Below are 51,660 nucleotides of genomic sequence, written 5' to 3' on the forward strand. Positions count from 1 at the left end.
AGCAACAATAAAACCAAATACATGATATGCATTTTATTTCTAAAAATACTAAAAATAATATTTAAAGAAAAAATCTTATCAAATATACAGATATTACCAACAAAAGAAACTATAGATTTAGAAAACAAAATTAAAAACTACAACAAAATAAAAGTAGATGAAAGATTATTAAATTTTTATAAACCATGGACAATAAAAAGTTCAAACAAAAAGATTTACAATATCAATTTATCAAATATATATATTAAATTTGGCTTTGAATTCTGTGATAAATATTATAATATAATAAAAAAAATTGCGGAAACACAGATTAATACCTCTCTTACCAGAACAATAAGTAGCTTATACACACTCAATAAACTTTTCTGTGAAACTTTTAAAAATCAAAGAGACCTTCAGGAGTCTTTAAACTCTTCTAATACACAGAAGACCTTCTACAAATTTTACAATATCCTAATAATAGATAATATTAAAAATAATTATTCATTAATACACTTTCACAATAGATGGAGACAGTATGTAAATGCTTATATGCTTTTAATTGAAAATGATTTATTTCCAAATCCTATAGGTAAAATATCAACTCCAAAATTTAAAACTAGTACTAATCAATCCCATCACAAAGTAAAAACAGGAAAAATAGTAAATGATAAATTAATCTTCGACATTCCTCTTACTTACACAGACAATATGGCAAAAGAAAGAATTTTTAAAAAAATAAATTACGATATAAGCTTAATTACAATACTAAGCAACAAATATTCAGAGAAAATAGTAGAAAAATATAATAATTACTACAATTTAAAACCACATGGAAAATTACTAGATAACATTTACAACCCCTCAAATTTAAATGATATTTTTTATACTTATGCTCATCTCTACCAAAACAACTTAACTTGCAAATATAAGTTAGAAAGTCTCAGATTTAGTAAAATTAATATAAATGGCTTAATTCCAAATTTAAGTCAAAAGGATATATACCCTTTCTTAATATTACTTGTGAAAGAACACCCACAAATTACAGAATCATGGCTTACTGAATGGAAATTATATAAAAATGATAAATTTTATGGCTATATAAAAGAAAACAACAACTTCTATATAGTTTCTCATAAACGGAGGAAAAGGCATAAATCTTTACAAAAAATTTTATTAAATGACAAATCAAAAAAAATTATTGATGATCTGATTAAAATTACCACGATAAACAGAGACTACTTAAAAAGTAGAAATGACTCAGACTATGAATATATGTTGTTAATAAATACAAGCATATTTGTAAAACCAAAAAAAATTAATAAACTTTATAACCCAACTACAAAAAATACTTTTAAATATTTTCATGACCTCTTTAGTGAAAAAAGTATTTATAAAGAGGAAAATAAACAAGAACAAGAATATGCAATTAACTTAGCAAAGAGCTTTTCTTTAACTAAATTTAGAGCAACATGTGCAGTTCAAATATATATAGAAACGAACTCTATTCAAGCTATGTCACAAGCGCTTGGCCACGAAAATATTGATAAAAGGCTTATAGGGGCCTATCTACCTACACCACTATGGGATTATTTTACAGAAAGATGGATCAGAATTTATCAAAACGTACTTATATATGAAGCAATGAAAGGTAGCCCCTATTTATTAAAGGCGATAGATGTAACAGCCGAAACATTAGATGATTTTATTGAAAACCATCACTTTGGAGACTTACCAGAATATTTAAAGTATGGGAAATATAATGATGATAGAACAAATTCACCTCAAAATAATTTAGGCATTTTTGCAATTTCTATTCCCCTTCTTCAATGGTTTCTAGCAATCATTGAATGGTCAAAATTACATGAGCTATATGACCAACACCTCATCAAATGGTATGAATGCGCTGTTTTAGTCATTTCTCAGATTGAGCTGAGCATTTCATCTGAAAAGGTACATGGTTTCGCTTTATATTTAGATGAAAAAATATTCGAAATGTATGAAGTTGCAAAGAAAAACCCTATAGATACTAAAATAATAGAAGGAGTTCTAAGATGTTGATTTTCAATAAAGATATCGATAATGATGAAAAAACGATATATAACCTAACAATATCTGAGTTAGATATATTGAAAAAACTATTAAAATCAGAAGATACAACTCAAAATTTTGCTGCACAAAGACAAATTGAGAAATTATTATCAAAACATATTGATGAATTTAATTACAATATTTATTGCCCACATTGGCTATATGAGAGTAATTTTGAGGATAATATCTGGTTTATCAAAAACAAAAAATATATTAATAAAATAAACTTTGAAGACATCTTAATTGAAGACAAAGTTAAACTAACTGAAATTCCAGAATTATTAAATATTTTTAAAACATGGATTTCAATTAGTGTTTCACCTAAGATGAATAGTGGAAAAATATTAAAACCAAATACAGCAATACAACTAATTAACAGAATTTTAACTCTTATAGATGCAATAATATTAAACTCATCATCGATTTCTTTATTAAATAGAAAAACTTTAGCTATAGACAGCAATTTTTTCAAAGATATTTTAATTAATATTTCAAAACATGGCGTTGCGATAGGAGTTTACAACTATTTCAATAAAGTAGAAATATATTTATTGCAAAATATCTCATCTATTTCCGAAGAGGAACTAAAAAAATTTGAAGCGAAGTATCCCTATAAAAAATTTAATGGAGAAAGAACCTTAAATCTAAATGACTATCAAATAAGAAAATCTAAAGCTTATCTATACAAAAAAAGGGCATATAAAGTAGAGCAATCAAACAAAATAAATGTTAACAGTGGATATTTTAAAAAATTATTTTTAAATTCTTTTGCATATAAAAATATGAGATTTCCTATAATTGAAGAATTAGCATTACACCCTCTTAAATCTAGAAAAGAGTACGATTTCGTACCAGTAAGAAATCAAAACAATTTTATGTCGACCAGAAATATTGAAAACTACATATCGTCTCTTATGCTTTTAAATACAGTTTTTTTAAAAGTAGAACATAATTTTAAAAATATTACTTATCAAAAAATACAAATAAGAATAAAAGATATAATATCTGAAGCAGATGAAATCCAACTGGGAAGATATACAACCCTACCATCAGAAGTTGTTTTTAAAGCTTTTAAAGATGCTTTTCATTATTTACAAGAAAATTTAAACCATATACTTGTAAGCTTTTTAAAAATATTATCATATTATAAAGGTGTTTTAAATAATAAAAGTTTTTCATTAAAAGATTTCAAATCGGGAGATTTTATAAATCTTATTTCAAATAAGTCAAAAAAAATAGGAATTAAATATTGGAATATATTAAAAGATGAGAACTTTCACAATAATCTGAGAAAAAATATAGGATTGTGTCAAGCATATTATTTAATATGTTCTTCTTTAAGTATAGTGATTGGTACCATAATGGCACGTAGACAATCAGAAATTATATTACTAGATCCAATTCACTCTTTATTTCCACCTAATACCAATCCAGATCAGCATAAAAACATTCAATTTTATTTAAACATTAAAAATAGAAAAACTGGAATTGGTGGAAAATACAATATTAATGAAAATCTCACCTTGCCCATTCCTTGTTCCATAGCGGTATTTATATATAAAATACAAAATTTTAATAAAGCTTTAATAAATGCAAATATAGTTAAACTTGAAGATATTAAATTAATTAATTCATTTAACAAACATAACTTAAAGATTGGAGCTATTAATCAAACAACATATAATCATTATCTCGATTATTTTTGCGACTATACTCAAACAAAAATTATAAATAATAGAAAAATCAATATGAAAAGATTTTATATCCGTCAACATCAGTTAAGAAGATTTTTTGCCATGTTATTTTTTTGGTCAAAAAGTTTTGATGGATTAGATTGCTTAAGTCGATTTCTTGGCCATACAAATATAGAGCAACTTTACAATTATATTAGTGAGAATACGCATGGTGAAGTACTTTTAGGTGTTAAAGCTCGCTATATTTATGAAAATTATAATTTATCTCCAAATCATGAATTATATATTGATAATATCGAAAAATTAGAACCTATTATAAAAAAATATTTCCATATAACTTCTATTGATATCTTATCTGAATCAGATGCTCTTGAGTCTTATAGTGAAAAAATTGATACAAACTATTTAGTCAATGCAAAGTCTTTTGAAGAAAAGTGCTTTATTCTACTTCAAAATCATGTAATCGATTTAAAACCCATGTTTTTTAGTGTTAGTCATAAAGAAACAGAGTTAAAATTACGTAATTTCAAATTGATTTTAGAGATTAATCAAGAATGAATAAAATTGAATTAAATATAAAAAATGAAGTAAATTTACTTCTTTCTATAATTGAATTACCTAAAAATTATATAAAAGATAGAGAGAGATATCTAACTATATTAAAAAATCAAAAGAATTTTGCAATTTTTTCAGATGAGAAACGTGAAATTTTTTCTTACTCTCTTAACACTCATAAATCTTATATTGAAAAATATAGTCAATATAGTTATTTAGAATATGACTTATTGAGACGAAAAGCATATAAAACTTTAAAATATTATAAAACTGAAGTTATCTCATCAAAAAAAAATAATAATCACAAAGATTTAGAAATATTATTAGACAGTTTAATGAAAAATAATTTATTACTTAACAGCATTATTACTACACTTGTTGAAAAATTAAGTGTTTATGCACATAAAAGTAAGAATGCTGAACTCATTAATGATTTTAAATACCATCAGAATCAATTAAAAAAAATATTAAGTGAAATAAATGAATAAAAAATTATATATATTATTAAGTAATACAAATCTTTATAGCCACTTTTCACAAAAAAATAATTCTATTATATTTATTAATGCTCCTTATATTCCTTTTATTTACTATCCAAAATTTACTCCATGTTTTGAAGCAAATTCTTATATGATATATCTCTTTAAAAAAAATTTATCTACTTTCAATGGTGGAACTTTACTAACATATTGTATCAGGATATCACTATTAGTTCGCTTTATAAGCAACCATAAAAATATAAGTAATTTCAGTGATTTAACGGATGACCATATTCATGAATTTATATCTTTTTTAAAGCTACGGAAAATTACGGATAGCCACATCATCAATATTTTTAAGCAATCTGTTGATTTCTTATTTTTTATTGCTGACCTATATAATCTGAAATATTTTATTGGATTTAGTAGTGAGTTTCAAATTAAGTTAAGAAGAAATTCTTTAAATCCAAATTATTACACTCATCTCTCACTACCACCTACTTCCCCCAAAAATATTATTAATCCTATTTCATTAGTAGATATAAGAAAGATTAGATTATTAGTTTCAGAAATTGAAGATCAAGCTTTAAAATTTAGAAATTTATGTATATTGGATTTATTAGAATTTACTGGAGCACGAAGGTCAGAGATTCTTAACTTAAGAGTAGAAAATATTAATGATGCGAATTTAAACTCTATAAATGGAAATCTTCCTTTATTAGAAATACTTATCTTAAAGAGACGTGTTGGGTCAAATATAAGAAAAATACCTATTCCTCAAAACTTATTAAATAATTTAATGAGATATATTAGACAATATCGAACAAAAATTATGAGAAAAAATTTAAAGCAAACACATGACTTTCTCTTTATTTCTCACAAAAATGGTGATCCATTAAAATCAGATACATTAACTACATATTTAAATAGTTGGTCAAAAAAAACCAATATTTCCCCAGCGATTCATGCTCACCAATTTAGACATAGATTTATTACAGAAAAATTTAAAGATTTAATTTTACAGCACAAAATTAATAATATTGATGAATTTTCAAAAATGCTATTATCACATGAAAAAATCAAACAACAAGTTTTACAATGGACAGGTCATACTAATTCAAGTTCATTAGATGTTTACATTCATATTGCTATGTCTGAATTGACTAATCTTACAGATTCTATTGATCAAGTTCAGAAAAATAATTCTATTAATTACTTAAAATCTAATATTAATGATTTAATAAATGATTTCAACAATTCAAAAATTTCAGAAAATGATTTTTTAGAAAAAATTAAATATTTAGTGAATGAATAATAATATTTATATTTACTAAGAAAACTCCTCCCTTAATAATCTTAAATTTATTGAGAGGAGTTTATTAAAAATTCATTAATATTAAGCCTTATTGCTATCCTACAATTTATAGTTTTCTCGGTGGTTTAGTAATATTATCGACAATTGGAGGTGGTGTGTAGCCTGCTGTTCCACCCGGTTGACTTGTATCTGGTTTAGGTTTAGATGGTTGAGGCTTATACCCTCTTTGATTTAAATCATCTGGAGTTCTGTTATTTGACATATCAATATATCCTTTTAAATTTCCTTCATTTTACTTGATCTTCATCTTCATAGAACTCTATAGATCTTATATCTTTAGAGAGAAGAATTATTCCTGCTGACAAATTATATTTTCGATCAAATCCTCCATCTACATCTGGTTTCCAAAATTCATCTAAATAGATTTGGGGCTCTAACGGATAGTTCGACACAAATGAATTTTTCCCATACCTTCCATGTATTTTTGTTCCGTCATTTAAAGTTATGATTACCCAACACACAGTTCTTTTACTAAAAACAAAATCCCAAGGTAAAAGAGTAGGATGCGGAGCCCGTCTTTGAAACCATTTTGACTCTCTTATTTTATGCCAATAGTTTGCTAATAAAATAGGGCAAAGAAAAAGTAAGTAAAAGTAAAATAAGCCATATAAAAATGGAAAACTATAAACTTTAGTTAATTCTTCTATCCAATATATAAATATAAAATTAAAGCCATAAATTAGACAACTGTAAGTTAAAGCATCTAATATCTTTTGATTAAATTCTATAGATTGAGTTGGACACAGTAAAGTATAAACTCGCATACAAATAAAACCAGGTAGAATAAATGCTATAAAAAAAGCTAGTTTACTTTGATCAATTAGTTCCATATCCACCTGCCTAAATTTAACTTAAATTTTTATAAAAAATACTTACTTTTTATAAATTGGAAATAATAAAGGCAAATATCTCATTACTTGCTCTCTATCACTATTTTTTTCTTCTTCTGATAAATATCTATATTCCGTATTGATTTGATATTCCCACTTTTTAACTAACTCTCGAGGAATTGTTAGAGAGCCGTCATAATTTTCTATGCAATTAGAATGTACATAACGCTGCCAGTGCGCCCAACGTTCATGTTCTATAGCAGATAGTTTTTCTATTAAATCTTGATGCTCTACCAAAAAGTCCTCTAATTTCATATTTAGATTAACCTTATATAAGTCTATTTTTTACTAATTTCCAATAATGTTGACCTAATACAGTTAACTCACATGACTTACTATTCATTGCAGCATGCCACATATGAGCAGCGCCTATAGGACGGAGCAAATTTACTTTCACATATCGTTGTAAGCATGCGAATATCTGTGTATTAACTGGATCAGGAGGTAGAATATTAGGATCAAGTTTATGTTCTTCAAAACGCTCAGGTTCGAAAGAAGGATCTAAAGGAAATTTATAATCAGCACTAGGGAAATATGTTATTAGTGCTTGCAAATCAGATAATGTTATAGCTGGCTTTGCTTTTCGAAGAGAAACAAATGTTTGAACATTTGTTTTAAAAACAGGCCGTTGAGCCCATGGTCCTAAAGATTGGTCTATATGAGCATAAATACTTCCTGGTGTAACATCACCTACTAAATTAGCTGCGGCACCTTCTAAAGCATCTACTAATAACGTTGTAAATACACCTCCTGATGCATCACCATTTTCCATAGCATATTGATCCTCCGTTGATGCTGTTAAAATTGTTGTACCTTCCTTTAGCTCTGTCAATGATGTATCAATCGGGTTTGATCCAATTACACCACTATGGCAGCTGTCTAATATGATGACTCGATTTTTAGCCTTAGATCTATTTGCAAAAGTCATTACTTCATGTAATGAAAGCCCATCATCTCCCGTTTCACAATCTCCAGCGCAAAGATATCCACCTGTATCCTCTACATATCCGTGACCAGCAAAATATAAAAGAGCTATCTCACATTCCCCTTGAAATAATTCTCTTACTGCGGCCTTTAGTATGCTTTTTTTTACTATGGGTGTCTCTTTTGATCCTAAGATTAGACGAGGTGTTTGAAAATTAGTGCTGTTATCTGCATTTCTTTCCAATACTTTAACCACCGCATTGGCATCTTTTACACAACCGCTTAAAGAATCAATAGATGAGTACTGATCAATTCCGATGATTAAAGCCTTACGCATGGTTCTTTTACCTAAATAGAATCAATAAATGAACTAATATTGCTGTCTGACCAAACTTTAGTATTGATACCATCTATATTTGTTCGATCATTCGAATAAGCCCAAATTCCAAGAATAGGCTTCCTCTCTTCTTTAGCACATTCAATTTCCCATTTTTGGCCACTAGATAATTTAGAATTTTTGCTTACGAGAATAATTACTCCATCAGATCTTCTAATTCTTGTTCTGACTTTAATCTTCCAATCAGTATCGTATGCTGTTTTTACAGACATATCTATAAACTCAAATGGAGTACGAGGATGAAGAGATTGACCTTTTAAAAAGTCACGTTGATTTTGATCTTCAATTGCAAAGGCAACGAAAATTACTTTTTTATCAGACATATTGACTCCAATTGATGACTTAATACTAATATTTTTGCTTCAATTTAAATATTTTAAAGGTTAAATCAAAATATTATTAAAAAACATATTTCTCTATAGTGAGGCCTTTAAGTTCTTATGAAATTGATCTGCTCCACGTGCAGATAGACTTTCAAGTCTACTCGAAATAGATCCAAGACTTTCCAATGTGATAGATTCCTCTTTGTCACTTTTGTATTGTCTTATAAATGCATCGATATCTCTTTCATTTACTAGAATTGGCCATTTATGTAAATATTCGGGTAAAAAGCTTTTATAAATATCTATTGTACTTCTAAGAAGAGGAGCACCTTCTGTTTTATATGCATAAGAACATATACGTCTAGAAATTATAGTAGCCTCTCCAATTTCAAATGGTACCCACCATGATCCTTTTGTATTAGCTGAAATAACTGCTATTAGATGAGTGCATCTTTGAATGTTTTTAGTTATTACACTTGTAATATCATCAGTAGTTAATGACTCTTCATCAACTACATCTAAATAATATTTAATATTATTAGCTCTAAATTTTTCAGAAATAGCAAATGCTACCTGTCTATCTTTTTGTCTATAACTAATAAAAACAGGCATTTCCCCTCCTAAGAATAATTAATTTAAATTAAAAAGTATTTTTCGTTCTGAACAATATATGTTCTTAGAAAATAGAAGTCCATAGATAACTAGATAATTTATCTAAAAAAAATATAAATGATTTTAGATGAAATTTAATAAAATATTTTTTAGATCTAATGCTGCTATACAATAACTAACTGGAGAGATGAGAGTTTGACGATAAATATTATCTGCTGCATCTACAGGTGCAAAAACACTATTTAAATTAGCTTATTTCATATAGGAAATAAGACATAAACCAACCTAAATTATCTATTACATCCTAGCTCTAACAATGTTAAATATGAACCAAAAACCACACCAGTATCAATGTAGTAACAATTATCAATTTGAATTTTTTCTTTAACAACGGTATGCCCTAAATAGATTTCATCAATTCCTTTAATATTTTTATACTTTTTATTCTTCCCATCAGATTTAATTCGCCCTCTACCCCACAATGCTGTTTGCAATGAAGAATCCGTAATCTTAGAAAAATAATTATCATTCTTCAGACTTCTTTTGAAATCTTCCCAATTATTAGAATTTATATCAGCATGTACGAAACCATAAATCCTATCTTTAAATTTAACTTCTAAGATAATAGGTAAATTAGTGCAAATAGATAAAACTTCTAAATATTTATTATGTGGAAGATCATAGAGCCATTTACCACCATGCTTACAATGAAAATCTTTCATTTCAACTGCAAACGAAGCTTCTAAGCACATTTGCTCATGATTTCCCCTTATTGCTTTAAACCAAGGTTCTTGGACTAATTCAATGCATCTGAGACTCTCTTTACCTCTGTCTATTAGATCACCCACTGAAATTACCAAATCCTCTTTGAAATTAAACTTTACCTTTTCAAGCTCTGCCATAAACTCTACATAACAGCCATGCAGATCACCCACTACAAACAGACGATTTATGTGCTCGGCATTATGTGTTTCAACAATAGTCTCAAGTGGAAAAAGTTTCAAATTGGCAAATCACTTAATAGAGGAATTTACAGCTTAAAAGAAATTATAAAATTATTAAATATTTTCGATATTTGAAATTGCTATGAACTCAGAAAGTTTTGAGTCCATAGCTTTTAACCAATCATTTAACTCTAAAATATCTATTCTTCTATCAAAGTTTTCTACTTTAGCTATATAAGATTGGGGCTTTCTTAAAAATGAGGCTAATTCTACCTGAGTAATATTTTTTTCCTCACGTATAGAAATTAAACATTTGATTAAACCAATATATCTTGGGTCATGTATTGAGCTCATAGACCAAGATGGTGTACTATCACAACAAATATCCCAAAACGGGATATTTTTTTTGTTTTTGCAATGTGGTATTTATGACAAAAGGACAAATTCTACAGCGTCTTTTTATTCGTTTTCTTATAGCAAAGAAATTTGAGAAGTATGAATTTATTCAAATATGGTCTTTATTTATAGAAAATCGTAAATATCTAAATACGGAAGAAAACTTTGAATTTATATATCAATTTTTTATACAGCTTCTAGAGAAAAGGTTTTTTATCATCGATATGGAAAAACTTCCTCTAAAATATACATCTGCTTACGAAAGCTACGAATTAAAGAAGTTCAACCTTCCTGAAGAACTTCAATCCGCTTACGAATCTATTTTTATTAAAACTAAAAGCTTAGAAAAAGATCTACAAAAGAGTGAAATGGAAATCCAATATTTTGAGGAATATTTTAAAGAATATCCAGTAATACAATTTCAGATAGAATTATTACTTCATAAAAAGGAACAAGAACATTTAAAATTAAAAACTCAAGTAGATGTTTTAAAAGAACTTATAAAGGCGTTTGATTAAAAACCATTCGCCTATATAACCAAAGTAATTTTAAATATATAAGCTTATGATGTTAATTTACCTTTATTAAAGCCAATGTATTCATTAAAATCAATAGAATACTTTACCAAATAAAATATACTTTCCAAGCAATCTATTTCATCAAGTATTTTAATCTGATTATTTAACTCTTCAACATTCTGCTTAAATATTTTTAATTCATTAATATCTTCGCATACTTTTAAATCTAATTCATAACCAGAAACAGTCTTCTTATATAAATTAATCTTCATCAAAACTAAATTATAAAAATCTGAGTATTCTATTGGAAATTCTTTCCCACCTAATTTTTTTGTTACTCCATCTGGATAGAAGACAGGAATTAAACCTTGTTTCTCTAAAAATGAAATAGATGAATAGATATTAATAGGATTTATATTCAAATCAATTTTCTTTATTTCTTCAAAATATTTTAAAAAATATTTATTTCTATCAAATGCTGAAATATCATACATATAAGCATGTTCTTTAATAAATCTTAAACTTTTTTCTGAACCCATATTAACTAAAGGTTCAAATATTCCATATTTTTCCAATATTTCCTTATATTTTCTATAATTATATAAGCAATTATAGAATAAAGCCTCCAATTCCGATTGCTGTAGGGTTGCCTTAAAAATATCAAAGTATTGTTTTTGTTTTATTGAATAATCTTTATTTTTAAATCTCTCTAAAGAGGCTAATGTTGTATTATCATCAATTAATCTAACTATCTGATAACAAATTCTAAAATAACTACTAAATGAATTTATCAAATTATTATTATAATAATCCTCCCATTTTCCATAATCTGTTTCTTTAAAAGCTCTTAAATGACGGCTAATTGCGTCTTTTCCATTAATTTTTATAAACTCAAAACCTGTTGCACTATTTAATGAAGATTTTTTTGTATGAAAAGAAATATCTTGTATTGCATCATTTTTAGTCTTAAGTAGTTCAAAAAAGATATTTTCAAAATTTTGGATTGCTATTTGTTGTTGCTGTTGTTCAGCTGCTTGAAGTTGCTTTGTTAGACTAGCAGTTTGTAACTCTAAAATTCGCTGCTGAGTCTGTACGTTTTCTCCTTCCAGTGTAGCAATTTCTCTTTGATGACTAGCTGTTTCTTCTAAAACCCCTCTCGTATCACGTAACTCCTGAATTTGTAATCGGATAGATGAAGTTAACCAATAAAATGCTAACGCAGCTAAAACTGGGTTAAGGGTTCCACCTACAAAGTCTCCAAATGTTCCCCATTTATCTTGGTCTTTATGGAAACCACCGTTAAAATGTAAAAAATAACTTATTAATACCAAAGCTATTAATAAAATGGCTATAAATATTGACCATTTAATCTGCTTTTCAATTTTTTTTAGATGAACATCTTGATATTCAGAAGTTAAATTATTCATAAAAGAAACTTTTTAATAAAATTTATATAACGACATAAACTGTCGCATCGGAATGAATTATTATATCTTCTTTTGATTGAATAGTGCATTATTATAAGGCAATATACTTTTAAATATTCTTCTAAATTAGGATGTTATAAAAGTAATGGCCTTAACTAATTTAATAGTCAACCGAATTATTATTCATCAAATATTTCAAAAGACATCCGATACTATGACCCCTCCTGAGCAAAGTACTGAATACACAAGATTTGATACAAAAGCACAAATGGATTTCGATAGTCGAGTTATTGGGGCCTTAGGTTCCGACTCTAAAGCTGTGTCTATGCAAATTATTGATTTAGATGAAAAAGGCTTACCTGCGCTCATTGATAAAGCCATAAATGATACAGATGATGATTTTATCAACTCTTCTTTCGATATTGCTCATAAGTTAGCCAGAGCTCAATTCGAAAAAGGGCGTGCTATTGGTGGAGGTATTGTAGTTGTTTTCACTGGGACCTATGGGATTGAAGATAAAAAAATATTAGGAATCATGAAAGCAGATATTCATAGTGGATACGAAAAAATTAAAACTGAAGGTGGACAAATATCTTTAAAACATATTGAAGATCTTTTACTCACCCCCTCTTCTAGACTTTATAAAACAGTTGGTTTTTGTGAGAAAACTGAGTATGACCCTTTGTCGACAAATCCTAATGATAAATGGTCAGTTTTAATATCCGATAACCAAATTAGCCAGGTGGATGGTAAAGCAGCCGCTGAATATTTTTATAGTACTTTCGCTGGTTGTGGTTATCCTGAGACTAGTGCACGTACTACAAAATTTTTCTATGACGCTACTAAAAGTTTTATTCTTAATCTAGATAACAAAACATCCGAAGAAAAATATGAACTTAGTAATGCGTTAACTACTTATCTGAAGCTAGGCCAGTCTATATTAGTTAATCCTATTGAATTTGCAGAAAATTTCTTCGATAAGGAAGTTATTGATGAATATAGAAACCATCTTAAAGCTAGCCAAATTCCGCTTACCTCATTTACGAAAGATGTCGAGCATATTAAAAATCAGCTAAAACTTCATAAAGTTACTTTTAGTAATAATGTTAAAATTGAAGCTGATCCAGATACTTTTAAAAATGATATTTTAATGGAAACAATAGAAGGTGAGACTGATGCAAATGGTGTTACCCCAGAATGGACTAAAATTATCATTAAGTCCAAGTTAACTATAAAAAAATGAACGAGAATACATTTCTAGAAAAATGGAATTCAGAAGAACCTATCTATAAAGCATGGGGAGACTTTATTGTCTCCCAAATTCTTGATTCTTTAAATGAAAGAGGTATTGACCCAAATATTTTTTTAAAAATATCGCCTAAAGTAAGAATAAAAGATCAAAAATCTTTAATTGATAAAGCATATTATCGAAACAAGCCGTATACAAATCCTTATGATGAAATTGAAGATAAAGTAGGAATACGATTTGTAGTCTTATTGACTGAAGATGTAGCTTCAATATGTGAAATTATTAAATCAAATGATTTATGGACAACTTTCATAGCACGTGATTTTGAAGAGGAAAAAAGTAAAGATCCTTTATTATTTTCATATCAATCAATGCATTTCATTTTAAGACCACGCCATGAAGTTAAGTTTAATCATATAACTATACCCACTTACATCCCTTGTGAAGTTCAGATCAGAACTTTATTACAACATGCACATGCTGAATTAACTCATGATGCTGTTTATAAAACAACAAATAAGATTAAACCCACAGTACTCCGTACAGTAGCCAAATGTATGGCTTTAATTGAAACAACTGATAGTTTCTTTGTTGAAGCAACACGTGATCTTAATTCGGGGCCAATTACTGAATTTAAAATTATTGAAAGATTGGATTCTTTATATTTATCTAAAATAGGCTTACATTCTCATAATCAAAAATCTTCATTAATAGTATTTGATGCTTTTGAAAAATTCATTAGTGAAGAGCTTATAGAAAATATTGAACTACTACTTAATCAACATCCGTATTTAATAAATCGAATTAAAGCAAGATACTCTACTATAAGTTTTTATCAGCAAAGTTATGTTTTGTTTGTCTATTGGCTTCTAGAAAATAAAAAGTATGTTACTTGTAGTGAGTGGCCATTAGAAAGAAAAATTCTTGAATATCTTGCTACTGATATTGGTATCGGTCTCATAAACTAAAAACTTTACACAGCTTACTTAGAACAATTTTGACAATTTATTTGTAATTTCATTGTTATTAGGGAAATCCCCGAGTTTGACAGAAAAGTGCTAGAAGTCTTACGTCAGCCACTTGAATCAAAAGAAATCATTATTTCACGTGCAGCTCGGCAAATTACCTATCCTGCAAACTTTCAGCTCATTGCAGCAATGAACCCTTGCCCATGTGGTTATGCGTTTAATCAAGATAGCCGTTGCCAATGTTCACCAGAGAGTATTAAGCGCTATCAAAACCGTATATCAGGGCCATTACTTGACCGTATCGATTTACATATTGATGTACCTCCTTTAAAAGCTCAGGAACTGCAAGATCCAACGCCTGCTGAAGACTCTACAACTGTACGGCAACGTGTGATTTATGCTTATGAGCAACAAATGCAAAGACAAGATTGTTTAAATCAAGCACTTTCACCGAAACAACTTGAGCAATATGCTGTACTTGATAGTACTTCTCAACGAATGATTGAAATGGCTCAGCAACGTTTGAATCTGTCGGCTCGTGCTTATCATCGTGTTTTAAGAGTTGCTCGTACCATTGCCGATTTGGCTCAAAGTGAGGTCATTCAAAGTTCTCATCTTACAGAAGCACTCTCTTATCGAGGTAATCATTCTTAAGATAAAACAGCGGATCGTGTATCCGCTTTTTTAATATGCATATAAGTTGTTCATTAAAGAATTTATTGATGCATATATAAAAAGGCAAAAAAGAGGACGCTATGAAAATTTTGGCTATCTCAGGTAGTGCAAGAAAAGAATCTACAAACACTGCTCTATTAAGAGCAATGAAGGATATAGCACCGTCCGACATTGAATTGACAGTTTTCGATCAAATTAACAGTCTTCCCATTTTTTCTCCAGATGATGAAGGAAAAAAAACACCTACAGTAGTGGAAGAATTTATTAAATCTGTTTCTGCCTCAGATGGCATTATCATCTCAAGTCCTGAATATATCCGTTGTATTCCGGGTGGTCTTAAAAATGCAATTGACTGGATGGTTTCCCGTACCGAAATTATAGATATACCTATAGTCCTGGTTCATGCATCTAGCCGCGGCGACGACATGCTAGTTTCTTTAAGAAGAGTATTGTCGACTGTTAGTAGCAATTTCTTTGAAGATTTATTTTTAAGGATTTCTCTCATCGGCAAATCTCCTGAACAAATTAGCGAGATGCTACAAACCGAAAAATATAAGTCACAAATTACCCCCTTTCTGCTTACCTTTGTCTCAGAGATTCAAAAATGTAGAAATGAATTAGAGTGAACTTTCTTAAAATAGACAGCGGATTATAAGTCCGCTGTTTTTTTATTAAGAGCTTCATTTAAAGTCTCAATTAGAGAAGTGATTTCTTTCTCCGATAAAGCTGCAAAACCAAAACGGATACAATGATTAGTACATTCTCCCTGTTTAAACTTATGCTCTGTATCAATGTTAAGTTCTTTTAATTTTATAAGCTGATCTTGAGTAAATGCTTTCTGGAATTTCGCCCATAAGGCCATTCCACCTGCAGGTGGTTGTATCTGAACAGTCTCAGCAAAAACTCGATGGAACTCAACTAAGGCATGGTCACGGCGTAGTTGATATATTTTTTTCATTTTACGGATATGCCGCTTGATTTCCCCTCGCTGCATTAAATCTGCTAAAGCAAGTTCCGTAATGTTATTGCCTTGCCGATCAATCAATAGAATATCTTCTGTAATCGATTGAATGATTATTGACGATGCCACGACGTATCCCAAGCGAATACCGGGTGCAAAGACCTTTGATAATGAGCCCACATGAATGACTAACTCAGAATGAGGCAAACTTGCTAAGGGTGGCATAGGCCGACTGTCATAGTGGAATTCGTGGTCATAGTCGTCTTCAATAATATAAAAGCCCCATTTTTTTGAAAGCTCCAAGAGTTGAAGACGACGATTCATTGGCATTGTGACAGTTGTAGGATATTGATGATGCGGAGTTGTATAAATGGCAGCTACAGAATGCTCTTGTAAAATCCGTTCTAAATCTTCAATGACAATACCTTGTTCATCTAATTTAACAGAAACCACTTGAAAGCCATTTGACTGAAATGCTTTAAAAGCAGATGGATAATATAATTCTTCAACAACGATAACGCCCTGCCGATTAGGTAATGCTCGAGAGGCAAGAAAAATTCCCATCTGGCTACCACGTACAATACAAATCTCATCTTCAGCAACATTCATAAAACGTTCCATTGACAACATTTGTTGTAAAGCCTGTCTTAGCTCAACCATACCTCGTGGGTCACCATATCCCATGTACTGGTTTTGCGTAATTTTAATCAGTGCATGCCGGTATGCCCGCGAAAATAGTTCGTAGGGAATAAGCCGTGGATCTGGCACACCATCGTTATGTGGGCGTTGAATCACTTCTTGAGTGATTGGTTTATCATTAACTGTTCGCTCAGATACTGGCTCTATTTGAAGCTGTTTTTCCGGCAAAACATCCGCCACAAATGTGCCTTTTCGGGGACGGGTCACAAGCCATCCTTGTGCCTCTAACTCTTCATAGACTGCTTGTACGGTTTTTCGATTAATTCCTAGTTCTTTTGACAAGCTACGAGACCCGGGCAGCATCGTACCCTGCACTAAACGGCCACATAAAATTTCCTGACTAATCAAGTTAGTCAGTTTTAGAAATACCGTTTTTTCTTCTCTTTCATCGATACGAAAATGTACTTGCCAAGGTCTTAGCATATTCGCCCCATCTGGACCATATAACTTATAAAAACTGGATGTATTGATTAATCCAGCTATTTTCTATTCTGCCTTCACCTACTTAATTTGGTCAACTGGACTGGAGAAGAGATGAAGACTGCTTCTGTAAACAAACAAGACCTGATGCAACACGCACAGCAAGACATGCAAAAGTGGATTAGCGACTCAGATTTAACTGATCGTCAAAAGCTTGCACTCACTTGCCGTATTTTATTTGACCATGGCCATGATGCTGGTTTAGCAGGCCAAATTACCTGCCGTAGTGAAAATAAAGAGTCCTTTATTACCCAACGTTTTGGTTTAGGTTTTGATGAAATTACTGCCTCAAATTTACTTGAGGTGAATCAAGATTTAGAACCCATCAATCAAGAAGGAATGGCAAACCCAGCCAATCGTTTTCACACATGGATTTATAAAGAACATCCAGAAGTGAACTGCATTATCCATACGCATCCTACCCATGTTGCTGCTCTCTCCATGCTTCAGATTCCACTCATGATTTCCCAAATGGATGTTTGCGCACTTTACGAAGACTGCTCCTTTGTAGGCCACTGGCCGGGTGTTCCTGTGGGCAATGAAGAAGGTATTTTGATTTCTTCTGCTTTGGGTAAAAACCGTGCTGTTTTGTTGTCTCACCATGGACAACTGGTTACAGGAAAAACCATTGAAGAAGCCTGCAACTTGGCGCTTTTAATTGAACGTGCAGCTCAACTGCAACTGCTAGCCATGTCTGCCGGACAAATCCAACCCATCCCTCATGCTTTAGCAACAGAAGCTCATGACTGGGTTTCTACCGATAAACGCAACAAAGTGAACTTTGCTTACTACGCACGTAAAGCTTTGAAAAAACATTCTGACTGTATTTAAAAAGAGACCTCAATCATGAAACTAAACGGCATTATTGGCTACCCAGTTACCCCTTTTTCTGATGACAACACCATTAACCTTCCTGTTCTAAAGCAGATGCTCGATTTGCTTATTGAAAATGGCTGTGATGCGATTGCACCTTTGGGTAGTACTGGTGAAAGTGCTTATCTTGAATGGGATGAGTGGTGCTTAGTCGCTAAGACTTCAATTGAAAGCATTAATAAACGTGTACCTGTCATTATTGGAATTTCAGAACTCACGACGGATCAAGCCATCAAAAAAGCGCAGATCGCGCAAAGCTATGGTGCAGATGCACTTATGGTGATTCCTGTATCTTATTGGAAGCTAACAAATCAAGAGATTTTTGAGTATTATCAATCGATTGCACAAGCGACGACTTTGCCGATTATGATTTATAACAACCCCGCGACCAGTGGTGTTGATATGTCTCCAGAGTTAATTGTGCGTATGTTTAACAACATTGCAAATATTACGATGGTGAAAGAAAGCAGCGGTGATATCCAACGTATGCATAAAATTCAAGAACTCTCAAAAGGTGAACTTCCATTTTATAACGGCTGCAACCCTCTAGCTTTAGAAGCTTTATGTGCTGGAGCGAGTGGTTGGTGTACAGCAGCACCAAATCTGTTAGATCAACAACCTCAACAACTTATCGAACATGTAAAAAATGGTGAATTAGAACAAGCCCAGAAGTCATTTTATCAGCAGCTTCCTCTACTACGCTTTATTGTCAACGGTGGTTTGCCGAAAACGATTAAAGCTGGTTTACAACTAAAAGGTGTTGCTGCGGGTTCACCACGTAAACCACTGTCTAAAGCTGCGGATATTGAGCTTAACCAGTTAAAACAGCTACTTTCTGAAATAGAAAACTAATAAAAAAGCGGGTTTATTTACCCGCTTTTTTTACAATTCAAACTTAGAATGTTTTAGTTAAACTAAACACTAAGCCTGTGTCATAAGGTTTCTTACCAGCATCAGTCATACCAGAAGTACTAATGTCTGTACCAACAACATCTAGCTCAGCGACAATACCCAAGATGTTATAATTCACACCAACTTTATAATCGATATAGCTATCATCTTCACCTGGTCCACCTGCAACTACAAGTAAAGAGTCTTTATTTTTTAGCTTGTTATAACCAACTGAAGCAATTCCTGTAAATCCTGTGTCAGCTATTGGTGCTGAATAACCTACATTAAAATACCAGAACTCATCAGAGTGGCCCCAATAATCATCTGAATAGCTTACGCCCACACTAAGTGCATCACCTTTAAATAAAGAATCAGCAAACGTTAATTTTCCATAAAACTCGGTAAAGTCAAAACCTGTATCACCATTGTATGGGTTAGTAAATTTTGAGTCAGAACCAATATAGCCATAATGAATTACACCCACATCATAAGTTGGTGCAAGCGTATCAGACAATTTTAATGTATTTGTATAACCTAAAGAGATATCTGTTTCAGTTGAAACGCCTGGCGTATTAAAGTCAACGCTTGACCCCCAAAGCGCAACATAGGCACCTGACTTATGAGAAAAAGTGAACCCACCTTGAATAGCCGGGTTATTTGACGATTGGGTAACACCACGGAAACGATAGTCTGTGGTCGCTGCCACACTACCTGTTGCCGTGATTCCATAAAAAGATGGAGCATCTTCAGCCATAGCCATAGTTGACCCTGCTGCAAAGATACCAAGAGTTACTGCCTTAAGTGCAAATTTCATCATTTTGATCTCCCCCACAATGAACGCACGATTTATACGAATTAAACAAATTGTGTTACTTGAGCTTTAGCAATTGCTGTGCCAAGTACAAATTTGTCATAAGTGCTCTTCATTAATTTCCGAGATCAAAACCACTTTATTATGAAATCCTTGTTTATTTTTCATAAAAATATATCTATAAAAAACATGATGATAAAATAGATTTTTTATGAAAGAAAAAATACCAAACATACAAAAAACACCTTATCGGAAATTACTAAACAAGGTAAGGAGTATTCATTTGTTGCACATAAATTTTCTATTTAATCTTAGACTCGAGATATAAAAAGTATGTAAATTTATTGAAGGCAATGCTTGTAATGGTCTCTGAATGAGCATTTTTACTAACTCAATTCCTTTATTTATTTTTGAGTTCAAGCCAATGAACTATTTTGGGTCTTTTTTAAGCAGGAATATAAATAAAAAGAAGAGTGCACAAAATTCAAGCAACATCTTGCACTAAGTTTGATCAGCGCAGACATATACTGTTGACCTATTATTCGTGATCTATTTTTGTACATCATACTTTTAAAACAATGTTATATAGTAACATTTTAGATAGATTTTAAAATAAAGAGGTGAAAAAAGTAACGTGAGATAAGATTAAAAAGTAAACATATCCAACAAAAAAGAGTAAAAAATGAACACAAGAATCAACTATTTTTTGAAGTTTAAATATAAAATAAATGGTAAAAATCAACTAAAAAATAAATTACTTTTTTTATTTTAAACAATATATTAAGTATAAAAGACTAATGGCAAATTCATTAAACAACCAGTAGCACATTAATCAATTTCTGCATAGCATATATAAAATAAAATCAACAAAAATATATCTTTTTTATAGATTACTTATACAATTGATGGAAATCCTAGGCCCTGAATAATAACAAGGCACAGGATTTATCGTTTTTATGAGGTTCTTTAAATATGCTAAAAGCACAAAAACTTACATTAGCAGTTCTCATTTCTGCGGCAATAATTTCCTCAGCTCAGGCAAGCGAGCAAAGTGAGGCAAAAGGATTTGTTGAAGATGCGAACGGTTCTATTCTCTTCCGTACAGGTTATATCAGCCGTGACAAAAAACAGGGCGCGAAAGATACTAGCTCATTTGCTCAGTCAGCAATTGTAAGTATCGATTCTGGTTTCACCCCTGGTATTGTTGGCGTTGGTGTTGGCGTTGTTGGCGACGGTTCATTTAAAATCGGTGAAAATAAAAATGCCGGAAACCAAATGATTCCTAAACATAACGACGGTTCCGCTTACGATCACTGGGCTCGTGGCGGTGCGAACGTTAAAGCACGTTTCTCGAATACAACAGTGCGTTACGGTACTCAAGTACTCGACCTACCTGTTCTTGCAAGTAATACTGGACGTATGGTTCCTGAATACTTTACAGGTACTTTATTAACCAGCCATGAAATCAAGAATCTTGAATTGGTTGCTGGTAAATTTACTAAAGACCAAATGTCTGATCAAATCAATACCGATGCGGATGTAAATGGTAATGGGCTTGATCGCGCCATTGTTTGGGGTGCTAAATATAAGTTTGATGAAAATTTAAATGCATCTTACTACGGTTTAGACAGCAAAAATGCCCTTGAACGTCATTATGTAAATGTGAACTTTAAACAGCCATTGGCGAATGACAGTTCATTAACTTATGATTTCAGCGGTTATCATACTAAGTTTGATGAAAATGCTATCACATATTCAGAAACTACTGATGACAAGTCTAACCGTAAAAACAATATTTGGGCAATTTCTACAGCGTACAACACTGGCCCACATAATGTAATGGTTGCCTACCAACAGAACAGTGGTAACGTAGGTTATGATTACGGCCAAAATGCTGATGGTTTCCAAAGTATTTATTTACCAAACTCTTATATGTCTGACTTCATCGGCAACGATGAAAAATCTGCACAAATCCAATACAGTCTTGATTTTGGTAAGTTAGGCGTATTACCTGGTCTAAACTGGACAACTGCATTTGTATACGGTTGGGACATCAAAGTTAAAGGTTTAACTGATGATGCTGAAGAACGCGAATTCTTTAACCAAGTGAAATACACAGTTCAAAGTGGTTTCGCTAAAGATGCGAGCCTTCGTATTCGTAACTCTTACTACCGTGCAAGTGATGCTTACCAATCTAATGCGTACATCGGTGATACAAACGAATGGCGTATCTTCCTTGATATTCCTGTGAAATTATTCTAATTCACAAATCTATCAAGCATAAAAAAACCTACGTCTGGTAACAGATGTAGGTTTTTTATTAAGCTCAAAATATCAATTGAGACATTCTGAGCTTATAAATTAAAGCTTATTTAGCAGCTTCAATTGCTTTTAATACTTCGGCTTTAGCAACATCAGCACCTTCCCAACCACTGATTTTTACCCACTTACCTGGTTCTAAATCTTTATAGTGACTGAAGAAATGCTCAACTTGGCTAATCAATAACGGAGGAAGATCTGTATATTCCTTCACGTCTTTGTAAAGTGGAGATAATTTTTCGTGTGGAACAGCGATTAATTTCGCATCAATACCACCGTCATCTTCCATGTTTAATTTGCCCACTGGACGGCAACGAATGACTGAACCAGCAGCAACAGGATGTGGCGTTACAACAAGTACGTCTAATGGGTCTCCATCTTCAGACAAAGTATTTGGAACATAGCCATAGTTTGCTGGATAGAACATTGCTGTACCCATGAAACGGTCTACAAACAATGCATCAGAATCTTTATCGATTTCATATTTAATTGGTGCTGCATTTGCAGGAATTTCAATGATGACATAGATGTCATTTGGCGCATCTTTACCTGCTGGGATATTGCTGTAACTCATATCAATACTCTTTCGTTATGAAGTCAGATGTAAAATCCACTCGATTATAGCGTGGATATCATCAAAATGATGCCGATTATACAATGGGCACACGCGAAAGTTGATATGAATGGTGACAGAATGACACTCAAGTCAGTTTAATCGTGACCACAAGTAAGAAGATTGGACACAATATAGATAAGAACCAAACAATCGAGCGCAAAGTTGCCCAATTACTTAAATAGCAAATACCATAAATAACTCTTAAAATAATATATGCCCAACCTAATCTCAAAATAAAATATTCCGGAACAACCATATATTCAGCCATTAAAATAGCAGTTAAGAATAAAGGTAGGCTTTCAAAGCTATTTTGTTGTACGGCATTAGCGCGAGCAGCAAGGCCTGTTGTTTTAGCCAAAAAAGCTCTCGGGTTTTGATTATCGACGGGCTGAAAACCACCTGTAAATTTTGCAATTACGGTAAATGCGTATGGCAGCAAACATGCCACTAAAATAATATAGATAATGCCGCTGATGCCCTGCATAGTGCCATCCATCACTGAAAATACTGTTGATCATGCTATCATAACATTGCGTTTTTACCTGAAATTTTATGCAATCACTTGTCATCACTGATTAATAGGGCCATGTATGCAACAATCTGATCAAAAAGAATTGTTTGAAGTCTTAGAAAAGCAAAAACAAAATCAACTTCAGGTAGACCGTATATTAAAAATCGTACTTCCTATTGTCGCTTTTTTATTGAGTGTGATTTGTGCAAATCTAAATTGGCAATCGACACTGGGCACCTTTGTTATTTTAACAATTACTTTTATTGCTGTCGGTATTAAACGACTTCCTTTATGGCATTGGTTAATTGTGATTACCCTATATTGCCTAGCAGATAATTATTTAAGTTATGGCCAGCTCGATTTAACTCACCTGCGTTTGCAATTGGGCACAATGCTTGTTTTTGTTGGAATGATTGGGATAGGTCGTCCTTATATAGACCGCTGGTTTATGAAAAGTCATAAAATATAAAAAAACAAAAAAGCGCCCTAAGGCGCTTTTTTATTAACTTTTTAGGCTGGCTTACGTAAGTCTTTACGTAAAATTTTGCCTACGTTTGATTTAGGTAATTCATCCATAAACTCAACATAACGAGGACGCTTATAACCTGTTAAGTTCTCTTTAGCAAAGCTCAAAATTTCTTCAGTCGTTAAACTTTGATCTTTTTTCACAATAAAGAGTTTAGGCACTTCACCTGATTTCTCATCTGGAACACCAATTGCAGCAACTTCCAATACTTTTGGATGTTTAGCAATAATTTCTTCGATTTCACTTGGGTACACGTTAAAACCAGAAACCAAAATCATATCTTTTTTACGATCTACAATTTTGACATATCCACGGCTATCCATAACGCCAATATCGCCTGTACGGAAAAAACCATCTGCTGTCATGACCTTAGCTGTCTCGTCAGGGCGATTCCAATAACCTTTCATCACTTGAGGACCGCGAATCGAGATTTCACCTTGCTCACCTAAAGCAACTTCATTACCATCATCATCTAAAATAGCAACTTCTGTCAAAGGCAATGGAATACCAATGGTGCCGCTAAATTCAGTAGAAGCTGGAGGATTTGCAGTTGCGACTGGAGAAGTTTCAGACAAGCCATAACCTTCAATAATGGTTGTACCAGTAATTTTCTTCCAAGCCTCTGCTGTAGAAGGTAAAACTGCCATACCACCGCCCATCGCCATTTTTAAATTGCTATGGTCCAGTTGTTTAAACTCTTCATTATTCACTAAAGCATTAAATAATGTATTTACTGCAGGAAAGAATGATGGCTGATATTTACGTAATTCGTTAATCACGGCAGGTAAATCACGTGGGTTAGGAATCAAGATATTTGCCTGACCTTTATACATACCGTACATCGCGCAAACCATGAACGCAAAAATATGATAAAGCGGTAATGCGCAAACAATGCGGTCACCTTTGGCACCATCATTAGCACCAAATTTACTTTGGAAAATACCGTCACATTGTAAAAGGTTTGCGACTAAATTGCGGTGTGTCAGTTCTGCACCTTTTGAAACCCCTGTAGTACCGCCAGTATATTGAAGTACGGCAGTATCGCTTAAAGTTAAATTCGGGCGCTTATAATTACTTGGGCTTTCTTTATTTAATGCTGCATTAAATTTAACGTACCCAGGAATATTCCAAGCAGGAATTTGCTTACGTACTTTACGTAATACAAAATTTACCAACGTACCTTTAAGCGTACCCAGCATATCCCCTACTGTAGCAACCACAACGTGCTTGACAGGGGTTTTACCTAAAATGCTCTGGTAAACACTAGCGAAGTTTTCGATAATCACGAGCACTTCTGCACCGGAGTCATTTAATTGATGCTCAAGCTCACGTGCCGTATAAAGTGGGTTTACATTCACTAGAACTAAGCCCGCACGCAAAACAGCTAATGCCACTACAGGATATTGCAATACGTTTGGCATCATTACTGCAACACGAGTCCCTTTTGCTAACCCCAAATTTTGCAAATAGGTCGCGAACTTACGACTTGCAAGTTCTAACTCGTTAAATGACATTGCCTTATCCATGAAGATAAAAGCATCACGAGAACCAAACTTTTGGAAATTATTCTCAAAAATATCAACTAGTGAGGTATTTTCCGCAGGCAATGCTACTGTTTCTGGAATCCCTGTCTTTTGGTATTCTGCAAACCAAATTTTTTCCATAATGCCATTATCTCCGATTCGTAATCCTTAGTAATAACTGTTATTCAATGCCCCAGCTATTCTTTAGCTTCTTGGTGCCAGAACATATTTAAAACTTATTGGCATATTCATGACACTTTCGAACAAGATTATGAGACAGAAGTTTTGACAATTTGACCCTGTCAAATTTTTTGTATGGAGTACAAATTACGTACTCCAAATTGCTGTCCTTTTAATCGTTATTCAATACCAACAAGTTCAGTTCATTGCTTGAACATGTTGCCATATATAGCGTATTTATGTTGCCCGACGCTAGCTTTATCTCTGAATCAACAGTTTATTTGCTTTTTGATATCCACGTGGTAAGAGGTGACCTTTTGAAGCACGTTTACCCATGTATTTTTGTAGATCATCACCTTTTAGTTTTAGATGTTGTTGACCTGCAACCACCTGAATTATTTCATCTAAGTTCAGGGTTGTCATGGATAAAATCTGCTCTTTTGCTTCAAGTTGTATCAACTTATTACCTTTACCCTTATTTAAATTTGGCAGTTCTGCCAAATCAATAATTAAGAGTCGACCTGCTGAGCTGAGCACAGCTAAATGTGTCATGTTTTGGGCAGATACTAACGGCAAAGCTTTTGATTTTTCAGGAACCGACAAGAATGTCTTTCCTGCTTTGGCATTAGTATCTAACTGTTTGGTTTGAGTTTTGAATCCATAACCTGATGAGCTAGCAGCAATGAGTTCTGACTCTTCATCATCTAAATAGACCTGAATAAACGCGACTCCACTTGCAGGAGCAAGTTTCGAACTTAATGGCTCGCCTAAACCTCTTGCTGATGGCAGACTGCTAATAGGCAAGGCGTAACTACGCCCTGTCTCATCAAGGAAATAAATTCGTTGATTGGTTTTACCCACCGCATGACTTAAATATTGATCGCCAGCACGATAGTTTAAACTCTCTGCATCAACATCTGCACCTTTTGCAGCACGAATCCATCCAGCTTCAGATAAAACCACCGTTACTGCTTCAGCTGGCATTAAATCTTGTTCTTTAATCTGAACAGCTTCAGCACGCGCCACGATTGGAGAACGGCGCTCGTCACCAAACTTTTTCGCATCTTCCTTTAATTCACCAATAATCAGATTTTTCAAAGATTCTGGATTTTCGAGTTGTTCACGAATAATCGCTGCTTTTGCTGAGAGTTCATCCTGCTCTTGACGGATTTCCATCTCTTCAAGTTTTGCTAAATGACGTAACTTGAGTTCTAAAATTGCTTCTGCCTGTATCTCATCAATTTTGAAATGTTCCATCAGTACAGGTTTTGGCTGATCTTCTTCACGAATAATACGAATAACTGTATCAATATCGAGATAAGCAATTAAAAGACCTGCCAAAATATGTAGGCGTTTTTCAATTCGGTTTAAATGATATTCCAAACGGCGAGTAACTGTTTTTTTACGGATCTCAATCCACTCAAGTAAGATACGTCGAATCGACTTAACCTGAGGACGACCATCTTCACCAATCATGTTTAAATTAACACGATAACTCGATTCTAAATCCGTAGTTGCAAATAGGTGGCTCATCACTGCTTCAGCATCAATACGATTAGAACGAAGTACAATCACTAATCGTGTTGGATTGGCATGATCTGACTCATCACGCACATCCACCACTAGAGGCAGCTTTTTAGCCTGCATTTGATCGGCAATTTGAGTAATTACCTTCGAACCCGATACCTGATACGGTAATTCGGTAATCACGATTTCATTTTTTTCAATAGTGTAAACCGCTCGCATGCGGTAACTACCACGTCCAGTCGTCTGGATTTTAAGTAATTCTTCAGGCGGAGTAATAATTTCAGCTTTGGTTGGTAAATCCGGCGCTGGAATATATTCGGCTAATTTCTCGTCTGATGTTTGCGGGTTACGAATTAAGGCAATTGTCCCTTTAATCACTTCACGTAAATTATGTGGCGGAATATCGGTCGCCATACCAACCGCAATACCAGTTGTACCATTAAGCAAAATGTTAGGAACTCGTGCCGGCAAGGTAATTGGTTCTTTTAAAGAACCATCAAAGTTATCTTGCCATTCACTCGTACCTTGCCCTAACTCACTTAGCAATAATTCACTGTAGGCAGAAAGTTTTGCCTCGGTATAACGCATCGCTGCAAACGATTTAGGGTCATCTGGTGAACCCCAGTTCCCTTGACCTTCAATTAGAGGATAGCGATAACTAAATGGCTGAGCCATCAATACCATGGCTTCATAACATGCCGAATCACCATGCGGATGGTATTTACCAAGTACGTCACCCACAGTACGAGCCGATTTTTTTGGCTTACCACTGCTTTTTAAGCCCAACTCGCTCATGGCGTAGACAATACGGCGCTGTACAGGCTTTAAGCCATCACTGATATGTGGCAATGCACGATCCATGATGACGTACATGGCATAATTCAGGTAAGCCTGTTCAGTAAATTCGGCTACAGAGCGGTTTTCTGTCGCTTGATGCGCAAGGCTGGTCATAGTCAGCTTATCTTCCAAATCAGTCGTTATTTTAAGTGAGTCTTATGCTAAGTGGGCTATGTTACAGACACAAGAGGGACTCTGTCACCTGAGCGTCAAATTATGTCTCATCTCTCTATATTTTTAGTTACTTGCTATAAAGTTAGGCAAACTAGAGGCCTATCGATTCTAGTCTTTTACCTTGGGTTTCTTCACCTAATATTAAAATTACAGCTGCAACCAAAAGTAAAACAATAGTAAACATCATAAAAACATGGCTAAACCCATTCTTGGAAACCATCATATGAGTGACGACTATCGGTGCCAAAATTCCACCTAAACGCCCCATTGCCGATGCCCAGCCTGAACCAAAAGCCCGAATGTTGGCTGGATATTGCTCTGGTGTATAGGTATATAACACGCCCCACGCACCCAAATTAAAGAATGACATGAGACAGCCCCAAAACATAATGCTATTTACACTATCGGCTTGTCCAAAGAAATATGCAGACAAGGCACAAAAACCGATAAATGCAGCGAGCGTAATTTTTCTACCTAAACGCTCTACAAACCATGCTGCTGCTAAGTAACCCGGTAGCTGAGCCAAAATCATAAGCAATACATATTCAAATGATTTGACAATATCATAGCCCTGTTTCACTAATAAACTCGGTAGCCATGTAAAGATGCCATAGTAGGAATACACAATTCCAAACCAGATCAGCCAAAGCATTAAGCTTCTACGAGCAAATTGACCACTCCAAAGTTGTTTAAAAGAGACTTTTTGTCGCATTGCTACAGGCACGACTTCAATATGGTGAACAATTTGAACGCCTGCTTGAGCTTCTAATTTTTGAACCAATGCATGTGCTTCTTCAACACGTCCACGGTTAATCAGGTAAGGTATCGATTCAGGGAGTTTTTTCCAAATTACTAAAATATAAATCAGTGGGAGGCCACCCATAAGAAATGCAATGTGCCAACCAAATTTAGGAATAATAAAATAAGAAATGAGTGCAGCAACTAACCAGCCCAAACCCCAAAAACTTTCGAGTAGGACGATAAAACGACCACGTACATGGGCAGGTATATATTCACTCACCAATGTCACTGCAACGGGTAACTGTCCACCAAGCCCAAGACCAACAATAAAACGGAAAATTAATAACCACTTCAAATCTGGAGCAAAAGCACATAAGGCAGTCGCAATACTATAGATGGCCATGGTAACTGCAAATATTGTCTTACGGCCAAAGCGATCTGCTAAAGCTCCTGAGCAAACAGCTCCAATAGCCATTCCTACAAAACCAATACTCACAATCCAACCGCTTTCGGCTGGTGTTAATGCCCAGTCTTTAACAAGCGTTGTCATGATAAAAGCAATGATACCGGTGTCCATCGCATCAAACATCCAACCTAAACCAACCACCCACAGTAATGTGTAGTGAAATTTGCCAATTGGAAGATTTTGTATACGTGAAACCAGATCCATAGGAAAAACTCTACTGGAAAAAATAAGTGAGCAAGACAATATATTTAATTGTTATATCATGCTCACATCGAATTCTGCATGATTAATGTTCGTCAGTTGAAGAAGCCGATTCTGCATCATCATCTTTATAAATAAATTTAGGCATTTCTAAGCCAAAATAGATTGCAATCAGACGTAAGGTAAAGCCAAAAATTAAAGTTGAAATAACGGTTAACTCTAGGCTTAATCCTAAATCCTGACAAACCCAGTAACAGATGACTGCCACAAAAGAGATACTCGCATAGAGTTCACGACGGAAAACGAACGGGACATCGTTACATAAAATATCACGTAAAATACCGCCAGATACTCCAGTCAACACCCCAGCTACTGCTGATACGACAAAACCATGCCCCATTTGTAAAGCAATCTGGCAACCAATAATTGTAAAACCAATCAAGCCTAAAGCATCGAGCACCAAAAAGATGTTATGTAAATGACGCATCCATTTGGCAATAATAATTGTGACAAATGCAGCACAGCAGGTCAGAACCAAATATTCTGGATGTTTTACCCAAGTTAAAGGATAGTGACCAAGCAATACATCTCGCACCGAACCACCACCTAAAGCAGTCACACAGGCAATCAGTACGACACCGAACCAGTCCATACTCCGTCGACCAGCAGACAATGCTCCTGTCATGGCTTCCGCAGTAATCGCAATAATATAAATAACGGTGAGTAACATCGCCCTTTCCCTCAGGCCAAACAGTGGGCGTATTTTAAGATAAACTTACAGAAATTGTGCACAGCATTGCTTAAATTTTTTTCCTGAACCACATATACAAGGTTGTTTCATTGTGACGTGCATATCGACCGTTGGGTCGAGGAAAAACCATTTTTGCTGGTGATAAACAAAATGTGAAATCTCATGATGAATTTGGGCTTTTTGTCCATCATGATAGTGAGCCTTGAACTCAACCTGTGCGTGGGTTTTATCTAATTTTTCGTTGGCGTTAACTACATCTAAACCCAACCACTGATTTTGTTTGCTCCACTCTGCGATAGCATCTTTATCAAGTGCTGTTTGCTGACCTAAAGCAGTCGTTTGCACAATATAATCAATTTGCTGTAATGCAAAAGCGCTATAACGTGAACGCATAAGCTGCTCTGCCGTTAGTGCTTTGGCTGTGCCTAAGTGTAAAGGCTCACAACATTGTGTATAGCTGCCTTTTCCACATGGACAAGTTTGTTGGGTCATTTGGTATTTCTCAAATAAAAAATAGCTCAGAGTTGAGCTATTTTATGATGTTTCTAGACTTAAAACGTCATTTAATCTTTTGATTCATCTTGCTCGATAGAAACAATATGAACTTTCTCAATTTTATGACCTTCCATCGTAATCACTTCAAAGCGATAACCATCCGCCTCAACAGCTTCACCATTTTCCGGTAAACGGCCTAAATGGAATAACAAGTAGCCCGATAAAGTTGAATACAGCTCACTTTCGTCAACGAGATCACGACCTAATAAAAGTGATACATGGCGAATATCAGTTGAACCTTCAAGCATTAATGAACCATCTGCCAAGCTTTCAGCAGCAGCGTCTAACTCATCTTCATCTGGGAATTCACCAGCAATTGCTTCTAAAATATCAATTGGTGTTGCAATACCTTCGATAGAACCATATTCATTTAATACGATCGCCATTTGTAAAGGTGCTTGACGCAATTGCTCCATCACCATAAGTACTTGAGCATTTTCATGCACAATCACAGGTTCACGTAGATGCTTTTGGAAATCAATTACACCTGTCTCAATAAAGTTATTTAAAACTTTATGCGTAAGCGCGATACCTTCAATATTATCAAGCTCACCACGTGCAACGATCAAACGTGAATGTGTCATCGACATTAAACGTTCTTTTAAAACTTCAGGCTCATCGTCTAAGTCAATCCACTCAAGTTCAGGGCGTGGAGTCATAACAGACTTTACAGGACGCTCTGATAAACCAAGCACACCTTGTACAAGCACACTGTGATAAGCGCCATTTTCTTCGTCAAAAACCTCATCAGCAAAAGCTTGCGTCGCCAATACATCTTCTTTATCAGAAGATTGAGTATCTGAAGAACCACTGTTTTTGCTGCCTAACATACGTAAAACCGCAGAGGCAGTGCGATAACGCAAGTCTGTGGTTGTAACTAGCTTTTCCTGATTGCGGCGCATGCTCTGATTGATAACTTCCACTAAAACTGAGAAGCCAATTGCAGCATATAAGTAACCCTTCGGAATATGGAAACCAAAGCCCTCCACCACCAAAGAGAAACCGATCATCATCAAGAAGCCAAGACATAGAATGACAACTGTTGGATGTTTATTGACAAAGTCCATGAGGGGTTTGGATGCCCACAACATGATACCGACCGCGATAACAACCGCAACCATCATCACTGACAGCTCTTTCACCATACCAACAGCTGTAATCACACTGTCTAATGAGAATACGGCATCCAGTACAACAATCTGGACAATAACCATCCAGAACGCTGCATGAACAGGATTATCTTCTTTATGGAGTTGTTTTCCTTCCATTCGTTCATGCAATTCCATGGTGCCTTTAAATAATAAGAACACACCACCGAACAACAAGATCAAATCACGACCAGAAAATGGATGATCAAAAATATGGAAGAGTGGCTCAGTCAGTGTCACGACCCAAGCAATCGAGGCTAAGAGTACAAGACGCATTCCTAACGCGAGCACCAAACCGATTATACGGGCTTTAGCTCGTTGCTCTGGCGGTAATTTCTCAGCCAAAATCGCGATAAAAACGAGGTTATCGATCCCCAATACAATTTCAAGAACGATTAAAGTTGCTAAACCCACCCACGCAGACGGATCAGACATCCATTCAAAGATCATCGATCCTGCTCCTGTGTTGTTTGAATTTTATCTTTATTTGGCAACACAACAGGCGCGCCTTCACAAAGTGAGGAAAATGTTTTTTTAAGACAAGAAATTAAAACGGAGCGACTACAACCACTACCCATATTTGTTCATATGTTGTTAAACGAATTTTTAGTATAGGCAAGATTTAACATAAATTCATCATTTTTATTTGTTCATGATTAGCATTCACCAAACCCATACAAAACATGACTCTTTCTTATAAATCTGCTTATAAAGTTGTCATATCTTTTGCTTAGTGTAGACAAGAAATATGAACGTGATAAGGTGAAAATAAAGCAATGAATAGCGTATTAACAATGGCAGTAAATGATTCACCAATAACAGCTGTAAAAACAAAACAACCTCTTATTGCATTATATTGTGGTTCACGTGCAGGAAATAATCCAATTTACCGAGAAAAAGCAATTGAACTTGCTCATGGAATTGCTGACCAAGGTTTTGGTTTAGTCTACGGCGGTGCCAGTATCGGCTTAATGGGACAAGTCGCAGATAGCGTTCTCGCAAACGGCGGAGAGGCTGTCGGTGTAATCCCTGAATTTATGCTTGATTATGAAGTCGCACATGCAGGTCTAACTGAATTACATGTGGTCGAAACTATGCACGAACGTAAAGCCATGATGGCAGAACGCGCGAGTGCATTCATTGCATTACCAGGTGGTTTAGGGACATTTGAAGAAATATTGGAAATTGCTACTTGGGGCCAACTCAACCAACACCAAAAGCCCATGATTTTATATAACGTAAATGGCTTTTATAATGCATTAATTGCCCAATTGGACCATGCAGTACAAGAAGGTTTCCTCCCCCTTCAGCACCGAGCTAAATTAATTGTCTGTGATGATGTTGACCAAATTTATAACGTCATTAAAAACTTAAAAATGCCAAAAAGATTTGTTGTCTAGTTGTCCACCTACTCTATTTAAAAAGCGGTTCTGCCGCTTTTTTTATTTTAACTATTTTCACCTCTGCCTTCAAAAGAACTTAGATTTAGTAAAGGGGTATTCAACATTGGCTTACTTCTTTTAAATTCAATTTGTTTTACACTAGACCAAAACGTTAATTTTCAAATGTTATGAATGCCACGCCGACACACCAAGCTTTGCAACCCGAATATCGACTACTCGTTCTTTTGGTTTCTATTGGCTTTTTTATGCAGGCCTTGGACACAACCATTGTAAATACTGCTATTCCTGCGATGGCTCATCATCTAAATGAAGATCCTTTACGCATGCATAGTGTAGTGGTGGCCTATGTATTATCGGTTGCTGCCTGCATTCCTCTAAGTGGATGGTTAGCAGACCGCTTTGGTGTTAGAAATATTTTCTTGTCGGCAATCGTAATCTTTACTCTGGCTTCTTTAGGTTGTGGTCTTTCTCAGAGTCTCAATCAGCTGTTATTTTTCCGAGTCATCCAAGGCATAGGCGGCGCCTTATTACTCCCTGTTGGCCGGCTATCACTTTTAAAAATTATTCCTCGAACTCAGTTCTTAGCTGCGATGAGCTTAATGAGCCTTGCAGGTTTACTCGGGCCGTTGGCGGGGCCAACTTTGGGCGGATGGTTAGTTGAAGTTGCAACTTGGCATTGGATTTTCCTGATTAATATTCCTATGGGTATACTTGGCATATTAATGACACTAAAAGTCATGCCGAATGTAAAAGAACCCTCGGTCAAAACATTTGATTTGGGCGGTTTCATTTTATTAGTAGTGGCCATGATTGGCTGGTCTTTAGGGATCGAACATCTAGCCTCACCTGAATATTCAAAATGGTTTAGTATTTCGCTATTAGTCGTCGGAATAATCGCAACACTATGGTATGCCTACCATTCACATACTCATCAAAATGCATTATTCCGCAGCCGACTCTTTAGAAACAAAATTTATGCGATTGGTATTTTAGGTAATTTCTTTGCTCGCTTTGGTGGGAATGCCTTACCTTTTGTTTTACCACTCATGCTACAAGTCGCTTTTGGTTTTGAACCATTTATTGCAGGTTTAATGATGATTCCATTGGTCTTGGGCTCATTATTTTCAAAGCCAATTGTCAGGCCTATTATTCAAAAAATTGGCTATCGACGTTTTTTACTCATCAACACAACATTAGTTGGGCTATGTATTGCCTCTTTTGCAATCATGACCGTCGATACTCCAATTTGGTTTAGAGCCTTGCACTTTTTCTTATTTGGCACATTAAATTCACTGCAATTTGTTGGCATGAATACATTAACCTTGAAAGACTTGCCTCAACAAGATGCAAGTAGCGGTAATAGTTTTTTGTCGATGATCATGATGCTATCAATGAGTATTGGTGTTGCACTGGCTGGTACACTGATCAATATCTTTACTAATTATTATGGTGCAGACCACGTGACAACAGCGTTTCATGTCACTCTCATTTGTCTCGGTTGTATCAATGTCATTACTGCATTTATTTTCTGGCAAATTCCAAAGGATACGCCTGTATAAGCAGTTGCATTTTTAGCATGGTTTCTCGCTCGCGAATCACGCTATGATGTCGACTTCAAATTTTAACGAGTTTTGAATGAGCAAACTGGCTAAAACTTTTTTCACATCACGGCACAATACCCTAATCGGAATTGGCTTAGCTTGTGTTATGGGAGTCTTAGCTTATTTTGGTCTGTTCTATCAACAAAAAGCTGTTGCGCAGGATTATCCGGTGCAAGGATTCGATGTTTCTCATCATCAAGGTGATATTAACTGGAAAAAAATATCACCGGAAAAATTCCAATTCGTCTATTTAAAAGCGACTGAAGGCGGCGATTACAAAGATTCAAAATTTCAGGAAAACTGGCTCAAGGCACGTGAACATGGTTTTCATGTAGGCGCTTATCACTTTTATCGTCTATGCCGTGATGGTAAAACGCAAGCAGATAACTTTATTGCGACTGTACCCAACAAAGCCGATGCCCTTCCTCCTGTTATCGATCTAGAATATGACGGTAACTGTATTAATGCGCACACCAAAGAACAATTACTTAAAGAAATAGGCATCATGCATGATCGCTTAAAACAGCATTATGGCAAACAGCCTATTTTTTATATTTCCAAAACTTTTTACCACATTGTATTAATTGGAAGTTTCCCTAATACACCACTTTGGGTCAGAGATTACGAAGGAAAACCTGAGCTGAAAGACAAAAGAAAATGGCTCTTTTGGCAGCATAGTAATCAAGGTAAAATTGAAGGCATGACAAAACCAGTAGACTTAAATGTTTATGGGGGTTCAGTCAAAGAATGGTATCATTTTTTACAGCAGCAAGGCATCGTGAAAGCACAATAATATGCGCAAAATCATTCATATCGATATGGATGCCTTCTATGCATCGGTCGAATTGCGAGAGCGTCCTGATCTAAAGCATCTTCCCGTCGTTATTTCTTCGCATCATCCGCGAGCTGTGATTGCTGCTGCCTCCTACCCTGCCCGTGAATTTGGTTTGCGTTCTGCCATGTCGATGAGTCAGGCAAGAAAACTATGTCCTCAAGTTGTCATTATTGAACCAAATTTTGAAAAATACCGTACGGTTTCCGCTCAAATTCACTCAATCTTTCAGCAATATACGCTACTTATTGAACCTTTATCTTTAGATGAAGCCTATTTGGATGTCACTGAAAATCTAAAACAAATTGCGAGTGCAACTGAAGTTGCTATGCACATTCGAGAAGATATTTTTCGATTAACTGGGCTTACTGCATCGGCTGGTGTAGCACCAAATAAGTTTTTGGCAAAAATTGCTTCGGATTGGAACAAACCTAATGGTTTATGTGTAATCAAACCTTCGCAAGTTGCTACTTTTATTCAAGACCTTCCGCTTAAAAAGATTCCTGGTGTGGGCAAAGTCACTCAGGAAAAATTGCAGCAGCTTCAGCTACATACGCTGGGTGATTTACAGAAAATTGAAGAAGCTGTTTTGGTTCACCACTTTGGTAAATATGGACAACAACTCTATCTATATGCTCAGGGCATTGACCATAGACCCGTTCAAGCTGAAAGAGCTCGCCAACAAATTTCGAAAGAGACCACTTTTGACAGTGATTTTACTTTGGCTCAATGTCAGCCCTATTGGCAGGGATTAGCTGAAAAAGTCTGGCAAACACTAGAGAAAAAACAGCTCAATGCACGTGGTGTCAATATTAAGCTTAAACTTAAGAATTTTCAGACTTTACAACATAGTAAAAGCTTTAAAAGACCGATCCAGTCGCTACAGGACTTAGTCCAAGTTTTATTTTTATTATTAAATGAAATGCAGATTCCCGAACATTTCCAGTTTCGCTTGATTGGTATAGGCGTTTATCAATTACAGACCCAAGCTGATGACTTCCAGCTTAACCTCTGGTAATTGACTACTTTTCACTCAAAAGAGCAACTTTTAAACAAAATAGACTCCCTTTTACTAAAACTTTAGAGTAACCTAATCCACGCATATTCATTACCCCTGTATTTGCAACATGCCAAAGCAACCTTTACTTTCGGCATATCGTCCTGTGATTGGCGTGACGACCAAATCCGAATATTGCAGGGCACAAATGTGCCCTTTATCTTATAAAGAATTATAAAAAATTAATATTACAGCATTTCTCTACCGCATCTTCCGTTAAACTAACTCAATAAAATTACAACATATTAATTAGTTAACCATGATGAGCCCTAAACAAATTTTATGTATTGAAGATGAAGCTGCTATTGTCCTTCCTCTACGTTATGCGCTTGAACGTGAAGGCTGGAATGTCAGTTGGGCAAATACGGGGACTCAAGCATTACAATATCTTTCAGAACAAGCTTTTGATTTTATTATTTTAGATATCGGTTTACCTGATCTTAACGGCTTTGAAGTCTGCAAACAACTACGCCAAAAATCTCAAACACCTTTATTATTTCTTACGGCACGAGATGATGAAATTGATAGAGTTGTCGGTTTGGAAATTGGCGCAGATGATTATTGTACAAAGCCTTTTAGTGCAAGGGAAATTGTGGCTAGAATTAAAGCCATTTGGCGTAGAATGGAAGTACAAATACAAAGTAATTCAAGTCAAAATCCAATCTCTCAGGCTGCAATAGTTGCTCCATGCTCGATATGGTCATGCAATCCACAATCTTTGCAAATTCAATATTATGGAAAATCATTACAACTGACGCGTTATGAATATCGATTGTTATTTTTGTTGATTCAACATCCTGAACAAGTCTTTAGCCGTCAGCAATTAATGGATCATATTTGGGAACATCCTGAGCATAGCTTAGAACGCACAGTCGATACGCATATCAAAAGTTTAAGGCAAAAACTAAAACAAATTACCCCTGATAATGATCCTATTCGGACGCATCGAGGGTTCGGATACAGTCTAGTGAAGTTAGGTTAATCAATGTCCATCTTTATCCGCATTTGGTTTTTCTTTAGCTTAGTGGTGGTACTGAGCCTAAGCTTTATTGCTTATACATTAAACCAACAGGTCAAACCAAATGTCCGCCAAGTGGTCGAAGATACACTTGCTGAAAATGCCAATATTATTGCCCAACTGATTGCAGAAGATGTAGCACAAAAACAAGTTAGTACGCCCGAATTTGATCAAAAAATTCAAGCAGCGTTATCTCGCCAACTGAATGCTACAATTTGGCAGCATAAAAAAGATGAAATTAATCAACAACTTTATATAACAGATCAGCACGGCATAGTAATCTATGACTCAGAAGATCAAGCCATTGGGCAAGATTATTCAAAATGGAATGATGTTTATTTAACCCTACAAGGTAAGTACGGTGCACGTTCTACTGCAACCACACCTTATGACCGAAACAGCAGTGTAATGTATATCGCTGCGCCGATTATCTACAAACACCAATTAATAGGTGTGGTCAGTATTGGTAAGCCAAATCAATCCGTGCAACCTTATATTACACGTGCAGAACGTCAACTGATTTATCAAGCGCTGTGGATCGCTGCACTCAGCTTATTACTTGCAAGCATGGTGGCATATTGGTTAAGACACAGTATTGATAAAGTACGTCGTTATGCTCAAGCACTAGCACCTGTCAATCAAGCTCCATTTTTCTATTCTGCAAAAGAGCTGAACCAAGTGACTCAAGCGCTCAGTGAAATGCGAGAGAAACTAGAAGATCGTGCTTATGTCGAAAATTATGTAAATACTCTGACCCATGAATTGAAAAGTCCACTCACGGCGATTCAAGCCAGTGCAGAACTATTACAAGATGATCTGCCCTTAGAAGATCAACAACAATTTGCTGCACATATTGTTGAGCAAAGTCATCGCTTGCAATCTCTCATTGAACGAATGCTGTTGCTGACACGCCTAGAGAAGAATCAGCATGTTTTAGAATTCCAAAATGTTGATTTATTAAAACTAATTCGAGATTGTTTGACTCAACAACACAGTATTTTTCAAATTAAACAAATTCAAATAAAGCTGAATCTTCCTGAAGATTGTACAATTTATGCTGATCCCTTTTGGCTTAAACAAGCCATCAATAATCTATTAGATAATGCAAGAGACTTTTGCTCTGAACAAGGTCTTCTCACCATTCAAGTCAGGAAAAATACTGTCACTGATGGCATTGAAATTCTGTTATTCAATGAAGGTGAAGCCATTCCTGAATATGCCTTAAATCGTGTCTTTGAAACCTATTTTTCATTACCACGTCCGCATAACCAGCAAAGAAGTACAGGTATCGGACTAAGTATCGTGCAGCAGATTATCCAACAGCATCAAGGTCATATCACTATTCAAAATATCCCTGAAAATTATTTGGATTTTTTAAAGCAACACAAATCGGGAGTATTGGTAAAAATTTTACTTCATCAAAACTTCACATAAGCTTCAACTGCAACTCATTTAAAACGCATATCGATTCGAGACACTGGTCATATCAGAATGACAATGGAATCCACTATGCGTAGAAACTTTATCAATCTTAAAATAGGAGCGGTTTTATTCCTAATTTTGATTTTTTATATTGGCCTCTTTTTTATTTCAAACTTGGTAGATGAACGCCAAAGCTATCAACAACAAGTAATTCAAGACATTGCAAAAGAACAAATTCGCCCCCAACAAGTGATCGCACCATATTTAAAAATCCCTTATCAAGTTCAAACCATATGTACCGATGAGCAAAAGAAAACTTACGCTTGTATCCAAACATTATTTGTCACCCTAGGGGCAGAATCAACGGACTGGAAAGCTCAGTTTAAAGTTTCTGATAACACTTACAAACGCAATATGTATAAAGCAATTAGCTATCAAAATCACATGTTAGGTAAAGGTGTATTTAAAGGCACAATGCTTGAATCACAACGCAACTATCTTTGGGATCAAGCTGAAATCATTTTTCCTATCCAAGATGCTCGCGGTCTAAACGCCAAGCCAACATTTAATATTGATGGAAAAAATTATAAATTTGACTTTTCTGCGCAAAGCCAAGGTCAACATGGCTTTGATCTTCTTCATATCACCAGCAAGCAATATCCTGAACTGATCCTAAAATTGCAAAAAGGTTTTAGCTTTAGTCTGCAATTTGATTTAGAAGGTTTAAGCGAATTTGCCTTTGTTCCAACCAGTTACGAGATGACCTATCAAGCTAAAGGCAATTGGGGAGATGTCAAATACGATGGTCAAAGTTTGCCTTTTAAGAAACTGAGCAAAAAACAATTCTTTGAAGCTGACTGGAAAAATATTGCTTTAGGTAAACGTAATTTAGATCGTCTCTCAACCTGTGCAAATAGTCAGTGTTTTTACCAAGCTGTAAATACTCAAAGCAATCTGATCAGTGATGTTGACTCTGGTTATGCTGCTTCAGATACATCTTCAAACAACATTTCTGGTATTTCAACGCAGTTTTTAGAACCCGTTAATATTTATACCCAAACTGATCGTGCCATCAAATATGGCATTATGGTGATCATTATTACCTTTGGTTGCTTCTTCTTATTTGAAGTTTTGAAAAGTCTTAAAATTCATCCTATTCAGTACGCTCTGGTGGCTATGGCACAAGGTGTATTCTTTGTTTTGCTTCTATCTATAAGTGAATATTATGCTTTTGGCCTAGCCTACCTCGTTGCGGCAGTTGCATGTATTGGGTTGATTACTTGGTATTTATACTTCGTCGTTCAAGGTTTTAAAGCCGCCATACTCTTCGGTGTTTTGCTCAGTGCTTTATACGGCATGATGTATCTATTACTACAATCCAGCGGCAAGACCTTCCTTTTTGGCTCTATTCTCTCGTTCATACTAATTGCATGTGTCATGTACATAACACGCCATGTTAATTGGTATCAGTCTGAACAACAGCGCATCTAAATCTATCAGATAAAGTTAAATTTTTATATTAAAATTAGGATTTTAACATGTATAAAACGACCAAATCAGCTTTAAATCAACTCAAACAATTGTGTCCAAATCAAAGCTCCGTTGCAGCTTGCTTGAATCAGCTTCGGCGCGCCAAAATCCAATTTTTAAATTTAGGTAATATTATTGTTTGCCCACAATACCGCTCTATTCTTATTTTCAAACAGCGTAAATTAATGGAAATAGAAACTTTTTCAGCCTAATTTAAAGAAATTTACACTGCATTAGAATTGTATCAAGTACAATCTTTTCTATCGTTTTTATATCAGGTAAAACTTATGTCTGTGCAGCGTTTACACGTTACTTCACGCTACTGCGAAGTTGCGATTTCAGGTAATTTGGTACACCTAGCTGGGCAACTCGCAGATGATACAAGCGCAGATGTCACAGGGCAGACTCAACAAACTTTAGATAATATTGACCGTCTATTGGCAGAAGCTGGAACAGATAAAACCCATATTCTTTCTGTCATGATTTTCCTAAAAGATATCGAAAAAGATTATGCAGCAATGAATGCTGTTTGGGATGCATGGATTAGCGAAGGACATCCACCAGCACGTACATGTGTAGAATCAAAACTCTACGCACCAGATGTACTTGTAGAAATGACGGTTGTTGCGGTACTTCCATAATTTTTATAATTATAAACCTACATAAAATTGAGCAATATCTGGGGTGATATTGCTCAATTTTTTAGTAATTTTAAAATTTTGAATTTCAGCATTTTATTCAAATCTTCTTAAATGAGCTTTCAAATCAATTCTGCTAATGTCGAATTTTTAAGGCTTCACAAAAGCGTTTGACATTCTTTCTAGCTGGGGTGTCGCATGCAAAGTTGCTAACTCTGATTCAGGACTCAATAAATCTCTTCTTAGGTCATGATAATCAGGCACACTACTATAATGAAGAACACGATAGCCAGCCAATTGTAATAGGCGACGCTCGTATTGTTGATGGGCTCGGCGTAAACCGTTTTCCCCTAGAACAACAACTACAACTACCTGATAATTTTGATCAAGCACAACAAAATCAGCTGACATATTTTGATATTTACGACGTGTATGCGCGTATTTTGTAGTTAGAAGTGCATCAAAAGATACATGCGCTAATACTGTAAATTTGGGCAAAACAGTTTGTAGTCTGGTTAAGGTCATTTGCTCATGGCTAGTTAACACTGCACGGCGCTTTAAAGCACTATCATGTTGATGCCTTCGTGACAGACTTTTCACTGCCATAACAACAACCAAAAATAATAATAAGATCGTAATTAAATAGTACATGGGTCCATCCTTTAAGTTTTTTATAATGATTTTGCTAGATCACGCTTTGTTTTAATTGATAACGACACAGCCGTTTTTAAAAGGTTCACTTAGTAATTTCACTTGTAGTTATCAAGCTTGGCTTAAATTTATCCACCCTCACATTATTTATAATCATAGAATCAATAACAATCAAGTGCAGCTCGTCAGATTTTGGCTATTTATCATTATTCGTTACGTTTTTTGTACTTTAAATCCTCAAAAATCTCATTATACGATTTAAATAGAGTCATAAAAAACAAAACAGGCTCTATTTAAGAGCCTGTTTTATCATTATCCACGAACTTTAGATTTAGGTTTACTTTTCCCACCAAACGGTCTTTTTTCTCCGGTTTCACGAGGAGGTAAACCATTATGTTGCGTTAGAACCTGTCCTTTTTGTGGACGCTTCTGATTCGAATGATTATTCGTTTGCTGATTATTTCGTTTAACTGAATCGCCTGCTGTAGACGAATTCTTCTTGCGAGCAGACTTATATTCCCCTTCTGTGCCTTTTGGCTGATAAGTCGGAATTAAATGCTGCTTCGAATTACCAATTAAATCTGCGCGACCCATCTCTTTTAGGGCCTCACGAAGTAATGGCCAGTTGTTTGGATCATGATAACGCAAGAATGCTTTATGCAGACGACGGCGTTTTTCACCTTTTACAATATCAACTTTTTCAGTATATCGAGCTACTTTAGCAAGCGGGTTTTTACCCGAATAATACATGGTTGTTGCCGTTGCCATTGGTGATGGATAGAAAGTCTGTACCTGATCGGCACGGAAACCATTCTTTTTCAACCAAATTGCAAGATGCATCATGTCATAATCTGAAGTACCCGGATGCGCAGCAATAAAGTAAGGAATTAAATATTGCTCTTTTCCTGCCTCTTTACTGAAACGGTCAAACATTTGTTTGAAACGATCATACGTACCAATACCCGGTTTCATCATTTTAGATAACGGGCCTTGTTCGGTATGTTCAGGAGCAATTTTTAAATAACCACCAACGTGATGTTGTACCAACTCTTTGACATATTCAGGGTTCAATACAGCAAGGTCATAGCGCAAACCTGAACCAATCAGAATCTTCTTCACACCTTTAATTGCACGTGCTTTACGATAAAGCTGCACTAAAGGCGCGTGATCGGTATGTAAGTTTTGACAAACACCCGGATAAACACAAGAAGGTTTACGGCAGTTCTTCTCAATTTCTGGGTCTTTACAGTGCAAACGGTACATGTTTGCTGTTGGGCCACCTAAATCTGAAATAATACCAGTGAAGTTTGGTGCAGTATCACGGATTTTTTCAATCTCACGTAAGATCGAATCTTCCGAACGGTTTTGAATAATACGACCTTCATGTTCTGTAATCGAACAGAATGTACAGCCGCCAAAACAGCCACGCATAATGTTGACCGAAAATTTGATCATATCAAATGCAGGGAAACGCGCATCACCATAAGTAGGATGTGGCAAACGTGCATATGGAAGATCAAACACATAGTCCATTTCTTCTGTAGTTAGAGGAATTGGAGGTGGGTTAATCCACACATCACGTTCACCATGGCGTTGCACCAACGCACGAGCATTACCTGGATTAGTTTCAAGGTGCAAAATACGGTTTGCATGTGCGTAAAGCACTTGATCCTTTGCCACTTCTTCAAAAGAAGGCAAGCGAATAACCGCCAACTCTCGTGGTGGCAATTTGTGTTTAATCGCTTTTGACGGTGCCGGCTTTAATTGAACGATTTGAGTATCGTCATCAAGTTTGTCGCCTTCACGCACAATCGGATTTGCAACAATCTCTTTTTGGAAATTTTGATACTGAGCTAAAGAGTTACCCTTTTCTTTTTCAACCTCACAGCCATCAATATCTTCTGTCATGACATATGGGTTAATAATTGGATCAACACGCCCAACCGTATCTACATCATTACTCGCAACTTCAACAAACTTTGCTTTTGATGCTTTGTTATGTTTATTAATAATAAATGCCGTACCACGAACATCTGTAATCTCGTGGATTTTCTCACCTTTAGCCAAACGATGCATTACATCAATAATGGCACGCTCACCATTACCATACATCAGCAAATCAGCTTTTGAGTCCATCAAAATCGAACGACGGACTTTATCTGACCAATAATCGTAGTGTGCGATACGGCGTAAACTGCCTTCAATACCACCCAATAACACAGGTACATCAGGGAATGCTTCTCGACAACGTTGGCAATAAACTGTTGCTGCGCGGTCAGGACGTTTATTTGGTTCATTATTTGGAGAATAAGCATCATCCGAACGGATTTTACGATCTGCGGTATAACGGTTAATCATCGAATCCATATTACCTGCGGTTACACCCCAAGCAATTGTTGGCTTACCTAAAACTCGGAAGCTTTCAACATTGGTCCAGTCTGGCTGCGCAATAATTCCGACACGGAAACCTTGTGCCTCAAGCACACGTCCAATCACACCCGATACAAATGATGGATGGTCAATATAAGCATCACCACAGACTAAAATAAAGTCACAAGCATCCCAGCCGAGTTGGTCCATTTCTTCTCGTGACATCGGCAAAAATGGCGCTGGTTCAAAACACGACGCCCAATATTTGTCGTAATCAAACAGCGCTTTGGGCGCAGTTTGCATGGTGTAGGCAGTAGACATGGCTTGCGAATCTCGGCTAGCAGATGAAGGAGAGACATCTAAAGATGAAAGCCGATCATTTTAACATGAATTTCATTCATTTTCCCTGTTTATAAAACATGCGAAAACAACAATATAGAAATTAATTTGATTAAAGTTTATTCAATATTTTATTCTTGGAATAAATACGGCGGACCAAAATCCGCCGCAGTTTTAATTTTTATTTATAAAGCTTAGAACAAAGCTTTTGGCAAACGAATCTGAATAATTTCGTTATCGTCAGCCAGTTTTGCGTTACGTCCTGTCGAACCAGGGAAGTTATTATCATTGAAAACCGTCAGTGTTGTGCCATTTTCAATAATCACATCTTCAATCGTCTCAAATGGAAAAGCAAAAACCTGCCCCGTACTAATATCCCCTGCTCTAGCTGTGCCATACAGCATATTCGGGTTAGCAATTTTAATTAAATCAACCAAATCTTCACGGCTGACTAGCTGGCCTGACTCATTCAATTTAATACGGATTAATTTTTTATATCCGCCTAAATTATTCTGAGTCGCATCACGCTCAATAATAATGCCTTCTTTATCATTAAAGAGTTGGAAGTCACCAATATTGGTTGCCTTGCTGTCTAACTGGAACCAATAATATTTCCCTGTATACGCTTTTTTCTTAATGTCGAATTGAGAAATCAGCAACTGTCTTTCCGTTTCCCGAATTGATTTAATTGGCTTTTCTATAAGCGGATAAAGATACTGCCCATCTGGCGAAATCGCCATTCCTTCAAAACCACCACTTTGCTGAACCAGAGGTTCCACAAAATTAATTTGTGCTTTATTAAACTGATTTTGTGGTGAACGTAATTCTTGGGTCGGATTTAATGGATTTGGTAAAGCGATTGGTGCATCTAGTAACACACCATCGGCTGAAAAATGAAGTAAATAAGGACCAAATTCATCCCCAATCCAATAAGTGCCATCGCTAGTACGTTGCATTGACTCTGGGTCAAAATCAGCACCCGTTAATAAACGCTCAGGTGTATTACCATTAATGATATTAAATGGAATTAATTTATTCGGATCACGCAATTGAATAAAGCTTTGTACCGTAACCTGCCCTGTACCTTTGGTTTTAGTTTTGAAATCAGGTTTTAATTTATAAATACGAAGTAAAAAGTCTGCTGAGTTATCTTGGGTACCAAAGCCATTATCGGCCATTGCCATATAGCTGCCATCTTCATTTTTTAATGCAGCAGAAAAACCTTGTACAGGCTGGCCTTTAAATGGAGGATAAATTCCGTTTGCACCTTTTACATATGCACCAGAGTCTGGGCCAGCAGCATAGGTTTCTACAGGCAATTTGGCAAAAGAAATTAAGGTTGGTTCGGTAACATTTTCAGTAGGTGAATTTTGTTCTTGGTCGTTATCATCATTACATGCCGCCAATCCTAAACTGGCACAGCATAATAATACCGCTAATGTTTTTTTGCTCATGGTTTTATACAGTTGGTAAAAAATTAAGCAAATTTAATCAAGCTTATATGAAGTTTTTACTTCAAAAAGATGAAATCTTTATGGCGAAAATATGACAAGACTAACTATTTAATACAATCTTAAAAATTCGACTTCTTTGCTAAAAACTGATTAAAGTTTTGTTGGCTGATATTCTCCAGCAATTGCTGCTTTTAAAAATTTTTGGAAAGTTGGACATTCCATATGATTTTCCGCAGGACATACCGCAGCATGCTCTAATCCTTGGCTGATAAAATGCAATCGTTTTGCCATTTGCTCTAATTGTTCAGCTTTATCTTTTAATTTTTTCCGATCAAGTTCAGGCTTACCATCTTGTCTAAACATTGCAGCAATCTCATTTAAAGAAAAACCCGCAGCACGACCTAAAGAAATTAATGCCAATTGATCAATGACCTGCTTGCCATATTGTCGACGTAAGCCTTGCCGCCCTATCGATTTAATTAATCCCTTCTCTTCATAAAAACGTAGTGTAGCCGTTGTGACTTTTGCCTTTTTAGCAACTTCACCAATATCCATAATAACCTCTTGACTTCAAGTGAACTTGAACTTGCACAATAAATTTATCACGTTTCATACGTATAAAAGCAAGGTGTAAAAATGAATACCTCTACGTTGTTCTTTCAAGCTTTATGTCTTGGTATTGGTGCAACTATATTTATGGATATTTGGCTATTAATATTAAAGATATTCAAAATTCCGACCTTAAATTTTGCCTTCCTCGGCCGCTGGGTTGGTTGGATATTTCAAGGGAAACTTATCCATCAATCTATTGCAAAAAGCCCTCAAATTAAGGGTGAATATTTATTGGGTTGGATTGCTCACTATAGTGTTGGGATTATCTTTGCATTGAGTTTTCTTTTCATTATTGGTTCAACTTGGCTTAGCCATCCTCAGTTTTACTCAGCTCTAATGTTTGGTTTAGTCACCGTCCTCATTCCATTTTTTATTATGCAACCTGCGATGGGTAGTGGCTTTGCTTCATCAAAAACACCGCATCCTTTTTTGAACTGTCTAAAAAGTTTGATGAACCATAGTGTTTTTGGTTGTGGCTTATATCTCACTGCAAAACTATTTCAAATTTAATGAAAAAGGAGACTGCTCATGAAGACTGTTGCCATCATTTACCATAGCCGCCAAGGTCACACCCAATTTATTGCTCAGCAAATTCAAACTGGTATTTTGAGCCATAAAAATATGAAAGCAGATTTACTCAATACTGAAGATATTATCAACAGCCCAGAAATTCTCATCCAATATGACGGCTTAATTTGGGGATCCCCCACTTATTTAGGTGGTGTATCTTCCAAATTAAAACAACTCATGGATGCAACTGGTCCATTATGGAAAAAACAAAGTTTTAAAGGAAAATTAGCGGCTGGATTTACCGTTTCATCTCTTCCTGCTGGTGATAAACAATCGACGTTAATTTCGATTTTCACCTTTTGTATGCAACACGGCATGTTATGGGTCGGTAATCCAATCATGCCTGAACAGCACCAAGGCATTCCTTATACGCAAGCAGCCAATCGTCTCGGTTCATGGTCAGGCTTAATGGCTCAAGCTGAACATGGCAGTAATGCAGATGGTTTTGATGAAGGAGATATTAAAACTGCTCAACAATTTGGAGAAAATTTTGCATTGACCTTAAATGCTTATCAAGGAATATAAGGCCATGAAAGCACAGAAACTTTTATTCCTCTTAATTTTATCAGGAATGATGTCTTTTATAGTTTCAGGTATTTCAACTTTCAAGGCTGTAGGGCTAAATCATCACTTTGTTTCATTATGGTTATCGGCTTGGATCATTGCATGGATATTAGCTTTCCCAAGTGTATTGATTTGTGCTCCTATAGCCCAGAAATTAATCGACATCATATTTAAGAAAGTTGAAAAAATACGCCTGTAAGTTAAAACGTACAAAACTTGCGGTGATTTGCGGATATTCAGCTTTAGTATTTTTTCATAGTATATAAATCATAGAGAGACAGGATGTCTCATTGAAGAAGAATAAGAACGCAGGAAGCGGTAGTTGACAGGAGTTAGCTACATAAAGCTGAATACGAAGAAACCTCGACAGGATGTCGGGGTTTTTTCATTTCAATTATACAAAACTCTTACTTTATAGATGTGCTGAGCAACAGAACTTATATTGATCCGATAAGTACGGCTGAATACCATCATTTCATTTGAAATTTGATTATTGGTTTTGTATTTTGCTTACCTCATCTTTAGCTCAAGATCATTTTGAACCATCAGAATTACACCGCCTTAGCTTCAAATTTTTTATTATTGCATTGATGACAATAATGTCAGGGTGTACAAGCTTAGGACCTAACAGTGGCTCATTTTCTTGGCGCTCCAATAAACTCTCGTCTGGCTTACAAAAAGCTTATTCTGTTCCAGCGAGTACAGCCAATCGGCTATCTCCAATGATTATTCAAAGTGCTGACCAATATAATGTCCCCCCTCTTTTACTCGCAGCAGTCATCAGGCAAGAGTCTAGTTACAATAGTAACGCTCGCTCTCCTACTGGCGCCGTAGGTTTAACTCAAATTATTCCGAGTTATTGGCAACAAACTTGTGCGGGGAATTTATATGATGAAACCACTAATATTCAATGTGGTGCTTATATTTTGAATCACTATTATCAGTCAGCTGATAGTTGGTTCAAGGCAACAGCTTATTATAATGTGGGACCGACTGGATATGAGCGAAGCTTCTGGACACGACACAAAGCAAAAAAATATGCTCGATCTGTGAAACGTCATCAGAAAACTTTAAAAAGTGCTTTATAAATTAAAATCAAATAAAAAAGCCCATCTATTAATGGGCTTTTTTACATAGTTAATTTTATTCGTCAAATAAGCCTTCAAATAAAACAGAAGATAAATAACGTTCCCCACTGTCTGGCAGAATAACAACTATTGTTTTACCAGCATTTTCAGGACGCTCTGCAATTTTAGCTGTAGCAGCCAAGGCGGCTCCACTTGAGATACCTACCAAAATACCTTCTTGAGTTGCACAGTTTCTCGCCCATTGAATTGCTTCTTCACTACTCACTGGCAAGACTTCATCAACCAAATCTAAATCAAGATTTTTTGGAATAAAGTTTGCACCAATCCCCTGAATTTTATGGGGTGCAGGCATAATACTTTCACCATTTTTGGTTTGAGTAATAATTGGAGATTCAGCAGGTTCAACTGCTACTGAGTACAATGGCTTATTTTGGACCTGTTCAAAATAACGAGAAATACCCGTTATCGTACCTCCAGTACCTACGCCAGCAACTAAAATATCAACCTGCCCACCTGTTGCTTGCCAAATTTCTGGGCCAGTTGTATCTACATGAATTTGTGGATTGGCTGGGTTTTCGAATTGTTGAGGTAAGAAATAAACATCTGGTTGCTCAGTTGCTAATCGTACCGCTTCATCAACCGCACCTTTCATCCCTTTCGACGGTTCAGTTAGAACTAAATTAGCACCTAAAGCTTTTAATACTTTTCTACGTTCAAGACTCATGCTGGCTGGCATAGTCAAAGTAATTGGATAACCCTTCGCCGCCGCAACAAAAGCCAATGCAATCCCTGTATTACCACTAGTTGGTTCAACTATGTGCATGCCTTCTTTTAATACGCCACGCTTTTCTGCATCTGCAATAAGTGCAGCTCCAATACGGCATTTCACAGAAAAGGCAGGATTACGACTTTCTACTTTCGCTAATACAGTTGCACCAGTTTTAATTAAACGATTGATACGAACTAAAGGAGTATTACCAATAGCTTCTGCATTATTTGAATAAACTGCGATACCCAAATTATTGGGTATTGGGAATTGCTGATCGGTAGACATGTTATATCCTTATTAGATTTGGAATGATTCTGAATCATTATAGGCTTGTGGAATTAGGAGAAAAGTAGTAAAGATAAAAAATTATAAAAATAAATATTTTTCAATACCTTAAACATAAATAATAAAAGTAAATGACCCTTTTAACTCAATGCATCATGACCAAAAAATAACGAGTAAACAAGCATTAATCTTCTACTCCTTATTGCTCATCCAGAATTTGCGCTAATCTCTTTTGGTAATTATTCAAAAAATCCTTTGTTACTCGGAAATGTTCTGTTTCTTCATAGCTCACCTGTTCAATTCCCGATTCCGAAAACTGGTAAATTTTTGCATTTGGGTACGCCAAAAGGATAGGGGAATGTGTTGCAATAATAAATTGGGATTGTGCCCGACATAAACGATCTAAGACTGATAGCGTTGTCATCAGCATGGTTGGCGATAAAGCGGCTTCCGGTTCATCCAAAAGATATAAACCTTGTCCTTTTAACTTCATGGTTAATAGCTTTAAAAACCCCTCCCCATGAGAACGGGTATGTATATCTCCACCGTAACCCGCCAGATAATCTATTTCTTTCATATAAGTTGCCACGTTATAAAAACTTTCGGCCCTTAAAAAATAATAGTCCTGAGGCTTTTTATAGCTTTTTATTGTGCGTAGAGATTGATACAAAACAGAACTGGTGGTAGCCGTATTCAGTTGAACATTGCGTGTTCCGCCTTCTTCCGAAAAGCCTAATGCCAGTGCCAACGCTTCGAGAATAGTGGACTTGCCTGAACCATTTTCCCCAACAAAAAATGTAACATCAGGATGAAATTCAATATTTTCCAAATCATTTACTGCTGGAATAACATAGGGATAACTGGCCCAGTCCAAGCCCTCTGGAGCTTTCAGCTTTATGGCTCTGATATAAGGTTTTTCTTCCATAATACTATTAGAAATCTATTTTCATTCTATAGCATAGTGAATTTTGAGTAGCAATAACATGCTTATGCAGTTCTCAACGCCTTAATTTGACGCTTTTCTTATCCATAAAAATTCCACTTTGAAACAGTTGAGCCAAGAATAAACTCTTAAAACATTTTTCTCACACAATAAAAAACACCCCCATTTATTAGAACGGGGGTGTTTAGAATAATGAGCTGGCGATGACTTACTCTCACATGGGTAACC

At 35.3% G+C, this 51,660-nt stretch carries 51 protein-coding genes and 1 pseudogene (1 of these 52 cut by a window edge); 26 read left to right on the forward strand and 26 right to left on the reverse strand.

Annotated features, from left to right (window positions below; translation table 11 throughout):
• The 4 genes in view from RMA94_RS02260 to RMA94_RS02275 are tightly spaced (each overlapping or abutting the next) and all read left to right on the forward strand, a layout consistent with a single transcriptional unit that may run on beyond the window.
• Window positions 1-2,040 carry the 3' portion of a hypothetical protein gene (locus RMA94_RS02260; protein ID WP_311081668.1) on the forward strand. The gene continues 249 nt to the left of window position 1, outside the view, so 2,040 of the gene's 2,289 nt are visible here — the last part of the coding sequence; its start codon lies beyond the left edge, outside the window; its stop codon occupies window positions 2,038-2,040.
• Complete coding sequence (locus tag RMA94_RS02265; protein ID WP_311081671.1) at window positions 2,034-4,322, forward strand: hypothetical protein; 2,289 nt, start codon at window positions 2,034-2,036, stop codon at window positions 4,320-4,322. The genes RMA94_RS02260 and RMA94_RS02265 overlap by 7 nt, the downstream gene beginning before the upstream one ends.
• Complete coding sequence (locus RMA94_RS02270) at window positions 4,319-4,807, forward strand: hypothetical protein (RefSeq protein WP_311081673.1); 489 nt, start codon at window positions 4,319-4,321, stop codon at window positions 4,805-4,807. Before RMA94_RS02265 ends, RMA94_RS02270 begins: the two co-directional genes overlap by 4 nt.
• Window positions 4,800-6,113: a tyrosine-type recombinase/integrase gene (locus tag RMA94_RS02275; protein ID WP_311081674.1), complete on the forward strand. Its 1,314-nt coding sequence runs from the start codon at window positions 4,800-4,802 to the stop codon at window positions 6,111-6,113. Before RMA94_RS02270 ends, RMA94_RS02275 begins: the two co-directional genes overlap by 8 nt.
• 106 nt (window positions 6,114-6,219) lie before the next feature.
• Here the strand turns inward: RMA94_RS02275 and RMA94_RS02280 are convergent, their stop codons facing one another.
• From RMA94_RS02280 to RMA94_RS02315, 8 genes are all read right to left on the reverse strand, one after another.
• The gene (locus tag RMA94_RS02280; protein WP_311081676.1) at window positions 6,220-6,375 is read right to left on the reverse strand and encodes a hypothetical protein; all 156 of its coding nucleotides are present in this window, start codon (window positions 6,373-6,375) and stop codon (window positions 6,220-6,222) included.
• A 25-nt stretch (window positions 6,376-6,400) separates the two neighbouring features.
• Window positions 6,401-7,003 carry a DUF6338 family protein gene (locus RMA94_RS02285; RefSeq protein ID WP_311081678.1) on the reverse strand — a complete coding sequence of 201 codons (603 nt, stop codon included), beginning with the start codon at window positions 7,001-7,003 and terminating at the stop codon, window positions 6,401-6,403.
• A 42-nt stretch (window positions 7,004-7,045) separates the two neighbouring features.
• The gene (locus tag RMA94_RS02290) at window positions 7,046-7,318 is read right to left on the reverse strand and encodes a hypothetical protein (RefSeq protein ID WP_311081679.1); all 273 of its coding nucleotides are present in this window, start codon (window positions 7,316-7,318) and stop codon (window positions 7,046-7,048) included.
• A gap of 13 nt (window positions 7,319-7,331) precedes the next feature.
• Complete coding sequence (locus RMA94_RS02295) at window positions 7,332-8,324, reverse strand: caspase family protein (RefSeq protein WP_311081681.1); 993 nt, start codon at window positions 8,322-8,324, stop codon at window positions 7,332-7,334.
• An 11-nt stretch (window positions 8,325-8,335) separates the two neighbouring features.
• A complete protein-coding gene (locus tag RMA94_RS02300) occupies window positions 8,336-8,707 on the reverse strand; it encodes a TIR domain-containing protein (protein WP_311081683.1) in 372 nt (123 codons plus the stop codon).
• 93 nt (window positions 8,708-8,800) lie between these two features.
• The gene (locus RMA94_RS02305) at window positions 8,801-9,319 is read right to left on the reverse strand and encodes a toll/interleukin-1 receptor domain-containing protein (RefSeq protein ID WP_311081686.1); all 519 of its coding nucleotides are present in this window, start codon (window positions 9,317-9,319) and stop codon (window positions 8,801-8,803) included.
• Between the two features lie 290 nt (window positions 9,320-9,609).
• Window positions 9,610-10,323 (reverse strand): metallophosphoesterase, encoded by a 714-nt coding sequence (locus RMA94_RS02310; RefSeq protein WP_311081688.1) that lies wholly within the window; start codon window positions 10,321-10,323, stop codon window positions 9,610-9,612.
• A 54-nt stretch (window positions 10,324-10,377) separates the two neighbouring features.
• Window positions 10,378-10,617: a helix-turn-helix transcriptional regulator gene (locus RMA94_RS02315; protein ID WP_192835111.1), complete on the reverse strand. Its 240-nt coding sequence runs from the start codon at window positions 10,615-10,617 to the stop codon at window positions 10,378-10,380.
• A 74-nt stretch (window positions 10,618-10,691) separates the two neighbouring features.
• On the opposite strand from RMA94_RS02315, the gene RMA94_RS02320 reads away from it, so the two are divergent.
• Window positions 10,692-11,177, forward strand: a complete 486-nt coding sequence (locus tag RMA94_RS02320; RefSeq protein ID WP_311081690.1) for a hypothetical protein — start codon at window positions 10,692-10,694, stop codon at window positions 11,175-11,177.
• Between the two features lie 44 nt (window positions 11,178-11,221).
• On the opposite strand, the gene RMA94_RS02325 is transcribed toward RMA94_RS02320, so the two are convergent.
• Window positions 11,222-12,604, reverse strand: coding sequence for a putative phage abortive infection protein (locus RMA94_RS02325; RefSeq protein ID WP_311081692.1), 1,383 nt, complete (start codon window positions 12,602-12,604; stop codon window positions 11,222-11,224).
• A 145-nt stretch (window positions 12,605-12,749) separates the two neighbouring features.
• Between RMA94_RS02325 and RMA94_RS02330 the strand changes: the two genes are divergently transcribed.
• The 4 genes and pseudogenes from RMA94_RS02330 to RMA94_RS02345 all read left to right on the forward strand — a co-directional run bounded on the left by RMA94_RS02330 (window position 12,750) and on the right by RMA94_RS02345 (window position 16,122).
• Window positions 12,750-13,847 carry a nucleoid-associated protein gene (locus RMA94_RS02330; RefSeq protein WP_311081694.1) on the forward strand — a complete coding sequence of 366 codons (1,098 nt, stop codon included), beginning with the start codon at window positions 12,750-12,752 and terminating at the stop codon, window positions 13,845-13,847.
• Window positions 13,844-14,821, forward strand: coding sequence for a RelA/SpoT domain-containing protein (locus RMA94_RS02335; RefSeq protein WP_311081696.1), 978 nt, complete (start codon window positions 13,844-13,846; stop codon window positions 14,819-14,821). Before RMA94_RS02330 ends, RMA94_RS02335 begins: the two co-directional genes overlap by 4 nt.
• 63 nt (window positions 14,822-14,884) lie before the next feature.
• Window positions 14,885-15,475 (forward strand): annotated as a pseudogene (locus tag RMA94_RS02340) (ATP-binding protein); the annotation flags it as partial.
• Between the two features lie 101 nt (window positions 15,476-15,576).
• On the forward strand, window positions 15,577-16,122 hold the full coding sequence (locus RMA94_RS02345) for an NADPH-dependent FMN reductase (protein WP_068615051.1): 546 nt from the start codon (window positions 15,577-15,579) through the stop codon (window positions 16,120-16,122).
• Window positions 16,123-16,145: 23 nt separating this feature from the next.
• Here the strand turns inward: RMA94_RS02345 and RMA94_RS02350 are convergent, their stop codons facing one another.
• On the reverse strand, window positions 16,146-17,579 hold the full coding sequence (locus RMA94_RS02350; RefSeq protein WP_311081697.1) for a PLP-dependent aminotransferase family protein: 1,434 nt from the start codon (window positions 17,577-17,579) through the stop codon (window positions 16,146-16,148).
• A gap of 111 nt (window positions 17,580-17,690) precedes the next feature.
• Between RMA94_RS02350 and RMA94_RS02355 the strand changes: the two genes are divergently transcribed.
• Entirely contained in the window at window positions 17,691-18,467 is a 777-nt protein-coding gene (locus tag RMA94_RS02355; RefSeq protein ID WP_311081699.1) for an aldolase, read from the forward strand.
• Window positions 18,468-18,482: 15 nt separating this feature from the next.
• Window positions 18,483-19,361 carry a dihydrodipicolinate synthase family protein gene (locus RMA94_RS02360; protein ID WP_311081701.1) on the forward strand — a complete coding sequence of 293 codons (879 nt, stop codon included), beginning with the start codon at window positions 18,483-18,485 and terminating at the stop codon, window positions 19,359-19,361.
• 43 nt (window positions 19,362-19,404) lie between these two features.
• Here the strand turns inward: RMA94_RS02360 and RMA94_RS02365 are convergent, their stop codons facing one another.
• Window positions 19,405-20,217 carry a TorF family putative porin gene (locus RMA94_RS02365; protein ID WP_057085022.1) on the reverse strand — a complete coding sequence of 271 codons (813 nt, stop codon included), beginning with the start codon at window positions 20,215-20,217 and terminating at the stop codon, window positions 19,405-19,407.
• A gap of 966 nt (window positions 20,218-21,183) precedes the next feature.
• Here RMA94_RS02365 and RMA94_RS02370 point away from each other — a divergent pair.
• Window positions 21,184-22,473, forward strand: coding sequence for an OprD family outer membrane porin (locus RMA94_RS02370; RefSeq protein ID WP_311081705.1), 1,290 nt, complete (start codon window positions 21,184-21,186; stop codon window positions 22,471-22,473).
• A 106-nt stretch (window positions 22,474-22,579) separates the two neighbouring features.
• Here the strand turns inward: RMA94_RS02370 and ppa are convergent, their stop codons facing one another.
• Both ppa and RMA94_RS02380 read right to left on the reverse strand, forming a co-directional pair.
• Window positions 22,580-23,104: an inorganic diphosphatase gene (ppa, locus tag RMA94_RS02375; RefSeq protein ID WP_002121243.1), complete on the reverse strand. Its 525-nt coding sequence runs from the start codon at window positions 23,102-23,104 to the stop codon at window positions 22,580-22,582.
• A 127-nt stretch (window positions 23,105-23,231) separates the two neighbouring features.
• Window positions 23,232-23,630 (reverse strand): MAPEG family protein, encoded by a 399-nt coding sequence (locus RMA94_RS02380; protein WP_002121258.1) that lies wholly within the window; start codon window positions 23,628-23,630, stop codon window positions 23,232-23,234.
• A 106-nt stretch (window positions 23,631-23,736) separates the two neighbouring features.
• On the opposite strand from RMA94_RS02380, the gene RMA94_RS02385 reads away from it, so the two are divergent.
• Window positions 23,737-24,126, forward strand: coding sequence for a hypothetical protein (locus tag RMA94_RS02385; RefSeq protein ID WP_311081707.1), 390 nt, complete (start codon window positions 23,737-23,739; stop codon window positions 24,124-24,126).
• 41 nt (window positions 24,127-24,167) lie between these two features.
• On the opposite strand, the gene RMA94_RS02390 is transcribed toward RMA94_RS02385, so the two are convergent.
• The 6 genes from RMA94_RS02390 to RMA94_RS02415 form a co-directional block, all read right to left on the reverse strand.
• Entirely contained in the window at window positions 24,168-25,847 is a 1,680-nt protein-coding gene (locus tag RMA94_RS02390; protein WP_086265371.1) for a long-chain-fatty-acid--CoA ligase, read from the reverse strand.
• A 297-nt stretch (window positions 25,848-26,144) separates the two neighbouring features.
• Window positions 26,145-28,364, reverse strand: coding sequence for a DNA topoisomerase IV subunit A (gene parC, locus RMA94_RS02395; protein ID WP_130174259.1), 2,220 nt, complete (start codon window positions 28,362-28,364; stop codon window positions 26,145-26,147).
• Between the two features lie 151 nt (window positions 28,365-28,515).
• Window positions 28,516-29,835, reverse strand: a complete 1,320-nt coding sequence (locus RMA94_RS02400) for an MFS transporter (RefSeq protein ID WP_002121171.1) — start codon at window positions 29,833-29,835, stop codon at window positions 28,516-28,518.
• A gap of 82 nt (window positions 29,836-29,917) precedes the next feature.
• The gene (locus RMA94_RS02405) at window positions 29,918-30,562 is read right to left on the reverse strand and encodes a trimeric intracellular cation channel family protein (protein ID WP_002121256.1); all 645 of its coding nucleotides are present in this window, start codon (window positions 30,560-30,562) and stop codon (window positions 29,918-29,920) included.
• Window positions 30,563-30,607: 45 nt separating this feature from the next.
• Window positions 30,608-31,075 carry a YchJ family protein gene (locus tag RMA94_RS02410; protein WP_130174260.1) on the reverse strand — a complete coding sequence of 156 codons (468 nt, stop codon included), beginning with the start codon at window positions 31,073-31,075 and terminating at the stop codon, window positions 30,608-30,610.
• Window positions 31,076-31,146: 71 nt separating this feature from the next.
• The gene (locus tag RMA94_RS02415; protein ID WP_130174261.1) at window positions 31,147-32,736 is read right to left on the reverse strand and encodes a TerC family protein; all 1,590 of its coding nucleotides are present in this window, start codon (window positions 32,734-32,736) and stop codon (window positions 31,147-31,149) included.
• A gap of 326 nt (window positions 32,737-33,062) precedes the next feature.
• Between RMA94_RS02415 and RMA94_RS02420 the strand changes: the two genes are divergently transcribed.
• The 4 genes from RMA94_RS02420 (at window position 33,063) to dinB (ending at window position 37,140) form a co-directional block, all read left to right on the forward strand.
• On the forward strand, window positions 33,063-33,686 hold the full coding sequence (locus RMA94_RS02420; RefSeq protein ID WP_032012517.1) for a TIGR00730 family Rossman fold protein: 624 nt from the start codon (window positions 33,063-33,065) through the stop codon (window positions 33,684-33,686).
• A gap of 170 nt (window positions 33,687-33,856) precedes the next feature.
• On the forward strand, window positions 33,857-35,248 hold the full coding sequence (mdtD, locus tag RMA94_RS02425; protein WP_130174262.1) for a multidrug transporter subunit MdtD: 1,392 nt from the start codon (window positions 33,857-33,859) through the stop codon (window positions 35,246-35,248).
• A gap of 76 nt (window positions 35,249-35,324) precedes the next feature.
• Complete coding sequence (locus RMA94_RS02430; RefSeq protein WP_130174263.1) at window positions 35,325-36,083, forward strand: GH25 family lysozyme; 759 nt, start codon at window positions 35,325-35,327, stop codon at window positions 36,081-36,083.
• Window position 36,084: 1 nt separating this feature from the next.
• Window positions 36,085-37,140 carry a DNA polymerase IV gene (gene dinB, locus RMA94_RS02435; protein ID WP_057075983.1) on the forward strand — a complete coding sequence of 352 codons (1,056 nt, stop codon included), beginning with the start codon at window positions 36,085-36,087 and terminating at the stop codon, window positions 37,138-37,140.
• A 4-nt stretch (window positions 37,141-37,144) separates the two neighbouring features.
• Here the strand turns inward: dinB and RMA94_RS02440 are convergent, their stop codons facing one another.
• Window positions 37,145-37,261: a hypothetical protein gene (locus RMA94_RS02440; protein WP_311081716.1), complete on the reverse strand. Its 117-nt coding sequence runs from the start codon at window positions 37,259-37,261 to the stop codon at window positions 37,145-37,147.
• Window positions 37,262-37,438: 177 nt separating this feature from the next.
• Here RMA94_RS02440 and creB point away from each other — a divergent pair, with 177 nt between their 5' ends.
• From creB to RMA94_RS02465, 5 genes are all read left to right on the forward strand, one after another.
• Window positions 37,439-38,161, forward strand: coding sequence for a two-component system response regulator CreB (gene creB, locus RMA94_RS02445; protein WP_081313584.1), 723 nt, complete (start codon window positions 37,439-37,441; stop codon window positions 38,159-38,161).
• 3 nt (window positions 38,162-38,164) lie between these two features.
• Window positions 38,165-39,631, forward strand: coding sequence for a two-component system sensor histidine kinase CreC (creC, locus tag RMA94_RS02450; RefSeq protein WP_068930534.1), 1,467 nt, complete (start codon window positions 38,165-38,167; stop codon window positions 39,629-39,631).
• Between the two features lie 75 nt (window positions 39,632-39,706).
• A complete protein-coding gene (gene creD, locus RMA94_RS02455; protein ID WP_130174264.1) occupies window positions 39,707-41,110 on the forward strand; it encodes a cell envelope integrity protein CreD in 1,404 nt (467 codons plus the stop codon).
• Between the two features lie 47 nt (window positions 41,111-41,157).
• On the forward strand, window positions 41,158-41,361 hold the full coding sequence (locus tag RMA94_RS02460) for a hypothetical protein (protein WP_046812250.1): 204 nt from the start codon (window positions 41,158-41,160) through the stop codon (window positions 41,359-41,361).
• Between the two features lie 75 nt (window positions 41,362-41,436).
• Entirely contained in the window at window positions 41,437-41,790 is a 354-nt protein-coding gene (locus tag RMA94_RS02465; RefSeq protein ID WP_014208144.1) for a RidA family protein, read from the forward strand.
• Between the two features lie 147 nt (window positions 41,791-41,937).
• Here the strand turns inward: RMA94_RS02465 and RMA94_RS02470 are convergent, their stop codons facing one another.
• The 4 genes from RMA94_RS02470 to RMA94_RS02485 all read right to left on the reverse strand — a co-directional run bounded on the left by RMA94_RS02470 (window position 41,938) and on the right by RMA94_RS02485 (window position 47,156).
• A complete protein-coding gene (locus tag RMA94_RS02470) occupies window positions 41,938-42,438 on the reverse strand; it encodes a DUF2726 domain-containing protein (RefSeq protein WP_017385843.1) in 501 nt (166 codons plus the stop codon).
• 312 nt (window positions 42,439-42,750) lie between these two features.
• On the reverse strand, window positions 42,751-45,129 hold the full coding sequence (locus RMA94_RS02475; protein ID WP_202724766.1) for a YgiQ family radical SAM protein: 2,379 nt from the start codon (window positions 45,127-45,129) through the stop codon (window positions 42,751-42,753).
• A gap of 212 nt (window positions 45,130-45,341) precedes the next feature.
• Window positions 45,342-46,601 carry an esterase-like activity of phytase family protein gene (locus RMA94_RS02480; RefSeq protein WP_311081726.1) on the reverse strand — a complete coding sequence of 420 codons (1,260 nt, stop codon included), beginning with the start codon at window positions 46,599-46,601 and terminating at the stop codon, window positions 45,342-45,344.
• Window positions 46,602-46,751: 150 nt separating this feature from the next.
• On the reverse strand, window positions 46,752-47,156 hold the full coding sequence (locus RMA94_RS02485; RefSeq protein ID WP_284116259.1) for a helix-turn-helix domain-containing protein: 405 nt from the start codon (window positions 47,154-47,156) through the stop codon (window positions 46,752-46,754).
• A gap of 81 nt (window positions 47,157-47,237) precedes the next feature.
• Here RMA94_RS02485 and RMA94_RS02490 point away from each other — a divergent pair, with 81 nt between their 5' ends.
• From RMA94_RS02490 to RMA94_RS02505, 4 genes are all read left to right on the forward strand, one after another.
• Complete coding sequence (locus RMA94_RS02490; RefSeq protein ID WP_311081730.1) at window positions 47,238-47,723, forward strand: DUF2938 domain-containing protein; 486 nt, start codon at window positions 47,238-47,240, stop codon at window positions 47,721-47,723.
• A gap of 18 nt (window positions 47,724-47,741) precedes the next feature.
• Window positions 47,742-48,308 carry a flavodoxin family protein gene (locus RMA94_RS02495; RefSeq protein WP_068930539.1) on the forward strand — a complete coding sequence of 189 codons (567 nt, stop codon included), beginning with the start codon at window positions 47,742-47,744 and terminating at the stop codon, window positions 48,306-48,308.
• 4 nt (window positions 48,309-48,312) lie between these two features.
• Window positions 48,313-48,546, forward strand: a complete 234-nt coding sequence (locus tag RMA94_RS02500; protein ID WP_311081734.1) for a DUF2798 domain-containing protein — start codon at window positions 48,313-48,315, stop codon at window positions 48,544-48,546.
• A 280-nt stretch (window positions 48,547-48,826) separates the two neighbouring features.
• Window positions 48,827-49,435, forward strand: coding sequence for a transglycosylase SLT domain-containing protein (locus RMA94_RS02505; RefSeq protein ID WP_311081736.1), 609 nt, complete (start codon window positions 48,827-48,829; stop codon window positions 49,433-49,435).
• A gap of 55 nt (window positions 49,436-49,490) precedes the next feature.
• Here the strand turns inward: RMA94_RS02505 and cysK are convergent, their stop codons facing one another.
• Together cysK and RMA94_RS02515 are read right to left on the reverse strand one after the other, a co-directional pair.
• Window positions 49,491-50,489 carry a cysteine synthase A gene (cysK, locus tag RMA94_RS02510; RefSeq protein ID WP_262442397.1) on the reverse strand — a complete coding sequence of 333 codons (999 nt, stop codon included), beginning with the start codon at window positions 50,487-50,489 and terminating at the stop codon, window positions 49,491-49,493.
• 199 nt (window positions 50,490-50,688) lie between these two features.
• Window positions 50,689-51,414, reverse strand: coding sequence for an AAA family ATPase (locus RMA94_RS02515; RefSeq protein WP_170249533.1), 726 nt, complete (start codon window positions 51,412-51,414; stop codon window positions 50,689-50,691).
• Window positions 51,415-51,660 lie beyond the last annotated feature (246 nt).

Origin of the sequence: Acinetobacter sp. V115_6 (genome assembly GCF_031799025.1) — a bacterium.
Taxonomy (GTDB): domain Bacteria; phylum Pseudomonadota; class Gammaproteobacteria; order Pseudomonadales; family Moraxellaceae; genus Acinetobacter; species Acinetobacter pittii.

What these genes read in the sequence shown, in the direction of transcription:
- RMA94_RS02265 (WP_311081671.1), top strand. Translation starts at nt 2,034, where the DNA reads ATGTTGATTTTCAATAAAGATATCGATAATGATGAAAAAACGATATAT.
- RMA94_RS02270 (WP_311081673.1), top strand. Translation starts at nt 4,319, where the DNA reads ATGAATAAAATTGAATTAAATATAAAAAATGAAGTAAATTTACTTCTT.
- RMA94_RS02275 (WP_311081674.1), top strand. Translation starts at nt 4,800, where the DNA reads ATGAATAAAAAATTATATATATTATTAAGTAATACAAATCTTTATAGC.
- RMA94_RS02280 (WP_311081676.1), bottom strand. Translation starts at nt 6,375, where the DNA reads ATGTCAAATAACAGAACTCCAGATGATTTAAATCAAAGAGGGTATAAG.
- RMA94_RS02285 (WP_311081678.1), bottom strand. Translation starts at nt 7,003, where the DNA reads ATGGAACTAATTGATCAAAGTAAACTAGCTTTTTTTATAGCATTTATT.
- RMA94_RS02290 (WP_311081679.1), bottom strand. Translation starts at nt 7,318, where the DNA reads ATGAAATTAGAGGACTTTTTGGTAGAGCATCAAGATTTAATAGAAAAA.
- RMA94_RS02295 (WP_311081681.1), bottom strand. Translation starts at nt 8,324, where the DNA reads ATGCGTAAGGCTTTAATCATCGGAATTGATCAGTACTCATCTATTGAT.
- RMA94_RS02300 (WP_311081683.1), bottom strand. Translation starts at nt 8,707, where the DNA reads ATGTCTGATAAAAAAGTAATTTTCGTTGCCTTTGCAATTGAAGATCAA.
- RMA94_RS02305 (WP_311081686.1), bottom strand. Translation starts at nt 9,319, where the DNA reads ATGCCTGTTTTTATTAGTTATAGACAAAAAGATAGACAGGTAGCATTT.
- RMA94_RS02315 (WP_192835111.1), bottom strand. Translation starts at nt 10,617, where the DNA reads ATGAGCTCAATACATGACCCAAGATATATTGGTTTAATCAAATGTTTA.
- RMA94_RS02320 (WP_311081690.1), top strand. Translation starts at nt 10,692, where the DNA reads ATGACAAAAGGACAAATTCTACAGCGTCTTTTTATTCGTTTTCTTATA.
- RMA94_RS02325 (WP_311081692.1), bottom strand. Translation starts at nt 12,604, where the DNA reads ATGAATAATTTAACTTCTGAATATCAAGATGTTCATCTAAAAAAAATT.
- RMA94_RS02330 (WP_311081694.1), top strand. Translation starts at nt 12,750, where the DNA reads ATGGCCTTAACTAATTTAATAGTCAACCGAATTATTATTCATCAAATA.
- RMA94_RS02335 (WP_311081696.1), top strand. Translation starts at nt 13,844, where the DNA reads ATGAACGAGAATACATTTCTAGAAAAATGGAATTCAGAAGAACCTATC.
- RMA94_RS02345 (WP_068615051.1), top strand. Translation starts at nt 15,577, where the DNA reads ATGAAAATTTTGGCTATCTCAGGTAGTGCAAGAAAAGAATCTACAAAC.
- RMA94_RS02350 (WP_311081697.1), bottom strand. Translation starts at nt 17,579, where the DNA reads ATGCTAAGACCTTGGCAAGTACATTTTCGTATCGATGAAAGAGAAGAA.
- RMA94_RS02355 (WP_311081699.1), top strand. Translation starts at nt 17,691, where the DNA reads ATGAAGACTGCTTCTGTAAACAAACAAGACCTGATGCAACACGCACAG.
- RMA94_RS02360 (WP_311081701.1), top strand. Translation starts at nt 18,483, where the DNA reads ATGAAACTAAACGGCATTATTGGCTACCCAGTTACCCCTTTTTCTGAT.
- RMA94_RS02365 (WP_057085022.1), bottom strand. Translation starts at nt 20,217, where the DNA reads ATGATGAAATTTGCACTTAAGGCAGTAACTCTTGGTATCTTTGCAGCA.
- RMA94_RS02370 (WP_311081705.1), top strand. Translation starts at nt 21,184, where the DNA reads ATGCTAAAAGCACAAAAACTTACATTAGCAGTTCTCATTTCTGCGGCA.
- ppa (WP_002121243.1), bottom strand. Translation starts at nt 23,104, where the DNA reads ATGAGTTACAGCAATATCCCAGCAGGTAAAGATGCGCCAAATGACATC.
- RMA94_RS02380 (WP_002121258.1), bottom strand. Translation starts at nt 23,630, where the DNA reads ATGCAGGGCATCAGCGGCATTATCTATATTATTTTAGTGGCATGTTTG.
- RMA94_RS02385 (WP_311081707.1), top strand. Translation starts at nt 23,737, where the DNA reads ATGCAACAATCTGATCAAAAAGAATTGTTTGAAGTCTTAGAAAAGCAA.
- RMA94_RS02390 (WP_086265371.1), bottom strand. Translation starts at nt 25,847, where the DNA reads ATGGAAAAAATTTGGTTTGCAGAATACCAAAAGACAGGGATTCCAGAA.
- parC (WP_130174259.1), bottom strand. Translation starts at nt 28,364, where the DNA reads ATGACCAGCCTTGCGCATCAAGCGACAGAAAACCGCTCTGTAGCCGAA.
- RMA94_RS02400 (WP_002121171.1), bottom strand. Translation starts at nt 29,835, where the DNA reads ATGGATCTGGTTTCACGTATACAAAATCTTCCAATTGGCAAATTTCAC.
- RMA94_RS02405 (WP_002121256.1), bottom strand. Translation starts at nt 30,562, where the DNA reads ATGTTACTCACCGTTATTTATATTATTGCGATTACTGCGGAAGCCATG.
- RMA94_RS02410 (WP_130174260.1), bottom strand. Translation starts at nt 31,075, where the DNA reads ATGACCCAACAAACTTGTCCATGTGGAAAAGGCAGCTATACACAATGT.
- RMA94_RS02415 (WP_130174261.1), bottom strand. Translation starts at nt 32,736, where the DNA reads ATGATCTTTGAATGGATGTCTGATCCGTCTGCGTGGGTGGGTTTAGCA.
- RMA94_RS02420 (WP_032012517.1), top strand. Translation starts at nt 33,063, where the DNA reads ATGAATAGCGTATTAACAATGGCAGTAAATGATTCACCAATAACAGCT.
- mdtD (WP_130174262.1), top strand. Translation starts at nt 33,857, where the DNA reads ATGAATGCCACGCCGACACACCAAGCTTTGCAACCCGAATATCGACTA.
- RMA94_RS02430 (WP_130174263.1), top strand. Translation starts at nt 35,325, where the DNA reads ATGAGCAAACTGGCTAAAACTTTTTTCACATCACGGCACAATACCCTA.
- dinB (WP_057075983.1), top strand. Translation starts at nt 36,085, where the DNA reads ATGCGCAAAATCATTCATATCGATATGGATGCCTTCTATGCATCGGTC.
- creB (WP_081313584.1), top strand. Translation starts at nt 37,439, where the DNA reads ATGATGAGCCCTAAACAAATTTTATGTATTGAAGATGAAGCTGCTATT.
- creC (WP_068930534.1), top strand. Translation starts at nt 38,165, where the DNA reads ATGTCCATCTTTATCCGCATTTGGTTTTTCTTTAGCTTAGTGGTGGTA.
- creD (WP_130174264.1), top strand. Translation starts at nt 39,707, where the DNA reads ATGCGTAGAAACTTTATCAATCTTAAAATAGGAGCGGTTTTATTCCTA.
- RMA94_RS02460 (WP_046812250.1), top strand. Translation starts at nt 41,158, where the DNA reads ATGTATAAAACGACCAAATCAGCTTTAAATCAACTCAAACAATTGTGT.
- RMA94_RS02465 (WP_014208144.1), top strand. Translation starts at nt 41,437, where the DNA reads ATGTCTGTGCAGCGTTTACACGTTACTTCACGCTACTGCGAAGTTGCG.
- RMA94_RS02470 (WP_017385843.1), bottom strand. Translation starts at nt 42,438, where the DNA reads ATGTACTATTTAATTACGATCTTATTATTATTTTTGGTTGTTGTTATG.
- RMA94_RS02475 (WP_202724766.1), bottom strand. Translation starts at nt 45,129, where the DNA reads ATGTCTACTGCCTACACCATGCAAACTGCGCCCAAAGCGCTGTTTGAT.
- RMA94_RS02480 (WP_311081726.1), bottom strand. Translation starts at nt 46,601, where the DNA reads ATGAGCAAAAAAACATTAGCGGTATTATTATGCTGTGCCAGTTTAGGA.
- RMA94_RS02485 (WP_284116259.1), bottom strand. Translation starts at nt 47,156, where the DNA reads ATGGATATTGGTGAAGTTGCTAAAAAGGCAAAAGTCACAACGGCTACA.
- RMA94_RS02490 (WP_311081730.1), top strand. Translation starts at nt 47,238, where the DNA reads ATGAATACCTCTACGTTGTTCTTTCAAGCTTTATGTCTTGGTATTGGT.
- RMA94_RS02495 (WP_068930539.1), top strand. Translation starts at nt 47,742, where the DNA reads ATGAAGACTGTTGCCATCATTTACCATAGCCGCCAAGGTCACACCCAA.
- RMA94_RS02500 (WP_311081734.1), top strand. Translation starts at nt 48,313, where the DNA reads ATGAAAGCACAGAAACTTTTATTCCTCTTAATTTTATCAGGAATGATG.
- cysK (WP_262442397.1), bottom strand. Translation starts at nt 50,489, where the DNA reads ATGTCTACCGATCAGCAATTCCCAATACCCAATAATTTGGGTATCGCA.
- RMA94_RS02515 (WP_170249533.1), bottom strand. Translation starts at nt 51,414, where the DNA reads ATGGAAGAAAAACCTTATATCAGAGCCATAAAGCTGAAAGCTCCAGAG.